Origin of the sequence: Sporomusa sp., assembly GCF_035561155.1 — a bacterium.
GTDB lineage: Bacteria > Bacillota > Negativicutes > Sporomusales > Sporomusaceae > Sporomusa.
In genome coordinates this window covers 1-57,671 of record NZ_DATMYD010000087.1, presented here as the reverse complement: position 1 = coordinate 57,671, position 57,671 = coordinate 1, and the positions used below count along the sequence as shown (strand labels likewise).

51 protein-coding genes, 3 tRNA genes, 1 pseudogene and 1 riboswitch (1 of these 56 running past the window's edge) are annotated in these 57,671 nt (G+C 45.0%); of the genes and pseudogenes, 47 read left to right on the top strand and 8 right to left on the bottom strand.

Annotated elements, in window-relative coordinates:
- From VN447_RS11770 to VN447_RS11725, 10 genes are all read left to right on the top strand, one after another.
- Positions 1-979, top strand: partial view of a LacI family DNA-binding transcriptional regulator gene (locus tag VN447_RS11770; protein WP_325525551.1) — the 3' portion only. 65 nt of this gene lie to the left of the window's left edge; 979 of the gene's 1,044 nt are visible here — the last part of the coding sequence; the start codon falls outside the window, past its left edge; the stop codon is at positions 977-979.
- A gap of 56 nt (positions 980-1,035) precedes the next feature.
- Positions 1,036-2,010, top strand: a complete 975-nt coding sequence (locus tag VN447_RS11765; RefSeq protein ID WP_325525550.1) for a substrate-binding domain-containing protein — start codon at positions 1,036-1,038, stop codon at positions 2,008-2,010.
- Between the two features lie 71 nt (positions 2,011-2,081).
- Positions 2,082-3,581, top strand: coding sequence for a sugar ABC transporter ATP-binding protein (locus tag VN447_RS11760; protein ID WP_325525549.1), 1,500 nt, complete (start codon positions 2,082-2,084; stop codon positions 3,579-3,581).
- Positions 3,582-3,603: 22 nt separating this feature from the next.
- On the top strand, positions 3,604-4,569 hold the full coding sequence (locus VN447_RS11755; RefSeq protein ID WP_325525613.1) for an ABC transporter permease: 966 nt from the start codon (positions 3,604-3,606) through the stop codon (positions 4,567-4,569).
- A gap of 15 nt (positions 4,570-4,584) precedes the next feature.
- Complete coding sequence (locus tag VN447_RS11750; protein WP_325525548.1) at positions 4,585-5,748, top strand: Gfo/Idh/MocA family oxidoreductase; 1,164 nt, start codon at positions 4,585-4,587, stop codon at positions 5,746-5,748.
- A 41-nt stretch (positions 5,749-5,789) separates the two neighbouring features.
- Positions 5,790-6,761, top strand: a complete 972-nt coding sequence (locus tag VN447_RS11745; protein ID WP_325525547.1) for a sugar phosphate isomerase/epimerase — start codon at positions 5,790-5,792, stop codon at positions 6,759-6,761.
- Between the two features lie 114 nt (positions 6,762-6,875).
- Positions 6,876-7,706, top strand: a complete 831-nt coding sequence (gene nadC / locus VN447_RS11740; protein WP_325525546.1) for a carboxylating nicotinate-nucleotide diphosphorylase — start codon at positions 6,876-6,878, stop codon at positions 7,704-7,706.
- A gap of 48 nt (positions 7,707-7,754) precedes the next feature.
- Complete coding sequence (locus tag VN447_RS11735; protein ID WP_325525545.1) at positions 7,755-7,988, top strand: YkuS family protein; 234 nt, start codon at positions 7,755-7,757, stop codon at positions 7,986-7,988.
- Between the two features lie 337 nt (positions 7,989-8,325).
- Positions 8,326-8,425, top strand: a riboswitch (TPP riboswitch).
- A 98-nt stretch (positions 8,426-8,523) separates the two neighbouring features.
- Positions 8,524-9,162 (top strand): energy-coupled thiamine transporter ThiT, encoded by a 639-nt coding sequence (gene thiT / locus VN447_RS11730; protein ID WP_325525544.1) that lies wholly within the window; start codon positions 8,524-8,526, stop codon positions 9,160-9,162.
- A 127-nt stretch (positions 9,163-9,289) separates the two neighbouring features.
- On the top strand, positions 9,290-10,276 hold the full coding sequence (locus VN447_RS11725) for a D-glycerate dehydrogenase (RefSeq protein ID WP_325525543.1): 987 nt from the start codon (positions 9,290-9,292) through the stop codon (positions 10,274-10,276).
- Positions 10,277-10,352: 76 nt separating this feature from the next.
- Here VN447_RS11725 and fdhF read toward each other — a convergent pair whose 3' ends face one another.
- Positions 10,353-13,043, bottom strand: a complete 2,691-nt coding sequence (gene fdhF, locus VN447_RS11720; RefSeq protein ID WP_325525542.1) for a formate dehydrogenase subunit alpha — start codon at positions 13,041-13,043, stop codon at positions 10,353-10,355.
- Positions 13,044-13,236: 193 nt separating this feature from the next.
- Here fdhF and VN447_RS11715 point away from each other — a divergent pair, with 193 nt between their 5' ends.
- The 9 genes from VN447_RS11715 (at position 13,237) to VN447_RS11675 (ending at position 22,932) form a co-directional block, all read left to right on the top strand.
- A complete protein-coding gene (locus VN447_RS11715; protein WP_325525541.1) occupies positions 13,237-14,592 on the top strand; it encodes an MATE family efflux transporter in 1,356 nt (451 codons plus the stop codon).
- A 205-nt stretch (positions 14,593-14,797) separates the two neighbouring features.
- On the top strand, positions 14,798-16,348 hold the full coding sequence (locus tag VN447_RS11710; protein ID WP_325525540.1) for a glycosyltransferase family 39 protein: 1,551 nt from the start codon (positions 14,798-14,800) through the stop codon (positions 16,346-16,348).
- Between the two features lie 26 nt (positions 16,349-16,374).
- A complete protein-coding gene (locus VN447_RS11705) occupies positions 16,375-17,343 on the top strand; it encodes a glycosyltransferase family 2 protein (protein WP_325525539.1) in 969 nt (322 codons plus the stop codon).
- An 86-nt stretch (positions 17,344-17,429) separates the two neighbouring features.
- Complete coding sequence (locus VN447_RS11700) at positions 17,430-17,627, top strand: hypothetical protein (RefSeq protein ID WP_325525538.1); 198 nt, start codon at positions 17,430-17,432, stop codon at positions 17,625-17,627.
- Between the two features lie 222 nt (positions 17,628-17,849).
- On the top strand, positions 17,850-19,022 hold the full coding sequence (locus VN447_RS11695; protein WP_325525537.1) for an amidohydrolase: 1,173 nt from the start codon (positions 17,850-17,852) through the stop codon (positions 19,020-19,022).
- Between the two features lie 106 nt (positions 19,023-19,128).
- The gene (locus VN447_RS11690; RefSeq protein WP_325525536.1) at positions 19,129-19,428 is read left to right on the top strand and encodes a MoaD/ThiS family protein; all 300 of its coding nucleotides are present in this window, start codon (positions 19,129-19,131) and stop codon (positions 19,426-19,428) included.
- Positions 19,429-19,565: 137 nt separating this feature from the next.
- Entirely contained in the window at positions 19,566-19,766 is a 201-nt protein-coding gene (locus tag VN447_RS11685; RefSeq protein ID WP_144350560.1) for a hypothetical protein, read from the top strand.
- A 27-nt stretch (positions 19,767-19,793) separates the two neighbouring features.
- Complete coding sequence (gene pyk / locus VN447_RS11680) at positions 19,794-21,548, top strand: pyruvate kinase (protein WP_325525535.1); 1,755 nt, start codon at positions 19,794-19,796, stop codon at positions 21,546-21,548.
- Positions 21,549-21,558: 10 nt separating this feature from the next.
- Positions 21,559-22,932: a hypothetical protein gene (locus VN447_RS11675; RefSeq protein ID WP_325525534.1), complete on the top strand. Its 1,374-nt coding sequence runs from the start codon at positions 21,559-21,561 to the stop codon at positions 22,930-22,932.
- A 51-nt stretch (positions 22,933-22,983) separates the two neighbouring features.
- Here VN447_RS11675 and VN447_RS11670 read toward each other — a convergent pair whose 3' ends face one another.
- Complete coding sequence (locus VN447_RS11670; protein WP_325525533.1) at positions 22,984-24,123, bottom strand: acyltransferase; 1,140 nt, start codon at positions 24,121-24,123, stop codon at positions 22,984-22,986.
- 123 nt (positions 24,124-24,246) lie between these two features.
- On the opposite strand from VN447_RS11670, the gene bcp reads away from it, so the two are divergent.
- From bcp to VN447_RS11655, 3 genes are all read left to right on the top strand, one after another.
- A complete protein-coding gene (gene bcp, locus VN447_RS11665) occupies positions 24,247-24,711 on the top strand; it encodes a thioredoxin-dependent thiol peroxidase (protein WP_325525532.1) in 465 nt (154 codons plus the stop codon).
- Between the two features lie 86 nt (positions 24,712-24,797).
- Positions 24,798-25,658: a D-amino-acid transaminase gene (gene dat, locus VN447_RS11660; RefSeq protein WP_325525531.1), complete on the top strand. Its 861-nt coding sequence runs from the start codon at positions 24,798-24,800 to the stop codon at positions 25,656-25,658.
- Between the two features lie 20 nt (positions 25,659-25,678).
- Positions 25,679-26,020 (top strand): hypothetical protein, encoded by a 342-nt coding sequence (locus tag VN447_RS11655; protein WP_325525530.1) that lies wholly within the window; start codon positions 25,679-25,681, stop codon positions 26,018-26,020.
- A gap of 44 nt (positions 26,021-26,064) precedes the next feature.
- Here VN447_RS11655 and VN447_RS11650 read toward each other — a convergent pair whose 3' ends face one another.
- The 4 genes from VN447_RS11650 to VN447_RS11635 all read right to left on the bottom strand — a co-directional run bounded on the left by VN447_RS11650 (position 26,065) and on the right by VN447_RS11635 (position 29,175).
- The gene (locus VN447_RS11650) at positions 26,065-26,328 is read right to left on the bottom strand and encodes a hypothetical protein (RefSeq protein WP_325525529.1); all 264 of its coding nucleotides are present in this window, start codon (positions 26,326-26,328) and stop codon (positions 26,065-26,067) included.
- A gap of 29 nt (positions 26,329-26,357) precedes the next feature.
- Entirely contained in the window at positions 26,358-27,707 is a 1,350-nt protein-coding gene (locus VN447_RS11645; RefSeq protein WP_325525528.1) for a VWA domain-containing protein, read from the bottom strand.
- 5 nt (positions 27,708-27,712) lie between these two features.
- Positions 27,713-28,675 (bottom strand): MoxR family ATPase, encoded by a 963-nt coding sequence (locus tag VN447_RS11640; RefSeq protein WP_325525527.1) that lies wholly within the window; start codon positions 28,673-28,675, stop codon positions 27,713-27,715.
- Between the two features lie 143 nt (positions 28,676-28,818).
- Entirely contained in the window at positions 28,819-29,175 is a 357-nt protein-coding gene (locus tag VN447_RS11635) for a hypothetical protein (protein ID WP_325525526.1), read from the bottom strand.
- A 229-nt stretch (positions 29,176-29,404) separates the two neighbouring features.
- Between VN447_RS11635 and VN447_RS11630 the strand changes: the two genes are divergently transcribed.
- The 4 genes from VN447_RS11630 (at position 29,405) to VN447_RS11615 (ending at position 32,187) form a co-directional block, all read left to right on the top strand.
- The gene (locus tag VN447_RS11630) at positions 29,405-29,710 is read left to right on the top strand and encodes a hypothetical protein (RefSeq protein WP_325525525.1); all 306 of its coding nucleotides are present in this window, start codon (positions 29,405-29,407) and stop codon (positions 29,708-29,710) included.
- A 17-nt stretch (positions 29,711-29,727) separates the two neighbouring features.
- Positions 29,728-30,228 carry a hypothetical protein gene (locus VN447_RS11625; protein ID WP_325525524.1) on the top strand — a complete coding sequence of 167 codons (501 nt, stop codon included), beginning with the start codon at positions 29,728-29,730 and terminating at the stop codon, positions 30,226-30,228.
- Positions 30,229-30,387: 159 nt separating this feature from the next.
- The gene (locus VN447_RS11620; protein WP_325525523.1) at positions 30,388-31,626 is read left to right on the top strand and encodes a sensor histidine kinase; all 1,239 of its coding nucleotides are present in this window, start codon (positions 30,388-30,390) and stop codon (positions 31,624-31,626) included.
- 105 nt (positions 31,627-31,731) lie between these two features.
- Positions 31,732-32,187, top strand: a complete 456-nt coding sequence (locus tag VN447_RS11615; protein ID WP_325525522.1) for a C-GCAxxG-C-C family (seleno)protein — start codon at positions 31,732-31,734, stop codon at positions 32,185-32,187.
- Here the strand turns inward: VN447_RS11615 and VN447_RS11610 are convergent.
- Positions 32,184-32,912 (bottom strand): SprT family zinc-dependent metalloprotease, encoded by a 729-nt coding sequence (locus tag VN447_RS11610; protein WP_325525521.1) that lies wholly within the window; start codon positions 32,910-32,912, stop codon positions 32,184-32,186. The genes VN447_RS11615 and VN447_RS11610 overlap by 4 nt on opposite strands.
- 184 nt (positions 32,913-33,096) lie before the next feature.
- On the opposite strand from VN447_RS11610, the gene VN447_RS11605 reads away from it, so the two are divergent.
- Both VN447_RS11605 and VN447_RS11600 read left to right on the top strand, forming a co-directional pair.
- Positions 33,097-33,182: transfer RNA gene (locus tag VN447_RS11605), tRNA-Leu, on the top strand.
- 370 nt (positions 33,183-33,552) lie between these two features.
- Positions 33,553-33,873: a hypothetical protein gene (locus tag VN447_RS11600; protein ID WP_325525520.1), complete on the top strand. Its 321-nt coding sequence runs from the start codon at positions 33,553-33,555 to the stop codon at positions 33,871-33,873.
- Here VN447_RS11600 and VN447_RS11595 read toward each other — a convergent pair.
- A pseudogene (locus VN447_RS11595) lies at positions 33,870-34,101 on the bottom strand (IS256 family transposase); the annotation flags it as partial. The gene VN447_RS11600 and the pseudogene VN447_RS11595 sit on opposite strands and share 4 nt — an antisense overlap.
- A gap of 356 nt (positions 34,102-34,457) precedes the next feature.
- Here VN447_RS11595 and VN447_RS11590 point away from each other — a divergent pair.
- The 19 genes from VN447_RS11590 to pyrE all read left to right on the top strand — a co-directional run bounded on the left by VN447_RS11590 (position 34,458) and on the right by pyrE (position 57,338).
- Positions 34,458-36,614, top strand: a complete 2,157-nt coding sequence (locus tag VN447_RS11590) for an ATP-binding protein (RefSeq protein ID WP_325525519.1) — start codon at positions 34,458-34,460, stop codon at positions 36,612-36,614.
- Positions 36,615-36,780: 166 nt separating this feature from the next.
- Positions 36,781-37,362 (top strand): MerR family transcriptional regulator, encoded by a 582-nt coding sequence (locus VN447_RS11585; RefSeq protein ID WP_325525518.1) that lies wholly within the window; start codon positions 36,781-36,783, stop codon positions 37,360-37,362.
- A 399-nt stretch (positions 37,363-37,761) separates the two neighbouring features.
- On the top strand, positions 37,762-38,904 hold the full coding sequence (locus VN447_RS11580; protein WP_325525517.1) for a two-component system sensor histidine kinase NtrB: 1,143 nt from the start codon (positions 37,762-37,764) through the stop codon (positions 38,902-38,904).
- Between the two features lie 108 nt (positions 38,905-39,012).
- Complete coding sequence (locus VN447_RS11575; RefSeq protein WP_325525516.1) at positions 39,013-40,221, top strand: L,D-transpeptidase family protein; 1,209 nt, start codon at positions 39,013-39,015, stop codon at positions 40,219-40,221.
- Between the two features lie 221 nt (positions 40,222-40,442).
- Entirely contained in the window at positions 40,443-43,085 is a 2,643-nt protein-coding gene (gene polA, locus VN447_RS11570; protein WP_325525515.1) for a DNA polymerase I, read from the top strand.
- Between the two features lie 14 nt (positions 43,086-43,099).
- Positions 43,100-43,924, top strand: coding sequence for a DNA-formamidopyrimidine glycosylase (mutM, locus tag VN447_RS11565; RefSeq protein ID WP_325525514.1), 825 nt, complete (start codon positions 43,100-43,102; stop codon positions 43,922-43,924).
- Positions 43,925-43,940: 16 nt separating this feature from the next.
- Positions 43,941-44,549 (top strand): dephospho-CoA kinase, encoded by a 609-nt coding sequence (gene coaE, locus VN447_RS11560; RefSeq protein WP_325525513.1) that lies wholly within the window; start codon positions 43,941-43,943, stop codon positions 44,547-44,549.
- 67 nt (positions 44,550-44,616) lie between these two features.
- Positions 44,617-45,186, top strand: a complete 570-nt coding sequence (locus VN447_RS11555) for a lytic transglycosylase domain-containing protein (protein ID WP_325525512.1) — start codon at positions 44,617-44,619, stop codon at positions 45,184-45,186.
- Between the two features lie 190 nt (positions 45,187-45,376).
- Positions 45,377-47,017, top strand: coding sequence for a peptide ABC transporter substrate-binding protein (locus tag VN447_RS11550; RefSeq protein WP_325525511.1), 1,641 nt, complete (start codon positions 45,377-45,379; stop codon positions 47,015-47,017).
- 83 nt (positions 47,018-47,100) lie between these two features.
- Positions 47,101-47,186: transfer RNA gene (locus VN447_RS11545), tRNA-Leu, on the top strand.
- A 109-nt stretch (positions 47,187-47,295) separates the two neighbouring features.
- Positions 47,296-47,381 (top strand) — tRNA-Leu (locus VN447_RS11540).
- A 430-nt stretch (positions 47,382-47,811) separates the two neighbouring features.
- Positions 47,812-48,768, top strand: a complete 957-nt coding sequence (locus tag VN447_RS11535) for an aspartate carbamoyltransferase catalytic subunit (protein ID WP_325525510.1) — start codon at positions 47,812-47,814, stop codon at positions 48,766-48,768.
- Positions 48,752-50,041 (top strand): dihydroorotase, encoded by a 1,290-nt coding sequence (locus tag VN447_RS11530; protein WP_325525509.1) that lies wholly within the window; start codon positions 48,752-48,754, stop codon positions 50,039-50,041. The genes VN447_RS11535 and VN447_RS11530 overlap by 17 nt, the downstream gene beginning before the upstream one ends.
- Positions 50,038-51,114, top strand: a complete 1,077-nt coding sequence (gene carA / locus VN447_RS11525) for a glutamine-hydrolyzing carbamoyl-phosphate synthase small subunit (RefSeq protein ID WP_325525508.1) — start codon at positions 50,038-50,040, stop codon at positions 51,112-51,114. Before VN447_RS11530 ends, carA begins: the two co-directional genes overlap by 4 nt.
- A gap of 2 nt (positions 51,115-51,116) precedes the next feature.
- Positions 51,117-54,338, top strand: coding sequence for a carbamoyl-phosphate synthase large subunit (carB, locus tag VN447_RS11520; protein WP_325525507.1), 3,222 nt, complete (start codon positions 51,117-51,119; stop codon positions 54,336-54,338).
- Positions 54,331-55,098 (top strand): dihydroorotate dehydrogenase electron transfer subunit, encoded by a 768-nt coding sequence (locus VN447_RS11515; protein WP_325525506.1) that lies wholly within the window; start codon positions 54,331-54,333, stop codon positions 55,096-55,098. The genes carB and VN447_RS11515 overlap by 8 nt, the downstream gene beginning before the upstream one ends.
- Before the next feature lie 14 nt (positions 55,099-55,112).
- Positions 55,113-56,018, top strand: a complete 906-nt coding sequence (locus VN447_RS11510) for a dihydroorotate dehydrogenase (RefSeq protein ID WP_414714905.1) — start codon at positions 55,113-55,115, stop codon at positions 56,016-56,018.
- A 28-nt stretch (positions 56,019-56,046) separates the two neighbouring features.
- The gene (pyrF, locus tag VN447_RS11505; RefSeq protein ID WP_325525504.1) at positions 56,047-56,766 is read left to right on the top strand and encodes an orotidine-5'-phosphate decarboxylase; all 720 of its coding nucleotides are present in this window, start codon (positions 56,047-56,049) and stop codon (positions 56,764-56,766) included.
- Positions 56,766-57,338 carry an orotate phosphoribosyltransferase gene (gene pyrE / locus VN447_RS11500; RefSeq protein ID WP_325525503.1) on the top strand — a complete coding sequence of 191 codons (573 nt, stop codon included), beginning with the start codon at positions 56,766-56,768 and terminating at the stop codon, positions 57,336-57,338. The genes pyrF and pyrE overlap by 1 nt, the downstream gene beginning before the upstream one ends.
- The last annotated feature ends 333 nt before the right edge of the window (positions 57,339-57,671 follow it).

Here is a 57,671-nt window from a genome sequence, read left to right as displayed (position 1 = left end):
ATCTGATAATCCATACATTGCCGATGAAACCAGGGAAAGAGTGCTTAAAGCCATAGCAGCACTGGATTACAGGCCTAACCGTCTTGCCAGTAATTTGCGAAAGATGTCATCAAAAACAGTAGTCGTTGTGCTGCCTGACATTACTAATAATTTTTTCGCACAGATTGTTCAGGGCTTTCAAACAGTGGCTAGAAACAATGGATATCATGTGCTGTTGGGTGACACTGGCAACAGTCTCGAATCTGAAAAGGATTTCATACAATTGGCTAAAGAGAGGCTTGTTGACGGCCTGATTTTGGCAACAGCTCGGATTCCTAAAGAAGAGATTTATGCTATCAGTAGAGTAATTCCGGTTGTGCTGGCGTGTGAATATATCGAAGGCTATGATATTCCTACTGTAGCCATTGATAATGTCAGCGCCGCGCGTCAGGCTACTGAACATTTAGTCCGGCTGGGACACCGCCGGATTGGCTGTATTACGGGGCCGTTGAGCGTTATTTTGAGCCGGGATCGGTTAAAAGGCTATCGCCAGGCAATGCTTTTGAATGAAGCGCCTGTTGATGAAACGTTAATTCAAGAAGGTAACTTTTCAGTCAAAGCCGGCTATGACATCGCGATGAAATTTCTGGCACTTGATAACCCGCCAACAGCAGTTTTTGCTTCTAATGATGAGATGGCGGTCGGGGCGATGAAAGCCATTAAGGAAAAAGGGCTTAGGGTGCCAGAAGATATCGCGGTTTCCGGTTTTGACGATATTCAGTTATGTTCGCTTGTTGAGCCGCAACTTACAACGATTGCCCAACCTAAGTTCGAGATTGGAAAAGAGGCCATGAATATGCTCTTAAAGTTAATTCGTGGCGAGGATTTAGAGCGCAGGCAAATTGTTTTACCTTACCAAATGGTGGTGCGGCAGTCGTGCGGGTTGTCTCAAAATATGTACAAGGCAAACTACTTGGCTGAGGGGGGATGTTCACGGTAGATTTGGGATAGGAACAGAAAGATGTCCTTAGAGTCAAAATTTGGGAGGGTTACGACGTGAGAAAAACAGGTAAAATGTGGCTAGTTATCAGCTTGGTGTTTGCTATGGTTATAGGAGCGGTAGGCTGTGGAAGCCAGCAGCCTGCGGCCGCCGACAAAGCGGATGCAAAAAAAGAGATTGTTATCGGTCTGTCATTCCCGGCTGCTGACCATGGTTGGCTGGGTGCCATTATTAAGAATGCTGAAGATGAGGCCAAAGCCCAAGGAGTTAAATACATCATTACCACCGCCGACAACCCCAATAAACAGACTAGCGATATCGAAGACCTTATCACCAAAAAAGTCAGTGCAATAGTAATGCTGCCGATTGAATCAGCCTCTATGACTCCTGTCGCCAAAAAAATTAAGGCGGCTAATATTCCGCTTATCGTGGTTGACCGCGAGATTGAAAGCGACGATTTCACCGCCGTAGTAAAAGGTGACAATAAAGGGATCGGGATAAACGGTGCTAAGTTTATTGCCGATAAACTTAAAGGCAAAGGAAATGTTGTTATTATTTCAGCGCCCCCATCTTCGGTAAATACCTTGCGTACAGGCGGTTTTGAGGAAACCATCAAGGCTTTCCCGGATATTAAAGTCTTAGCCATGCAGGACGGCGGCTTCCAAAAAGAAAAAGGCTACACTGTAATGCAGAACATGTTGCAGGCACATAAGCAAATTGACGCCGTGTTCACACTCGACGATGAAATGGCATTAGGTGCTATCAAAGCCATTAAAGAAGCCAAGCGGACTGATATCAAGCTATTAACCGGTGCTGGCGGCAATAAAGAATACTATGAAATGATTAAGAACGAAAAAGACATCGAAATGACTACATTTATTTACTCGCCGCTTATGGTCAAAGATGGCGTAAAATTGGCTGTAAATATTCTTAAAGGCAATACTCCTAAAGAAAAAGTGACTGTAATTCCCGCTAACGCTATTACCAGAGAAAACGTTGACAAATATTACGACGCCAAAGCCAACTACTAATACAAACAAAGACTGCGGCAAGCTTGATCTTGCCGCAGTTTTCTAAATGTAGCTTGGGAGAGGAGGCCAGCATGGGAGAATATGCTTTACAAATGGTAAACATAAAAAAATCTTTCAGTGGCGTGTCCGCGCTGAAAGCAGTGAACTTTTCTCTCAAAAAAGGAGAAATTCACGCGTTGATTGGGGAAAACGGCGCCGGTAAAAGCACCCTGATGAATATAGTAGGCGGTGTGCTGGCAATGGATGAAGGAAGTATATACCTAGAGGATAACCAGGTGCAAATACCTAACCCCCATGTCTCCAAATCCTTGGGTATCAGCTTTATCCACCAGGAATTAAATTTAGTCGGTGATTTAAGGGTTTATGAAAACATGTTTTTGGGTGCGGAACTGACCAATAGAGTTGGCCTGGTTAAAACCAAGGACATGTGTGACAAAACTAGTGAGATTTTAAAAATTCTGGGGGTTGATCTGGATCCCAAGGCCTATGTTCGCGATATTGAGCCCTCCTATAAGCAGATTGTTGAGATTGCTAAGGCCTTACTCCAAGATGCCAGAATTATTATTATGGACGAACCGACAACCTCGTTAACTGATCATGAGGTAAGCAACCTATTCAAGCTTATGAATTCACTAAAGCAGTCAGGTGTCAGTATAGTCTTTATCTCCCATAAGCTCAAAGAAGTTTTGACAATCTGTGACAGCTATACTGTCTTGCGCGACGGAGCGGTTGCCAAGACCGGTTGTACAGAGGAAAGTGATGAAGAACATCTGGCCAGATTGATGGTTGGCAAAGACGTAGCTTCCCTTCAATATTATCAGCCAAGGGCGCTCGGGCGCCTGCTGCTTGCTGTGGAGGGATTGTCCTCAGGACGATATTTCAGGAATGTCAGTTTTGCTTTGCATGAAGGGGAAATCCTAGGGTTTACCGGACTGACCGGCGATGGACGGTCAGAACTGTTTGAATGCGTGTTTGGCTGCCGCCGCTATGACGCTGGCCAACTATATGTAGATAGCAAAAAAATTAATATGGGACACCCGTGCCAGGCGCTCAAGCATGGTATTGGGCTAGTGCCCAAAAACAGGAAAGAAAACGCGATTATTAAAGATATGAGTGTGCTGCAAAACCTTACGTTAGCTTCACTTTCCAAAATGAAAAATAGATTCTTCATTGACAACGATTTGGAAGAGAAGCGGTATTGGCAGAACAAGGAAAAATTAAATATCAAAGCAGCAGATTCTTCATTGCCAATTGTGAGTTTAAGCGGCGGTAATCAGCAAAAGGTAGTATTAGCCAAATGGCTGGAAGCCGATTCCCGGATCATTATTATGGATAACCCCACCCAAGGTATTGATGTTGGCGCTAAAAGTGAGATTTATCAGCTTATTATTGAACTGGCTAAACAGGGCAAAGGCATAGTGATCCTTTCTTCTGAGCTGCCGGAGATACTAAAGGTTTGCGATAGAGTGTTTGTCATGTACCATGGTGAAATAGCGGCTGAGCTGCCCAGGGAGCAGACTGACGAAGCAACAATTATGATGTATGCCACCGGCGCCAAGCGGGTGGGCTAAGGGGGAGCCACATGTGAGCAATATGGAAACGCCAGCCAATAAGAGCGTATCTAACAGTATGGGGAAAAAGCTTACCAGATTGCAGACAGAATACAGTATTATTATGGCTTTTCTGGTGATTGCTGTACTGGCCAGTTTGGCCAACAGTGAATTCTTGACTTCTTCCAATATCATCAATATCCTTAGGCAGGTATCGATTATTGGCATTATTTCACTGGGAATGACGCTTATTATCATCTCGGGCGGCATTGACTTATCGGTAGGCGCTGTACTGGCGCTGGTGGGCGCGCTGGCGCTTACTGTCTTGAACTTCACGCAGAGTATCACCGCCACCCTTGTGGCTGCCCTTATGGCCGGAGCTTTTATCGGTGTAATCAACGGGTTGTTAATAACCAAAGGCAAGATAACGCCATTTATCGTCACTCTTGGGGTTATGGCTTCTACGCGATCGCTCGTATTGTACTATGCCAAAGGCGGCAGTATCGTCAGTAAAGTTAATGAGTACACGGTAATTGCCAGTGGGGAAATTGGCGGGATTTCCTACCCTGTTTTCATATTTCTGGCCTGTGCCGTCCTCATGTATATATTGTCGCAAAAGACCCCGTTTGGACGTTATGTTTACGCTATCGGCAGCAATGAGAAGGCTGCCCTGCTGTCGGCTATCAATGTTAACATGGTCAAGACCGGCATTTATATGCTGGGCGGTATGCTGACTGCTTTGGCTGCCGTTATTGAATCCTCACGCCTTAATTCCATGTCTTCGGCCAGCTCAGGCATTAACTATGAGCTTGATGCGATTGCTGCCGTTATTATCGGCGGCACCAGAATGTCTGGTGGCAAAGGAACAATTATCGGCACGTTCTTTGGTGTACTCATTTTAGGAATCCTAAATAACACGCTTAACCTGATGAATATATCCCCTTACCTGCAAGGTATGGTAAAAGGACTGATTATAATTACCGCAGTATTACTACAGAAAAAAGAGTAGAAAGGAGCCGGCAATATGAAAGGAAAAATCAAAGCTGCCATTATTGGCAGTGGCTTTATTGGGCCGGTGCATGTGGAGGCAGTGCGGCGACTGGGGTATGTTGACGTAGCGGCCATTGCCGAGTATTCACAGGAAGTGGCTGAACAAAAAGCGGCTGAGCTTTGCATTGACCAGGCTTACGGCGATTACCGGCAAGTGTTGGCTGACCCTGAGATAGCTGTGATCCATAACTGTACACCGAACTTTTTGCATCATCAAATCAACAAAGAGGCCATTGCTGCCGGCAAACATGTGCTATCAGAAAAACCGCTCGCAATGGATACCTCAGAATCGGGAGAAATCCTCAAACTGGCAAATGAGCAAGGCATTGTTCACGGTGTCAACTTTAACTACCGGCAGTATCCTGCTGTCCAGCAACTGAGGGCAATGCTGGCACAAAATCAGCTTGGCAGCGTATATACTGTTCATGGCAGCTATCTTCAGGATTGGCTGTTAAAAGACACTGACTATAACTGGCGGCTTGAACCTAAAATCAGCGGCAAATCCCGGGCGTTGGCCGATATTGGCTCACATTGGTGTGATACTGTCCAGCATGTTATAGGTCAGAGCATCACCGAGGTTTACGCTGATATTGCCACAATTCTGCCTGTACGTAAACGGGCGAAAGCCGGAGTAAGCACATTTAGCTCACAGGAATTGGCAGAAGGCCAATATGATGAGGTGCCTATAGTCACAGAGGACTACGCTACTGTTCTTGTTAGGTTCAGCGGCGGAGCGCGCGGCGTATTTACTGTGTCTCAAGTCAGTGCCGGACGAAAAAACCGGTTTAGTTTTGAAATTGATGGCAGTAAATCAGCTGCCTTTTGGAATCAGGAGGAACCCGAGAAACTATGGTTTGGTCATCGTGACCGGCCTAACGAAATGCTTTTGGCTGATCCCTCGCTTTATTTAACTGAAGCCAAATCCTATATCCGCCATCCCGGCGGCCATAACGAAGGCTGGCCTGACGGGGTGCGCAACATGATGCACAACTTCTATAGCTTTATCAGAGACGGTAAAAATCCGGCTGCCGATAAAGCTGATTTCGCCACATTTGCCGATGGGCACCGGATTATGTGTATTATTGAAGCTATTTTAACCAGTCATACCTCAAGTCACTGGGTTAAGGTAGCATATTAAAAGAAAACTCTTTAGTGAGAGCGGTATAGGAGGGGAGAAGCATGAAATTAGGTGTACTTACTGTCTTGTTTCAGGATAAGCCTTTTATAGAGGCGCTTGACGTTGTTAAAAGCTATGGTCTTGATGCTGTCGAAATTGGCACAGGCAACTATCCGGGCAACGCACACTGCAATCCGGATGAACTGCTTTCTGACAGCGCCAAGCTACACGAATTTGTCCAGGCGCTTGAGGAACGGGAGCTTATTGTTAGTGCTTTAAGCTGCCACGGCAATCCGTTACATCCGCAGCCTGAGATTGCCCGCAGTTTTCACGAAACATGGCGCAAAACCGTGTTGTTAGCCGAGCAACTCGGTGTGGAATGCATCAATACTTTCTCAGGCTGCCCTGGTGATTCCGAGCAGTCACGTTACCCCAACTGGGTTACCTGCGCTTGGCCGCCCGATTATTTAGATATTTTAAAGTGGCAGTGGGAGCAAAAGCTCATTCCTTATTGGCAACAGGAATCAGCCTTTGCGGCAGAGCATGGGATAACCAAAATAGCTTTCGAAATGCACCCTGGCTTCATGGTGTACAATCCGGAAACGCTCCTCAAGCTTCGTGCGGCAGTAGGACCGGCAATGGGGGCTAATTTTGACCCCAGCCATCTAATCTGGCAGGGCATCGATCCGGTAACGGCCATTAAGGTATTGGGCAAGGCTGGTGCTATCTTCCACGTGCATGCCAAAGACACCTACCTTGATAAAAGCAACATTCAGGTGAATGGCGTACTGGACGTTAAGCCATACAGCCAGATAACCGAGCGGTCATGGATTTTCAGAAGTGTAGGGTACGGAATGAGTGAACAGCAATGGAGAGCCATTGTTAGCACCTTACGAATGATCGGGTATGATCATGTTCTCAGCATTGAGCACGAGGACTGCCTGGCTTCATCGGAAGAGGGATTTGCTAAAGCGGTGGCCTGTTTAAAAAGCTGTTTGTTCCGCGAGCCGGCCGCCCAGATGTGGTGGGCCTAATCTAATAACTAACCAAACATCTCTGCCTATTAAGGCGGGGATGTTTTTTATTGGCCTGGACAAAATAGGGAAGAGCTAGATAAGACATTATGATGGAAAGGAAGGCTTTTTACCATGAATAATCTGGTTGTCGAAGAACTGCTCAGGCAAGCCCTGAAAGAAGATATTGGTGTTGGCGATATTACCAGTCAGGCTATTTTTACGGATGATCACTATTCTGAAGGCTATTTACTGGCAAAAGAAGAGATGGTGCTGGCTGGAAAAGATATATTTTCCCGGGTGTATTCTCTACTTAACAGGAATATTAAAATTGCTTTTAGATATAACGATGGAGCCAGAATACCAGCCGGTGAAAAGTTTGCCATTATTGAAGGACCAATTCGTAGTCTGCTAAGTGGCGAGAGGGTAGCGCTCAATTTTTTACAGCGTATGTCCGGTATTGCTACAGAGACTCGCCGTTTTGTGGAAGCGGCTGGTGATAACGGGGCGCTTATTGCCGATACCAGAAAGACAACCCCTGGCCTGAGAATGCTGGAAAGATACGCAGTGAAAATGGGTGGCGGCAAAAGTCATCGCTATGCTCTTGACTACATGGCTCTCATTAAAGATTATCATATTCAGGCTGCAGGTGGCATAACTCCAGCAGTCGAAAAAATCCGTCAGCACCTTTCACCCTTTGTAAAAATCGAAATTGAAGTCGAAACCTTAGATCAAGTCGAAGAAGCAGTAACTGCAGGCGTCGATGTCATTGCTCTTGAAAACATGTCGATAACCATGATTGAGCAAGCAGTAGAGATTATTGATAATCAATCGCTAGTGGAAGTATCAGGCAATATTACCATAGAACAGGTACCTGAGTTGGCTGCAGTCGGTGTGAATATAATTTCCAGTGGGCTTATTACTCAATCAGTTAAAGCGGCTGACATCAGTATTAGGTTAAAGTAATGGATGATTTACCTTCGGGCTATAATAACAACGAAGGGGGGTGTTCTTATGGCGAAAAAAGTTGCAGTAGAAGATAATTTATCAACAATTAAACAAGCATTAGAAAAAAGAGGCTACACTGTAGTGAGTCCTAAAAGCAAAGAAAGTGTGATGGCGTGTGTAGTAATGGGCATGGATAATAACCTAATGGACATTCAAAGCACTGTTACCAAAGCTCCGGTTATTGATGCAGCCGGTATGACACCTGAGCAGGTAGTTACCCGCATAGAATCGCTTCAATAGTAATGAGGCCCCTTCGCGCGAGCGACGGGGTTTTTATTTAGCTGCCATAAACATCCGTTAGACAAACCTTGATACTTATGATATAGTGTGCCTAAGGACAGATGTATTGTGTTAGTAGAAAGGTGATGTACAATGCCGGATATGATGCCGAATTACGTTACTGATACTGGCCTGGACTTAACAAACGATGACGTTATATTAGACAATGGCGATAATTGGAACAATTAAAAAGACGCGCGGCGTCTTTTTTTTTGTGCTTCTCAAAGGTTTTGTAAATAAAAAACATTTGTATAGTGGGAAAAAATGTATTATGATTAAAGCAGTCAATGAAAACTTTAAATTGTGCTAGGGGTGCCTTCGGGCTGAGAAATGGCTTGTCCATTACCCTTTCACCTGATCTGGGTAATGCCAGCGTAGGGAAGCGACCTGTAAAATAAGCCGTGTCTTACTGGGGCACGGTTTTTAGTTCTGCCGTGGGGGTTACGGAACCGTGGCATACGATTCATTAAAACTGATACATAGGAGTGAAGATTTTGTGAAAGCATCAATTAGTGAGAATGTAGTTACCGTTATTTCTAGTCCGACAACTGTGTTGACTCTGGTCGGCGTAGTAGTGCTACTAATCGGCCTGATTAAGATGAAGAAAGTCCAGTTCAATGCAAGAATTATGGCGCATATAGGCCTTGCCATTGCGTTGGCTGCCATACTACATGCTTTTCAACTATATAAAATGCCACAGGGTGGCAGTGTCACATTGGGAAGTATGCTGCCGATTTTGCTGATGGCTGTTTATTATGGACCTGAAGTGGGGTTTCTTACCGGTTTTGTGTATGGAATAGTTAACCTGATTCAGAGTCCGTATATCTTGCATCCAATACAAGTGCTGTTCGATTATCCGCTGCCGTTCATGGCTCTTGGTTTGGCTGGCTATTTTAAGGATAGGATGGTTGTAGGAACGATAGCCGGAATTTCTGCCCGCTTTATCTGTCATTATATTTCAGGAATTGTCTTCTTTGCCAGCTATGCGCCTAAAGGTATGTCACCATATCTTTATTCACTTGTCTTTAACGCTAGCTATTTAGTTCCGGAGTGTATTATTTGCCTGATCCTTATGCGCGTTCTGCCGGTTAAGCGTATTGAAGAAACGATTAAGTTTGCTCAAAAAAAGGCTTAAATTGCTATATTGGGTATTAGAAGGGCAATCCCATGAACGTGGGTTTGCCTTTTTTTATTACCTACCAAGGATTTTAATACCGATAAGCTGAATATATTATAAAAAGAAGTTACATGGGGTGAATTTTATGGACAAGTATAAAGTTGTAATCGCGGGACGAATTATGCCGCCAGCTTTGGCTGCAATACAAGAGCAATGCGAAGTGCTGCAGTGGGATCGGCCTGTGCCGCCTACGCTAAGCCAGTTGACCAGGTGGCTTCAGGATGCCGAGGGCTTGTTTGTTTTGCCCAATATAGCGGTTAATGAGGAATTACTGGCAGCTGCGCCTAAGTTGAGAGTAATTGCTCAACCGGCGGTAGGGTATGACAATATTGATATCCAGGCCTGCACTAACCGGAAAATTCCGTTTGGCAACACACCCGGAGTACTTGTAGAGACAACAGCAGACTTGGCTTTTGGACTGCTTTTAACGGCCGCGCGGCGTATCCATGAAGGCTGGGACTGGGTACGGGCAGGCAAATGGCAGCCTGGAGCATCTCTGCCCCTTGGCGTAGATTTGTACGGTAAGACACTGGGGATCGTAGGGCTGGGAGCCATTGGCACGGCTGTTGCCAGACGGGCGCAGGCTAGCGGTATGAAGGTTATCTATCATAATCGTCGGCCGCGACCTAATCATGAGGTACTGGGCGTTGAGTACCGCCTTTTTGAAGATCTGTTAACTGAGGCTGACTTTATTGTGGTGCTGACACCGCTCACGCCTGAAAGCCGGGGGCTGTTTGGCGCTAAAGAGTTTGCCAGGATGAAGCCAACAGTATATTTTATAAATGCTGCCAGAGGTGCGGTAGTGGATACTCAGGCTTTATACAATGCACTGGCAGATGGACAGATTGCGTACGCCGCGCTGGATGTTACCGATCCTGAGCCGCTGCCGGCAGACCATCCGCTCATAAAACTGCCAAATATCTTAATTGCTCCGCATATCGGCAGCGCAACAACTGAAACCCGCAACAAGATGGCGCTGTTGGCGGCAGAGAACCTGCTGCTTGGGTTAGCAGGCAAGCCACTGGTCACTTGCGTAAATACAGAAGTAAATTATCGGCAACAGAAGGCGTAGTTACTACAACAAGAGGCAAAAAAAGCGAGGTTGCCAGGTGGCAATCTCGCTTCACTTTACTTTATGTAATTAATGACTACTTCTCTGCCGCGATCTTTTCAACTTTAACGGCACATACCTTGTACTCGTACGTCTTGGTTACTTTGTCATACGCATCATTTGTCAATTCATTTGTTGGTGTTTCAGGGAAGTGGAAGGACATCCATACCAAGCGGGGCGGAACCCTGTCAGTGACCCAGGCCTTGGTTTCTACCCGTCCTCGCCGTGAAGCAACGGCTATTTTATCCCCATCGGCAATCCCCAATTTTTTAGCATCATCCGGATGGAGCATAGTTTGTTCTTCAGGACGGAACTTGGTGAGGTTTCTTGAGCGCTTGACAGTAGATACCCGGTGGTGGTACAGCGTCAAGCCTGTCGTCAGCAGCAACGGATACTCGGCATCAGGCAGCTCCGCTGGCGGCTGATACTCAACCGGGACAAACCGGGCAATACCGCAGACAAATTTACCTGACTCATGCAGTACCGGTGTGCCAGGATGTTCTCTAGTTGGGACAGGCCATTGCAAACCGCTTTCTTCAAGCCGCTCATAGGTGACACCAGCATAACTGGGGGTAAGTTGCGTAATTTCCTCCATAACTTCACTGGCATTGGTGTAATTCATGGAATAGCCCATACGGTTGGACAGTTCCATAATAATGTCGCCGTCAGTCTTGGTACCAGGGAGGGGGTCAATGGCCTTGCGTACCCGCTGAATACGGCGTTCAGTGTTGGTAAACGTACCGTCTTTTTCAGCAAAAGTAGCGGCAGGCAAAACAACATCAGCCAATTCTGCCGTATCGGTCATAAAAAGCGATTGTACTACCAGGAAATCAAGCTTGGCAAACGCCTTTTTAACATGATTCGCATTCGCATCACTTAGGACAGGGTCTTCACCCATGACGTACATGGCTTTCAAATTACCGTGGCTAATTTCATCAAACATATCGGGGCTGGTTAGACCGGCCTTTTCGGACAGTTTGACACCCCACGCCTTTTCAAACTTTTCCTGTACAGCCGGATTGACCACCTGCTGGTAACCGGGATATACATTAGGTAATGCTCCCATATCACAGGCGCCTTGTACATTATTTTGGCCGCGCAGCGGGTTAACACCTGTACCAGGTTTGCCGATATTGCCTGTCATGAGCGAAAGGTTGGCCAGACTCATGACATTATCAGTCCCACAGGTATGCTCAGTAATGCCCATTGTATAGAAAATCTGGGCCCGTTCAGCAGTGCCGTAGATCTCTGCCGCCTTATAGAGCAAATCTTGCGGTACACCGGTAATCTGCTCAACATATTCGGGGGTGTACTTTTCGACACCGGCTGCAACTGCATCAACGCCGTTAGTACACGAGTCGATAAAGTCCTGTTTGTGCCAGCCTGACTTTAAGATAATCCGCATCAGGCCGTTAATCAGTGCAATATCGGTGCCAGGTGTGAGGCGTAGCCAGACATCGGCTTTACCGGCCATCTCGGTCTTACGCGGGTCGGCCACAATCAGCTTGGCTCCGCGCCGTAAGGCTTGCCGCATTTTCGCACCAATGATCGGGTGTGCTTCTGTCGGATTGGCCCCAATAATAAACATTACATTTGTAAAAGGAATCTCATTAATCGAGTTAGTCATTGCCCCGGAACCGAATGAGGTGGCCAGACCGGCCACAGTGGGGCTGTGTCAGGCACGGGCGCAGTGGTCAATACTGTTCGTACCAATCACTGCGCGCATGAATTTTTGCATCAGGTAGTTTTCTTCGTTAGTGCATCTGGCTGAGCTTAAAGCTGCGATCGCATCGCCGCCATGTTCGGCTTTAATGTGAGCAAACTTATCGGCCACCAGGCTGAGCGCCTCATCCCACGAAGCCTCCACAAACTCGCCGTCTTTTTTAATTAAGGGCGAAGTCAGGCGGTCAGGATTGTGGATAAAATCAGTGCCAAACCGGCCTTTTACACAGAGCATCCGCCCGTTAACCGGGCTGGTAGGGTTAGACGTAACGCCAATAACTTTACCGTCTTTGACATTCAGGTCAAAATTGCAGCCAACGCCGCAGTAGGGGCAGGTCGTTTTCACCTTTTTATCGGGGTGTCCGGCTTCATACAGCGGCTTTTCTGTAAGAGCGCCCACAGGGCAGGCGGCAACACAAGTACCGCAGAATACGCAGTCTGATTGGTCTGTAGGGGTATCAAACGCTGTCGTGATTTTGCTGTCAAAACCGCGATAAGCCCACTCAAGTACGTTACAGCACTGGAGCTCCTTACAAGCCCGGACGCAGCGGCCGCAAAGTACACATTTATTGTTATCTCGGATAATGAATGGGTTACTGTCATCGATAGCGTACTGGCGCTTTTCGCCGTCAAAACGCACTTGACGAATCCCCAGATCAATAGACAATTGCTGCAATTCGCAGCTTAGATTGCTCTGACAGTGTAGACAATCCTGAGGATGGCTGGCCAGAAGCAGCTCAACCACGGTTTTTCTGGCTTCACGAATGGCAGCTGACTGGGTGCGGACTACCATACCGTCGGCGACAGGATAAGTACAGGCTGTAACTAACGTGCGGGCACCTTCAACCTCAACCACACAGACGCGGCAGGAGCCTTCTGGCGTTAAATCGGCCAGGTAGCACAGTGTCGGAATGGTAATTCCGGCTAAACGCGCAGCCTCAAGCACTGTGGTGTCGTAAGGAACCTGGAGTTGTTTATTGTCAATTGTTAATGTAACCGTTGCCATACCCACTCTCCTTAATCTAGTAGTAAAATATAAAATTTTCTGCTAATACATTCGACTTAATTATCAGATTACCTGCTAGGGGACCACTGAGATGGTATAATATTCTATTGAAGTGTAATAAATTGATATTGCGTATCACAAAAGGGTACATTATTGCTTATAATGGATTCTTTATTTTTGAGGGAGGGAACCTATGGATCAATCCCAGGCCCTTGGCCAGGAAAAAATCAGTAAGTTGTTGTGGGATTTTTCTCTGCCAGCCATAGTGGGAATGGTGGTCAACGCCCTATACAATATTGTCGACAGTATATTTGTCGGTAACGGGGTTGGTGATATTGGCCTTACGGCTGTAACAATAGCTTTTCCCATTATGATTATTTTAATGGCTGTAGGCATGTTAATCGGAATTGGCGCCTCTACACTGGTATCGATTCGCCTTGGTGAGCAAAAACACCACGAGGCAGAAATTATCTTAGGAAATGCGTTTACTTTAATGGTAATTGCTGTACTGCCTATGACAGCTGTTACGCTTTTATTTTTAGATCAGATTTTGGTGCTGCTGGGTGCCGAGGCCAATGTGCTGCCTTATGCCCGTGAATTTACCAGAATTATTCTGATAGGCAGCATATTCATGCATATCGGCTTTGGCCTGAATAATATAATACGCGCCGAGGGCAATCCTAAGGTGGCAATGGCGACAATGCTGATTGCGGCTTTATTGAACACTGCACTTAATCCGCTGTTTATCTTCGTTTTCAAGCTGGGGATAGCGGGATCAGCTCTAGCTACAGTGGCTGCCCAAGCTGTCTCAGCTACCTGGGTGCTTAGGTATTTGACTAGCGATAAGAGTGTTCTTAAATTGCGATGGACAAACCTCCGCCTGGATAAAGATATTGTGTATGAGATTGTTAAGATCGGTATGTCGCCTTTTATGATGCAGCTTGCTGCCAGTGTGGTAACTGTAATATATAACTATAGTTTACTGCGTTATGGCGGGGAATTAGCTGTGGCTGCGATCGGCATAATTAATCGGGTGGCTATGCTGATACTGATGCCGGTGTTCGGTATTAGCCAAGGCGTTCAGCCCATATTAGGTTACAATTACGGCGCCAAAAATTACGCGCGGATGATTGAGGTTATAAAATTAGGTATGTATGCAGCCACAGGTGTTTCTATCCTGGGATTTATCGCAACACAGCTATTTGCTACGCCAATCATCCGGGTATTTAATGACAACCCTGAGCTCATTGCCATTGGCTCAAGCGGATTGAAAGTGTTTTTAATCATGCTCCCTATTATTGGCTTTCAAATTATCGGTGCGAACTATTTTCAAGCAGTAGGTAAGGCTAGTTATGCGATTTTTCTTAGTATGTCGCGTCAAGTGATTATCTTAATCCCGGCCATTCTTGTCTTGCCTCATTTTTTCGGATTGCAGGGCATTTGGTTTGCCGGGCCGGTAGCTGATTTTGCGTCATCGCTCTTAACCGGGACATATCTGTGGCATGAACTGCGAAAATTTGATCAGGGCTACCTGGAAAATAAATCTTAGACTAGTAGGGTATTGAAGGCAGACGAAAATAAAGCCTATTATTATTGATTTACAAGGCTAACACCTAGAACAGGTGTTAGCTTTTTTTGCTATTTCATTTTTATTTCAGAATCATGTTTTATACTTGGTCAGTGAAGACAGACTGGTTTTAACCTATCGCAAGGTGGTTGAGATCACTTGAAATAGAAAGGATACGAAAGAAGTCATGAAGAAAAACACATGGATTGAAGTAATCACTGTCATTCTTGTGGCAGGATTTATCATGCTATTCCAGCTGGGGGAATTGCCATTACTTGATCCGGATGAGCCCGTGTATGCTCAGACGGCAAGGGAGATGCTGGCAGCCAATGACCTTATATCGCCAAGAATATTCGGGGATTTTTGGTATGATAAGCCCCCAATGTACTACTGGCTTGTTGCCGGTGCGTTCAAAGTTTTCGGTCAGACCGAGGTTGCTGCCAGGCTGCCATCAGCCTGCTTAGCAGTCTTTGGTGCTCTGATGGTTTATATGGGTGGAAAGTCGATCATAAACAATCGGGCTGGGTTTATCGCTGCCTTGGTGTTATCAACTAGCCTGGAATATTTTTATCTAGGAAAGGCTGCGGTGACAGATGTTACCTTGACGTTCTTTATCACAGCCTGTTTGCTGCTCTACCTGAGGAAAAAATACTACCTTGCTTATGTAGCTGCCGGACTGGCAGTACTTACCAAGGGGCCTATCGGCATTGTATTTCCGGTCGCTATTATCCTAATCCATCTCATTTTGACGCGAAACCTAGGATCTTTGCGGTATATGAAAATCTTCAGCGGGGGGGCTCTGGTACTGGCGGTCGCGCTTCCGTGGTATTTAGCCATGTTTCATTTTCATGGAATGGATTTTGTGAATACGTTTTTAGGTTTTCACAATGTAACCCGCTTTCTTCAGCCTGAGCATTCTTCAGGCACACTTTGGTATTACTACATTCCTGTTTTGCTGTTGGGGTTCTTTCCTTGGACGATATTTTTAGTCCAATCAGTCTGGGCCGCACTCCAGAATAGAGACAGTGAACAGGGCAGTGAACTTGTCTTTTTTGTGATCTGGGCAATGGTAGTGTTTGCTTTCTTTACGGTATCGCAGACTAAGCTTATTTCATATATTCTGCCGATGTATCCCCCGCTCGCGCTCCTTGTAGGATGGTATATCGATAGATGCCTAACTGTAGGGACATTGGGGATTTTTAGAAAACCAGCGGTGATATTGACAATCTTAATGATTTGCTTGGAAGCAGGTCTTTTCATCACAGCCAAAAATTCAATACCAGATCTTTTTCCCGGAGCCGTGATGACAGGACTGGTTTTTGCGCTTGCTCTAGGAGCGGCATGGTTTACTGTCCGTAAGGGAAGAAATGCTGAATTTATAGGCGTACTGGTCGCTGGTATGACAGCTTTTGTGATAGTCTTAATGATTCAATTACTGCCGGCCGCGGCCCAGTCATTTTCTGTAAAAGCTTTGGCAGGGCAGTTCCGGGAGCACTATGATGGACAAGCTCCGGTTTATATCGCAAAATTCTATCGTCCGGGATTTTCGTACTATACCGGAACTCCAGGTAGGGAGTTAACCACTAATCAACAATTCAAAGAATTGGTTTTAAGCGATTCAGGTAAAGCTTATTTCATCATTCGGAAAACAACGTACCTGGATTTGCCTCCAGGTGAACAAAGCAAATTACAGCTTGTTGCTACCCAGAAAGATGTCGCTTTGGTGCTTAAAAATTAACAATTTTGTTTCGGAGGATAAATAAGATGAAAGTTATTTCAATTGTTGTGCCTGTTTATAATGAACAGGATAATATAGAGGTATTCTATCAGGAAGTATGTAAGTATATGGAGACTCTGCCGTATATATTTGAGCTGTTGTTTGTTGATGACGGGTCCAGTGATAGTACTATTGCGATCATAGACAGATTAGCTCAACAGGACAAGCGGGTACGGGGTCTTGTTTTGGCCAGGAATTTCGGCCATCAAATTGCTTTAACTTGCGGTCTTGATTTCGCTGAAGGCGACGCCGTTATTACGATGGACGGTGATATGCAGCATCCGCCTGAAATGCTGCCACAGTTAATCAGCAGCTGGGAGCAAGGCTACGAGGTAGTTCAGACTGTACGAGTGAACACCGAAGGGGTATCCTTGTTCAAAAAGGTAACATCAGGCATGTTTTATAAGGTAATGAACGCCATGTCAAATGTACAAGTAGCAGAAGGAGGCTCTGATTTTCGACTTCTAGACAAGAAGGTGGTGACAAGTTTTCGCAGCTTTAAGGAACAGGCGCGTTTTATCCGGGGGATTATCAGCGCAATTGGCTATAGACAAGCACAGATAGAGTTTGTAGCGCCCAAACGCTACGCCGGCACATCCAAGTTTTCTCTAAAAAAGATGGTGCAGTTTGCGGTGGACGGTATTACATCTTATTCGAAATTACCCTTGCGAATTGCTTTTTATTTAGGCCTATTGTTTGGCTCCTTTAGTTTTGCACTCATGCTGCACGTCTTATATATTAAAATCTTTACTGCTGATGCAATCCCCGGTTGGGCCACCACTTCAGCAAGTATTTTAATGTTAGGCGGCTTGCAGCTTGTCGGGCTTGGTATCATCGGCGAGTATATTGGACGAATATTCGAGGAAGTAAAACGACGTCCGCTGTATTGGCTGCGGGACGACTTAAATGGTTCTTCCCAAGAGGTAGTTCGGATGCCAGGAGTTCCTGGAAAATAATTCTTAGGACAGTACGTCATTTGGAGGGCAGGAACTGGCGGTTGGGACGCGAATAATACCAGTACTATCTTGAAAGGCTGGTATATATGAAAAGCAGGTTGCTTGTTGCCGTGCTTTCCGTTATTGTCTTTGCTATGGCGACTGCAACAGCGCCGGTTGAGGCAGCTAATTTGAGTGACCAGGATGCGAATATGGCCCAAATGAAGGCCGATGAAAACAGGATTAAAAAACTTCGCCATGGTTATATCAAGTATGACGGAAATAAAGTCTATTATTATTGGTAATTTTGTTGAGTTAAAAGGCTAAACCTAGAATAGGTGCTAGCCTTTTTGTTTTTTACAAGTACTTAGCCAATATATGCATGTTTGAAACAAAGAACCTGATTGTAAATTAGACCGTCAGGCAGGATTTTTAGGTTTGTTGGTGTACATATTTAAAAAGTGGATTTATTTACTATATGAAATCCAATATAGATTAGTAGAGTTGAACCAGAAAGGGCGGTACTTATGAAAAACTCAGTCCATGATCTTGTTAAGAAACAGCATGATTTTGTAGTAGCTATGCGTCGCCACTTCCGGATGTCACCTGAGCTTGGCGGTCAGGAGTATGAGACGCAGAAAAAAATATTATCTGAACTCAGGTCTATGGGATTAGAGCTGAGACAAGCTGCCGGTACTGGGGTGATTGCAGAGATTAAAGGCAGCAGACCCGGTAAAACGGTGGCGATTCGTGCTGATATTGATGCTCTGCCAATTCAGGATGAAATCGATCAGCCTTACCGCTCTCAGAATGATGGAATCTGCCATGCCTGCGGTCATGACGGGCATGCTGCTATGCTGCTGGGAGTGGCCAGAGTACTTAATGCAATGAGGGATGAATTAACAGGAAATATCAGGCTTCTGTTTCAGCCCAGTGAGGAACTTTTTCCGGGAGGAGCCCTTAATATGATTGCCGATGGCGCACTAGATGGTGTGGATGTTGTTATTGGAGCACATTTGTGGCAGCCTCTCGAAGTAGGGACAATGGGTATAACCTATGGCCCGATGATGGCTTCGCCTGACCAATTTACCATTACTGTTCAAGGCCATGGCGGTCATGGGTCGATGCCGCATCAGACGGTTGATCCCATATTTGTGGGATCGCAAATCGTGCTGGCCTTAAAGACGATTACCGGCAATCAGGTTAGTGCCAATGAGTTAGCTGTTTTGTCGATGGGCGTATTTAAAGCTGGCGAAGCGTTCAATATAATACCTGATTCTGCCGTTTTGCAGGGAACGGTGCGGACTTTTTCCCAGAGTGTCCGTGAGACAATCTTTGCGTGTATTGAGCGGATATGCAGTGGTATTTGTGCGGCTTCGGGGGCTACTTATACACTAGATAGTTGCTATGGTTTCCCGCCAGTGATTAATAACCCTCAGGTGGCGGAAGTTGTGGCCGATGCGGGCAAAGAAGTACTGGGTGAGAGTCAGGTTATTGAGATAAGTCCTGCGATGGGAGGGGAGGATTTCTCCTGTTATCAACAACAAGTACCAGGCTGCTTTATATTTATCGGCATCGGTAACAAGGAAAAAGGGATCAGTTATCCTCACCACCATCCTAAGTTTGATATGGATGAACAGGCACTTGACTATGGGGTTGCGGTTATGGCAGGGGCAGCCCTGCAGTTGTTAAAGGCGTAAGGAATTACCTTTTTAAGCTGGAAAAATATACATTTTTCAGCTAGAGGAAAAATAATAGTCATGGTGAATTATACCTGTGGCGAGGCTTTCTGATAAGGAGGTTAGTATGGTTAGTACTGAAGAGGCTGTAAAAACAATTGAGATTCGAGGTTTTTTGCATTTGGCCAGCTTGTTTAAGGAGCGTGGCTGGATAAGTCCGTTAACCCTGAGTATTGATGGTGACGTTAGCGGAAAACAGCTTTTGGACATGCTAGAAATTTCCGAGAACCAAGTTGAAGCTGTATTTATTAATGGTAAAGCTTATCCCTTAGCTTCTGCCAGGATAAAATCCGGCGATAGAGTTGCTTTAGTACCGCCGGGAACTCCTGGGCCTTATCGCGTATTTTTGGGTTTTGTTGAAATATAGATTTTGCTGCTGCTGCTTGCCAGAAAAACCATTTTTGAAGCAGGAATACAGTTAATTTTGGAGAACAAACCTATAGTAGTAATTTGTTTTAGGGTGGGAATTTTATTTAATTGAAAGAAGCTAATAGGAGGATACTTATGTGGACGGTAGTATACATAGCTTCTAACCGGGCACAGGCCGAACTATATAAAAACGTACTGTGTAATGAAGGTGTACTTGCTAACATCCGTGCGGCAGGAATTGTTTCCGCTCTCGGTGATGGTTTGTACGAAATTTTGGTTTTGGAATCAGAAGCGAATGAAGCTCACGCGATTTTGTGTCAACACGCGATACGGTAAGTCGTATTCAATTAAGGAGTGTTAGAGTTGCTAAAAAAGACCAAGATTGTTTGCACTGTAGGCCCTAGTACCGATAAACCCGGTGTCCTAGAGGCAATGATGGAGGCGGGCATGAATGTTGCCCGGTTTAATTTTTCGCATGGCCTGCATGAAGATCATGCCAAGCGAATGGCCAGGGTAAGAGAGGCAGCCCAAAATGTTAAACGGCCAGTAGCGCTGATGCTTGATACCAAAGGCCCGGAAATGCGCCTAGGCTTATTTGCTGAAGGTAAGGTCTATTTAGAAAAGGACCAGAAGTTTGTGTTAACAAGCCGTGAAGTAGTTGGTACGAAAGAGATCGCGTCTGTTAACCATAAGTTATTACCGCAGGAAGTTTCTCCTGGGCAGATCATCCTCATTTCCGATGGGTTGGTAAGCCTGCATATAGATGCTGTTGAAGGCGACGACATTATCACCACTGTTAAAAACAGCGGCCAAATCGGAGACCGCAAGCGTGTTGCGGCACCTGGGGTTGCTGTTAATCTTCCGCCTTTATCTGAACAGGATGTTGCTGATATTTTATTTGGTATTCAGAATCAAATGGACTCAATTGCCCCTTCGTTCGTTCAGCGTGCTGCCGATGTACTGGCTATCCGCAAGATTTTGGAAGATGCCAACTACACGATGGACATCATCCCTAAGATTGAAAACGCAGAGGGCGTAAACAATATTGATGAAATCCTTAAGGTGTCTGACGGTATTATGGTAGCCAGGGGTGACCTTGGCGTGGAAATCCCTGCAGAAGAAGTGCCGCTTGTTCAAAAAATGCTCATCAAGAAATGTAATAAAGCCGGTAAGCCGGTTATTACCGCTACGCAAATGCTAGAGTCTATGATAACCAATCCACGGCCTACCAGAGCTGAGGCCAGCGATATTGCTAATGCGATTCTGGATGGATCAGACGCTATTATGCTTAGTGGTGAGTCAGCATCAGGCCAGTATCCGGTCGAGGCTGTCCAAACAATGTCCCGTATCGCTGTACGTACCGAAACCTCGCTTCGTCACAGCGATATTCTAGTGGGTAAAGGTATCCAACTGCAGCGCACAACGACTGACGCTATCAGTCATGCGACTGCGCAAATATCACATGAACTGGGCGCAGCGGCTATTGTAACCTCGACTCAGTCTGGATATACTGCCCGTATGGTGTCAAAATACCGCCCCCAGTCCACCATTGTAGCGGTCACTCCCAGCGAAAAGACAGTGCGCCGGATGCTGTTGCTATGGGGGGTTTATCCGATCTTGGGACCCAGCTTTAATAATACTGACGAAATGGTGCACAGTGCAGTCGCCAGCTCGCTAAATGCCGGGGTTGTTAAAGATGGGGATTTAGTTGTTGTTACTGCAGGTGTGCCTGCTGGTATGTCAGGAACAACCAATATGATTAGGGTTCACGTAGTTGGCAATATTCTAACGCGCGGGACGGGGATCGGACAACAGGCCGTTACCGGAAAAGTTGTTATTGCTACATCTATTAAGGATATTAAAGCCAAGTTTCGGGAAGGTGACATTTTGGTAGTCAACAGTGTTGATGAAGAAACTGCACCTTACGCTGCTAAGGCTGCTGCTATCGTTGCTGAAGAAGGTGGCTTGACTTCGCATGCTGCTATTGTGGGGGTAAGTTTTGGTATGCCTGTGCTTGTCGGTGTTGAAGATGCTACCGAACGCCTGGAAGATGGTGCGATAGTTACCGTGGATGCTGCCCGGGGTATTGTATACCAGGGAGAAATTAACGCTAGATAGGGAGACCCTTATGGCAGTATGGTTGTTGATTGTGCTAACAGGGATAGTTTTAGCCGCGTGGTGGTTTTACACCAGGCGGCTAGACTGGCAGTTTAGGCACATCGCGTCTCAACTAAGTGGAATAACCAGAGAGCGGCAGATGAACGCTGCCGCTGCTAAACGAGTTATGCGGCAGATATACAAGGTGTTGAAGGCTAGTTTGATTGCCGGTAAAGCAGACAACGCATATCGGGCTTTTGACATGTTAAAGCTGGCCTTAGGCCATGGTTTAGGAAGAGCAGGTGAGCCTGTACGTATTACAGCTGCTATTTACCTGGCGTTGCGGTCAAACCAGCCTGACGCTGCCGGCCACGGTATTGACGCTTTTCGACCGCTGCTAAAGAATGTGACCACCACTGAGATTCCTGCTGTTGTGGAGCAGCTTGGCCTGATTGCAGTTATCAGTTTGAAACAGCGGCATAATTTTTTGGCCGCCCGGGCAGTAGAAGTCATTTTTGCCAGCCTATATACAGCACAAGATGCTGGTGTTCGTATGGCTGTAATGCGGGCCTTAAAACTAACCGGCCTTACTGCTTTGCGCCGGGGAGATGCCGGTCTTATCCGTGAAATCCAGGCAAAGTTGGCAGGCTGGCTTGCCGCCGAACCGCTCGATAGTATGGCTCATGAGCAAGCAGTAGGGGTATTGACGGCATGGTTGCTCCGGGTAGTAAAAGCCGGAGATGCCTGTATGATTGATCCATTAACCGATTACATTAGGCAATTAGCAGAAAAGAAAGTGTTATCAGATAACGCTTTAGCAAGTATTGTTGCCGAATGCAATCATATTGCCGGTATGGATAGTCTTAATCCCTTTAGTCAAGTAGCGGGCGCAATATCTATGCTCAGTCTCGATCTAGCGGTGCAGGTTCGTGGGAATGACACTTGGCGCCAGGCGGTTGACGGTGCCGGGCAAGCTGCCAGGCTGGCTGTAGCACAGCGCAGCTTGGCAGAGAGCTTTGACATTGTCTATCCGCTTTTTGAAGCCGGTCGCCGTCTGCTTACAGCGGAACTTAATTCCGGTCCTGTAAGTGATCTGTTTCGGCAGCAGGCTCTCTACACATTAATGAGAGAATGTCTGCAGCTGGTGGAGTTTGTTTCCAGGCAAAGCTTTACTACAACAGCAGCTGATATCATCGACCAACTCTATCTGGATTGGATTAAGCGCCCGGCAAATGCCGGTCAGCAAAAATCAATAAAGAAGTTTTGTCAGCTGTTATTTTTATATTGTACACGGCTTAAGCGCCGACAAAAGCGTCTGACGGCAGATGGTAGCAGTTTTAATGCCCCAAACACAATAACGCTGTCTAACAGGGAACGTTTGACACAGCTTGGGTATTTATTTTAAAAAAAAGGCGGACAATTTAATTGTCCGCCTTTTTCTAAGAGTAAGCTGTCATTATGCTTTTTGCCGAATAGCTCTCTGTTTGGGCAGTGACCCTGTAAGCGCCAGACTAATTAACGGGCTAAGGGCGCCTACTTTGTTGATGATAGCTGCTAAACAGGAACTTAAAGCAAGTGTTGCCAAATAAAATGCTACGGTGACTGGTGCCGTTAACAGTATGCCAATCTGAGTCAGTTTGATGATTAGATAGTACATAACGAATGGGTGAACAAGATAAACCAGATAGGAATAGCGTCCCAGACAGCCTAGAACGGCTGCTAGTTTAGCTGGCAAAGGTCTGCTGAAAGCATTAAACAAAAATAAGGTTGTGCCAAGCGTGTACAGTACCCCGATTGGACTAAGCTGGTGGACAGTATTTACGGCCTGCTCTAGGCTGTAGAGCTTGAAATAAACAAGGTAATAGTAGAAGCAAAGCATTCCGGCTAGTGTTGCTGCAAAAAACGCATAAACCGGCCGCTTATTACGTTCCAGGGCCGCCTGAAATTGAGGATAAAGCTCAGAACAAACAGCGCCGAGGATAAAAATAAATATGTAATGTAAGATCAGATAGCTCATGCGGTGCTGTACAGCAAGGTTAAGGTAGTAGTTATCAAATCCTGCAGTGAGTATATAGCTGGAATAATAATTAAAAGAAATTTGAGCTAGCAGCAGGCTGAGTAATCCTACTGCCGGAGCTTTGAGAATCCAGCTTACAAGTTGTCGCCAGAGCGGCATAAACGCATAAAACCAAACCAAAATAACTAAAAAGTATAACTGGTAAGAGGCCAGACCAAATAAAAAGTATTCATAAACAAGCGGCCTATTCCAAATGCTGAAATCGCCGCTTGCCCAGGTATAGTGCAGCATGTAGAGGAGAGACCAGGCAAGGTATGGCAATAGGACAGCTTTAAAGCGGCGGCGCATAAAGGCCAGATAGCTGAACTCTGCTTTGAGTGGCTGGCTGATAAATAAGCCGAAAGCAGATACAAAGAAAAATATTGGCACACTAAACCGGGTGACTATTTCAAATAACGCAAATAGATGTGGATTGACAGCAGGATAAGCCAGTGAATAAGCCCCGGTGTGAATGCCTAATACTCCCAACATGGATATACCGCGGATGTAATCGAGAGCAAATATGTGCTGTTTTGGCATAGGTTGAGCTGCTCCTTAGGATTTTGTTTTTACTGGCTGCGTATTATATAAGATATCACCATTAATTATAGGTCGTAACTGTTTTAACTGCAATAAACTTTTATGCGAGGGAGATGGAAACAAATGTCTGAACAAGTACAAGAAGGACAAGCAGCCCCGGATTTTACTCTGCCGGCAACTGGTGGAAATCAGGTAACCCTGAGCCAATATCAAGGCAAGAAGGTAGTGCTATATTTCTACTCTAAAGATAATACCTCTGGTTGTACAGACGAGGCTCGCGAGTTTCGCGACATGTATGAAGCTATTACTGCTGCTGGGGCTGTCATCCTTGGTGTAAGCAAGGATAGTCTTGAAACGCATGAAAAGTTCAGCGCTAAGCACGAGCTTCCTTTTCTCCTGCTGAGCGATACTGACAGGGTGGTCTGCCAATTGTATGGCGTATTCAAAGAGAAAAATATGTATGGTAAAAAAGTAATGGGCATCGAGCGATCCACCTTTATTATCAATGAGCAGGGAAAAATAACCCGTGTTTTTCGCAAGGTTAAAGTCGCTGGGCATGCTCAAGCTGTGCTGGCTGCATTAAAATAGGCTGCTTAGGAATTTTTTCGCAAAAGGCAGGAGATTACCTACTGCTGTGTAATAAAGTATATTAATAAATCGAGGGAGGACTTTCCATGAAGCCAATCGGTCTAATTAATGGTAAACTAATAGATTTAAATGAAAACATAGTGCCAATGGAGGACAGAGGTCATCAGTTTGGCGATGGCGTATATGAAGTAACAAGGGTATATAATGGGCGCTGTTTTGCTCTGAGAATGCATGTGGATAGATTATATCGCTCACTACGCGAACTGACTATTCCAGCAGTATATACATATGAGGAACTTGAAGAATTTCATGATCTGTTAATCAAAGAAAGTGGTATTATGGATGGGGCAATTTACCTTCAGATTACTCGCGGTTTATCGCCTCGTGCACATGGTTTTCCTGAAAATGTAGTGCCATGTCTGACGATGTCTATTCGCCCTTCCAGTGCTGCACCTGACAAAAATAAACTAGAAGGTGCCAAAGGCCTACTGATTCCTGATGAAAGATGGCTCAGATGTGACATCAAGTCGCTTAATCTTCTAGGGAATGTCATGGGTAAACAAAAGGCTAAAGAAGCCGGCTGCTTCGAAGGTATTCAAGTCCGGGATGGATTTGTTACTGAAGGCACCAGCAGTAACTTTTTCGTAATTAAAGATGGTGTTGCCTGGACATATCCCCGGTGTAATCTCATCTTGACAGGTGTTACCAGAACGCTGATTATTGAAAAAATAGCGCCAGAACTTGGAGTCTTAGTCGTTGAGAAGAAGTTTGACGAGGCGTTTGTCAAAACGGCAGAAGAGGCTTTTGTCTCAGGCACCAATAGCGAAATTACGCCAATTGTGACTCTGAGCGGACAGCCTGTTGGCAAGGGTACTGTTGGCCCTATCACCCGCAAAATTCAAGAAGCGTACTGGGCGATGATTGACCAAGAATGCGGACGTAAGTAAGCAGAAAGGTGGAGAAAACTATGAATATGATAGTTACAGAACGTGCGCAGGAGTTTATTGCACAAGAGGGCGGCATTATTACAGCGAAACTTGAGCAACGTTTAATTCCTAACTGTTGTAATCCTCCTTCGATAGCTCCTGTTCCCTCCGTAAAACTTGGAAAACCGGAAGAACACGAAAGTGCTGAATATGAGGCTTTTGTGATTGACGGTGCTGAAGTTTATGCACATACTTCAATCCAAAATTATAGCAGTGAGGTTCTTTTGCGAATTGATACCGAAACTACGCTGTTTGGAAAACGGCTGGTTCTGTATGGCTTGCCTGTTCCAGCTAAAAACTGCGGCAACTGTACATCCTGCTAAAAAAACTGCTGGAGGCTTTGGGCCTTCAGCAGTTTTTTCGTTCGTTACTTTATAATATTAGTTGCACAACTAGAGCAGCCGCCGCCATCTTCCTGCATTTTTTCTTCCAGGCGACCATTGTTAAATAAAATCATCTCAGCTATAGCCATTGGCAAAACTTCTGTAAGCAGAACTTCCATCGCGTTATGCATAGCCTGCTGTTGGTCTCTGTGGCTCAGAGCAGTGGTTAATTTGGTTTCAATCGGCTCGCGGTAGGTAGTAAGCCAGCGCTGGTAGTGGGCAAGCAACGAAGGTCCGTCAAAATACATAATAGGTCACATCCTTTTTTATTTTTTAATTATGTTTGGCGAGTTAGGTTCAGAGACAATATTTTGGTCAAATGCGCCAGCGAATAACACTCAAACATGGCGCAGTACTTGGAGAACAACGGTATTGCGCTATTCTGGCCCCAGCGTTCTTTCGGCTGGGTGTTGAGCCATAAAATACGTTTAACCTTTTTACTGATGACAGATAACTCACTTGCCGCTTCGAGAGGGGCCAGAGTATTAGCATCACTAATAATAAAGAGCAGAGTTGAAGGTGATATTAACTTTTTATGCTCTTCCTTTAACCTTGTCAATGCGTTAAATAAATTCGTGCCTTGCCCCATTTGTGCAGAGCTTGCTACTAAATCGTTAGTAACTTGGGCAAAATCATTACTTCGTTGAAAATAACCGGTTACTTTCTCTAAATCATTGGCAAAGATGAAGGTTTCGATGTTTTTTACAACACTGGATAAACCAAAAAGAAGCGGTAAGGTAAACCGAACATACTTTTTCATTGAGGCAGATACATCACAAATAACAACAATATTCGGCTTATGAATTTTTTTGGTTTTATACTTTAACGCAATCATTGTGCCACCGTAGCGCATATTACGGCGGATGCTCTGGCGAATGTCAATGAGTTTACGGCGACCAGTCAAACGAAAACGCCGCGAAATACGGGTGGTTAACCTGTGCGCCAATCGTTTGATCAAGGCCGTGACCTGCGGGATTTCATGCTCGGCAATATCCTGCATGTTTTTATACAGCAAGGGATTCCGTCCTGTACCGCCAAGTCCTGCTGCTGAGTCTACAACATGGTCAAGTTCATCATGGCCTAATAATTGTCGGCGAGCGGCAGCAAGCTGGGCTAAATCTTCAGGTGATAGTTGGCGCTGCCAGAAGGACAAAGAGCTTTTGAGCAGGTTTTCTACTACCGGCTGAAAAGATTCTTTCACATTATGACCTGAGGATGTCTTCTCCAAAAAATCCAGTAGACGTTGTTTTTCCCGTTCAGGCAAGCGCTTATAGACATCTTTGAGTTCGTCAGGTATATCAAGCGGGCGTCCTTGAAAAACCAGTTCTTCCTGAGCCTGTTGCGACTGTTCAAGATCAAGTTGTTGTTTAGAATCCCAAACTTCCTGCTGCTGCTGCTTAGCCTCAGGCGGAACAAAAAACAGGTTAAAGGCTTTATCAAAGGCAACTTGATCTTCTGAGTTCTTAATTAGTGTGCTTTTTAATGCCGCTCGGAATTCATCCCGGTCAAAATGTTCAATGACTGTCAGGCTGTCTACAGCATCAATGGTTTCGGCGATGCTTACCCGTACCCCAAGCTGGCGTAAAATCTGAACAAATCCTACTAGATTGTCAGCAAGTGAATTCAAAACGATCAGCCCCCACAGCTTTCATCGCCATGGCAGTGACATGTTGTGCTCGTAGGTATGTTGCCGGTTGCCTGTTTGACAACTGTGCACAGCTCTTCTGCTCCTAAATCTTTCTGGAAGGCCATTAAGTCGTCGCGGTTTTTAAATAAGAGCCCCATAGTCTGTTGAATCAAGGTTGAATTAAGGTGGTCAGCGTGCATAGCAATGAGCGACCTTGTCCAATCAAGCGTTTCAGCAATAGAAGGCTGTTTGCTAAGCGTTAGATTGTTGCGCAAATGATTGACGGCTGTAGCAATCTGCACAGCCAATTTTTCAGTAGCTTCAGGGATTTTTGTACGAATGATATTAATTTCCTTGTCAATGGGTGGATAATCAATATATAAATAAATGCAACGGCGGCGCAAGCCTTCGGACAGTTCACGGTCATGGTTGCTTGTCAGTACCACGATAGGGATGTGATTGGCTTTGACGGTGCCAAGCTCAGGGATGGATATTTGAAAATCTGACAGGATCTCGAACAAAAAGGCTTCAAACTCTTCGTCTGTTTTATCAATCTCATCTATTAACAGTACTGGGCGTTTCTCCGCCCGGATGGCTTTTAGCAAAGGACGTTCTAATAAGTACTCCGGAGAAAAAACATCATTTTCGGAAAGGTTTTGGCAAGCACTATCTCTGCTCATCTGAATCTTAATCAACTGGCGTTGATAATTCCATTCGTATAAGGCTTTGTTTTCGTCCAAACCTTCGTAACATTGCAGGCGAATAAGCTCGGTATTAAATACTTTACTTAATACTTTCGCAATTTCGGTTTTGCCAACGCCGGGCGCACCCTCGATCAAAAGCGGTTTTTCCAACTTTAAAGCCAAATAAACAGTAGTTAAAAGTTCTTTATCGCTAATGTATCCTTGGGCTTCAAAAGCAGTACGCAATTCCGGCATGGTGATAAAGGTGTTCGATTGCTTGTCCATAACGTATTCTCCTATCTCTATTGAGCTATTGTTTTAATTTTACAGCAAATTGATAATATTTGACAAGCGAAAACGTTTTTCCCAAAAAACAAAAGCTACTCCATGTAGAGTAACTTTTGTGCTGGCTTATATAGTATGGCGGGTTAGAGACTTATTCCAATAAATTCGCCGGTTTTAAATGGGGTGTCTTCAACTAACTGGTCTGGAAGGATTTCAAAATGCTTAAAGAACTTCTTTGCTCCGATATAGGCGCCTTTTGCAGCATAACGTACAGGAAAAGTATTAGGCTGTAGCTGCTCCATAGGCAGAATGCCGAGAGCCTGTTTTTCCGGATCGTAACCTAACATACAAAAATGATTGTTGTCTAAAAGCTGGGTGGCTCTTTTGTTAAAGACAATACGACCATTAGGACGTACTTCAATTACTGGTTCGTCGTTTTTGGGTGTACGAGTACGATGCGGCTGAAACAGAGTAAAAGAAAAGCTGTTTTCTTCACTCATGGAAACTCACTCCTTAAAAGTTAATCGATACATTAAAAAGTATGCTCAAACTTGTAAAACTATAAACATCAAATTAGAAAAAATTTCATGTTTATTTTGATATTCTTAGGATTATCCACGTAAATGCAGGAATTTTACAAAGTAGGGCATAATCTTATCTAGTAAAGGTTTATTCAGTTTTACCGCTTAACTTGTTTTCCGGATATATATAACTACAGGGGGAATTTAAATGAATCAGATGTGGTTTCAAGTTTTGGCAACCATGATTGTCGGCAGCATGATTAAGTATCTTTTTTATAATTCGTTAGCTTGGGTGGTTATCGATTTGGCAGTACTTGGAGTAGCTTATCTGCTATTGCGCCGCGATCCCTTTATTGACATGAAGCGTTCAATGATATTTCTCGGTGGTTTAACCGCTGTCAATGTTTTGGTAGACTTAGGAATCATGAATGGTATGATAGGTAACTTAGCATTGCTCGCGCTCTTGGCCTATATGATGTTCGGACGCAATTATAATAACAGGCGGCGTAGATAGTCAGGAGGGACGGTAGTTTGTCTGAACATAAGGTTATCACAAGGGCGGCTCTTTTACTGGCGCTTACTCTGATATTTCAGTCGCTGCGATTTTTTATTCCCTTGCCGCCGTTCCTGTCTACCTTTATTATTGGTAGTTTAGTCAATGCAACACTTCTTATAGCTGCAGAAAAGGTTGGCTTGTGGCCAGCGCTTATGATTGCCGCAATTGCGCCGATGGTGGCATATTTCCAGCAGCTTTTACCGCTGCCGGTGTTTATTGTGCCTGTCGCGTTAGGCAACGCAGTGTATATTAGCCTATTTCTAACCAGTCTGCGTTGGGGCCGCGTTTTGGCAGTAACCCTGGGAACGGCAGGAAAAGCCGGGATCTTATATGGGGCATTTGTTTGGCTTCTTACCGTTATTGCAGTGCCGCCCAAACTTGCTGCCGGCATTATGCTGGCAATGAGCTGGCCGCAGCTAGTTACCGGTATTTTCGGAGGTATAATAGCTTCATTAGTTGTTAGACGTATAAGATAACACTCCTTGTGGAGTGTTTTTTTTTTCACTTGTGTGAATGTTTTTGTTTTTGGCAGGAGTTTGCTGCTAGGACGGCAAAATAGTATACCAACACAGCAAATATTTTGACAAATAGCCATATGCTTCCTGAAAACAGGCCAGTGCTATGGAGGGGTTACTATGCATGTCAACCACGGCTTAACGTTGGCGGATATTGTTAATGTTAAAGTTTTACAAGAAATTCAGGACAAATTTTCAGAAGCTACTGGTTTGGCTGCTGTCATCGTTGACGGTGCCGGGCAGCCAGTCACTAAGCCCAGTAATTTTACCCGGTTTTGTAACCTTATTCGTTCAACACCCGAGGGACTAGCCCGGTGTATCGGTTCAGATGACTGCGGTGGCAGAATGGCTGCCAGGCAATTATGCCCTTCAGTATACCGCTGCCATAGTGGGCTTACTGATTTGGGAGCACCGATTATATTAAATCAGCAGCATTTGGGTGGCTTTTTAGCTGGTCAAGTAGTATTGCCTCAAGACGGGATAGACCTTGCCAGTGAGGTGTTAAAAGGTGTTGCTGACCTGAACCTTGATGAAAGTGCAGTTCTTGAAAGGCTAGCTGAAATTCGCGTTGTCCCTGAAGAACGAGTGCGGGCTGCAGCTGATCTGCTTTATATTATGACAAATTATATTGTAGAGATTGCCATGGCTAACATAGCGCAAACACAATTAATGAGTGAACTGAAAGCAAAGGCGGATCTGGAAAAGGTCTTAAGGGAAACTGAACTTAAGGCTTTATTGTCACAAGTCAATCCACACTTTTTATTCAACACTTTAAACACGATTGCGCGTCTTGCTCTTTTGGAAGGGGCACCACGTACTCAGGAAGTGGTTTATGCTTTATCAGATCTATTACGTAATAATTTGCGTAATATTGATGAGATGGTAACCGTCGGCGAAGAAGTCCAATATATAAAAAATTATCTGCTGATACAAGAAATGCGCTTTGGCGACCGGATTCAGGCTTCCATAAACATTCCCGAGGAACTGCTGGAGCAAAGAATTCCATTTATGACACTGCAGCCGCTTGTAGAAAATGCGATTATTCATGGCCTTGAGCCCAAACGCGGTGGTGGCAATATTAATATTTCCGGGCTGCGGCGAGGCAGCCGGGTAGAGCTCATGGTAATCGATACCGGTGTTGGTGTTACCAAAAGCCAAATAGAACGCATTTTTATGAATGAAAAAAGAATTGCAGGCAAAGGGCAAACTACGGGTTTAGGTATCACCAATGTCCATAAACGTATCCAGCATTATTTTGGCTCCCAATTCGGAATTGAGATATTTAGTGAGCAAGAGGGCGGAACAACAGTGAAAATTTGTTTGCCTTATGGGTTCATCGAACAGGAGGCCACTGTTTAAGAAACCCTCTGCCTGTAATGGAACGCAGGCAGAGGGTTTAGTATGCAGTAGAAAAAGACAGCATTGTCGAACAGTACACAAAATTTAGAACGGGGGGCTTTTTTTATGACAGAACAGCAGCAAAACAATTTGAACGCCAAAGAGTTGGCAGGACAAAATTTTAAAGAAGGCTATAACTGTGCTGAGTCAGTCGCACGGGCTTTTCGCGATTTACTAAACCTAAATGTCTCTGATGAAGCTCTCAAAATGGCATCAGGCTTTGGCGGCGGTCTTGGTCACGCCGGGTGTATGTGCGGTGCGCTATCTGGGGCGACTATGGTGTTGGGGATGCTGCAGGGGAGGGCCAATAAAGATCAAAACCGTGGTCCGATCTATAGCAGCGCTCAGGAATTTCACAATATATTTTCCAATCAGTTTGGCGCAGCCTGTTGCCGGGTGCTCAATCCTCACGAATTCGGCAGTCAGGAACAGCGGCAAACCTGCCTTAAAATTACCGGTACTACTGCCGAGTTATTGTTAAAGTATATCCAAGATAAACAGTTAACCGGACCAAATAGTTAAAGTATCCGGGATAGCAGCTTGCCATTGTCTGTAAGCCATTTTCGGCATTCCTGATAATCTGGCGAAAACCGGCTGACTTGTTCCCAAAACTTGACTGAATGATTGGGGACTAGCATATGGCACAGCTCATGAATAATTAGGTAGTCAGCTACCCGGGGCGGAGCCATAATAATCCGCCAGTTGTAGTTTATATTGCCGAGGCTTGAACAACTGCCCCAGCGTGTTTTCTGGTCTTTAATCGTAATGCGAACAGGACGAACGCCGATTACTGCCGCCCAATCCTTGGTTTTATCGAGAAATAGTTTTCCGGCCTGGTCAATAAGCCAGGCTTTTACTATTTGCTCAGTCATAAAAACCGGGGCAGCCTCTGTGTTATTTATAGGCAGTTTTACGATAACTTCTGCAGGCTTTAACACTACTTCCGGTTTGCTGTTGCCAGATAAAACAGTAAGCGTATGCGGTTCACCTTTATAAAGGAGCTGGGCACCTGACACCAACTGCTGATTTACAGGGTTTGCAGCAAGGGATGACAACTTATTAAGGCGGCCTGTAAGCCATCGGCTTTTCGCTGTAAAGATATGCTCGATTTCAGCGCTAGTTAGCTTTCCTGGTGCAATTATTTCGACGGTGGCAGTCGGAAGCACCCGTAATTGAATGTTTTTCCGGCGTTTATCCAGCCGAAGTGTGTAATGAATGTTCTGTTCGTTGAAGTTGATTGTCGGCATAGTTAATTCCTTTACGCTTGTATTTCCTAATGAGGTGATTTTCCTGATCGAAGATATATATTTGCCAGCAATCTATATTATCCTTTTAACATAAGCAAAATCTTCGGTGAAAAACTTACTTGACAATAATAAAAGTAAATGGTATTATAACAAATGTCCGATACAGGACGTAAACAAAAAAAATGCCCGGGTGGCGGAATGGCAGACGCGGAAGACTCAAAATCTTTTGTTGGTAACAACGTGGGGGTTCAAGTCCCTTCCCGGGCACCAAATTTAATCGAAAAGTAGCTAATATGTTGATATTGTGAAGCTAAGAGGTCTATGTGATTTTACATCATATAGACTTTTTTTTTTGTTGAACGCAGAAGACTTATTTTTTGACACGTTTAGAAAGGGGGGGGGATTGTTGGAATTTATTGAAGCGAAAAGTAACAACAATTTATAACTTACATAAGATAGTAGGTAATTCATATTCTTCGCTCCTTTTATGTATTTGCTTTTCGCCTAGAGAGTAAACTCCATAATCTACGAAGTTTACTCTTTTTTGAGATTGACTGAGATACGCTATACACATTTACATAAAATTATACATATTATATAACAGGCAAAAAGCCAAATAAATTTGTAAGGAGGAATAAATATGCGTTACAAGAAAGAAGATCTCATTGACTGCGTAGGAGCAGTCAATGTAGTATTGGATGATCGAGTTGTACTGCAAGGTCAAATTATAAAAGAGCGACATCACCACGACCCAATCAATGTTAACGTTGAAGTGGAAAGTGAGAATGAATTTATTACGTTAGAATTAACCTGCGATGCTCTAATAATAAGAGACAACGCTGAGCTTAAGGAAATATCTCCCCCGCTTTTTGAGGAGGGTGATAGAGTAAGAGTTAATATAGCTGGAATTTCCGCCATTGGTCCTAGCCATGGATGTCCCGATGATGAAGAAGTCTGTTAGTTAGCCCAAGAAAAATCTAACCGGCCTTCAAAGTAAATCGCTAACTGCGAAATACAGTCTGTCCATTTCTGAGTGGCATAGTCCATTTCTTGGCAGCTTCGACTATAGCCGAGATCTTGCGAAGAACCTCGGCAGAAGGATAGGCTGTTTTCGTTACCTTACGCAACTGCCGATGATACCCCTCAATAATATTCGCGTGCAAATCATTTTGCGAATTTCCTGAGGGTATATCAGGAGTTAGAAGAATAGGTCAGGGTACTTTTTCCTGTTTTAATAAAATATTTACAAATTGGTAACAAAAAGGCAACATTTTTACTGTAATATTAAATTAACCTTTTTACTTAGTTTCCTCTTTTTTTTACCGTTTACTTGTGTAAGCGGTATTTTTTTTCCACGTTTTTATCCCACGGGAAACCGGGGGCTTTTTTTATGCTCAAATGCAAAAAGATATGAAATGCTGTCAACTTAAAAAGTAAAAATATAAAAATCAATATTCAAAACCATATTTTAGGGGAAAATAGAGGACTTTAGTCCTAGTATCTATAATCTATAATTAGTTTACATTTTTTATATAGAGGGATATCATGATACCATGCACCGTTGCAACGAGAACATACTTAATCACAACAATCTTTATTACTTTACTGATGTTTATATTAGGTTGGACTTATGCTAGCGAAACAAAAGGGCGTATTTTCGCTGAAAAGGAAAAGACTTTACTATATATAGTGACTACTCTTGAGCAAAAACTACCATACTCTTATGAACGTATTCTACTTGAAGAAAACGCCCAAGATTTGAATGCCCAAGAGAAAGTCCTGATATTAAACAAACGCTTACAACCTATCATTAACAAGGTACGTGAAAGCTATCCGGGATATGGAATGGGCTATGGGACATTTGAGAACAGACTGGCATTTTACCCTTTTAAACAAGAAGGCCTTTACGCGCCACTAACTTCGAAGGTTTTAAAAGTATATGAAAGCAAAATGATAGAGTTAGTCTATAACCCAACATCTCATTCGTGGGGGACAGCGCCTACTATGTCAGTTACTTATCCTCTTTTTTTTGATGGGAAAATCATAGGACATACCTGGGCGAATGTTAAATTAGACGAAATAAATAAGATTGTTTATCTAGCGTGGTTCCGTATTTTTTCTCTGCTATTTATAGTATGGTTGGGCTTGATCTATTTATTGCGTAAAACATTTAGTAAATTTAAATCGGCTCTTAGTGAATTTGCTACTCATATAGAAAAACAAGACGATAGTGAAGGTAATTTAGAAAACTTCCCAGAGTTAAAATCTTTACGTACTACGATAGTTGGATTAAGGGAGTCTATTAAAAAACGCGAGTCTGAATACCGCACATTGGTGGAAAATTGTCCTGATACGATTGTTCGCCTGGACCGGGATGGCCGCCTCTTGTATATAAACCCAGAAGGTTGCAAGCATGATGGCAACCTATTAGAATGGTACATAGGTAAATGTTGGAGAGATTTGGGGATTCCGGAGGGCGTTTGGAGGCAATGGGAAGAGGCAGTAAAAACTGTAATTGCTACTGGCGATAAAATAGAACGAGAATACAACTATGGAACATTTAGTAATAGAGCTAAGGATGTATTAATTAGTTGGACCCCTGAAAAGGATGAGAACGGACAAGTTCAAACCATCTTAGGAATTTCCCGCGACATTACGGAACAAAAACAAGCACATGAATGTTTTATAAAAGCATTTAACATTAACCCAAACATTATGGCTATAGTCAGTATTCCTGATAATACTTACGTCGATGTCAACGAGTCTTTTCAAAAAGCGATTGGGTTAACCCGTGGCGAAATTATTGGTAAAACTGTCGACAATATTAGTCTTTGGTATGATTCAAAGGAAAGGCAAGAAGTAAGAAAAAAAATATTTAGACAAGGTTACTTAAGTAACTATGAAATAAAGTTTTGCACTGCTAAAAAGGGAGTGCGTTTTGGGGTACTTTCTGTTGAAACAATTACTGTAGGCTATAAGCCTTGTTCGCTGATTGTAATAACAGATATTACTGACAACAAACAACTTGAATCAGAAATGGCGCGTTTTGACCGTTTGAACGTGATCGGCGAAATGGCGGCGGGGATTGGCCATGAGGTTCGAAACCCAATGACTACCGTCAGAGGTTACTTACAACTATTTCTACGTAAATCAATTTTCGAACCCTACCACGAGCAGCTTTCAACGATGATAGAAGAGTTGGATAGGGCGAACTCAATAATTACTGAGTTTTTATCATTAGCCAAAAATAAAACTACGGATATGAGACGGGTTAATTTGAATAACGTAGTAAACGTGTTGTTTCCTTTAGTGCAAGCTGATGCATTTCGCATTGGGCATCAAATACACGTGGAGATGAGCGATATTCCGGATACCATGCTAGACGAGAAAGAAATACGGCAACTTATCCTTAATTTAGTCCGTAATGCTTTAGAAGCAATGGAACAGCAGGGGGTAGTAACTTTAAAAACTTATTGCAGTAATGATGATATAGTATTAGAGATTAGTGACACAGGGAAAGGAATACCTAAAGACATTTTAAATCAATTAGGGACTCCTTTCCTTACTACTAAGGATAACGGTACTGGACTGGGTTTAGCAGTATGTTACAGGATTGCTCAAAGGCACGGGGCGGTAATTCATGTCGACACATCTTCAAATGGAACAAGGTTCTTCATTGAGTTTAAAACTAGCGCTACCTAACACATTCATTTTTGACTTTGCAGCAATATTTTCTGTCATCATCCCCAATAAACGTGAATATAATAATAATTTGGAATTTATTTACATTATTTCATAAAATTAGCAGGAAAAGTACCCCTTGGCCGCGAATATAATCGCAACAACAAAAACGCAAGGGGTGGTTTTTATGACAGAATTGCTTAGTATCAAAGATATATCGCAAGAGTTGGGTATACCGCAAAGCACATTACGGTATTATCGCGACTTATTTCTAGATTATTTGCCAGCTATGGGCGAAGGTAAGAAGAAGCGATTCTATCCAGAAGCTGTTGAGGTATTTCAAGCTATCGCAAAATGCATGCATCAAAATAAAAACGCCGATGACATCGCTAATGAGCTTGACAGCCGTTTTACCAGATTTATTGAGATTGATTCAGAACCGCAGGAAAGCAGCGCAACATATTCGCAAAACGACGAAACTGGTCAATCGCAGGCATTATCCACGGTAACTCAGTTTGACGGTTCTGCCATTATGGCTGTTATCGCATCGCAAAACCAAGCGTTGCAACAAATTGCGGCTACAATTAGCATTGTTAACGGGCAACAAGAGGAGTTACACAACTTAAAGCAAGAAGTATCCAAGCTTGAGGAGCGCTTAGAAACAGAACTGACTGATCATTTCCAATTAATAGATGCCCGTTTGCGCCAAATAACAGAGGAAAAAGAAAACGATAAACCTAAATCATTTTGGCAGCGATTGTTTAGTTGATAGTGAGAAAATCAAATGGTAAAAGGCAGTGAGCTGAAGGTAAAATTACCTGGGCCGCTGCCTTTTCTATTTGCGAAAAGCATATAAAGATGGTAAAATATGTAAAAATATAATATAAATTACAAATAATGGAAGTATATAGGGCTTATTACCTAATGGTGGTGGAGAAAAGAATAGTTCATAGTAGTAAATCAGCTAGTTGTGTCGAATTAGGCGGTTCCGCAACGGCAGGCAGGGCAAGGGTTAACTGTTTTTGAGTGCTCATTTCGACACTTCATACCTAAAAAAGTGTCGGTTTTTTACGAAAAGTAATCGTTCTAATTTAGCAGGAGATACAATAATTTACAAGAATGTTTAACAACACTAGATTAAAAAGATGGTCACTGGAGGCGATCGACAATGTCTGCGGCTGAAGCTCTTGATAACAAAATAGTATACTTACACCGAGAAGATGACTATCAAGATTCGTTTGAGACTACTACTGGAATTTTATTTATAGATAATGAACTTCGACTAAAAAACCTTAACCGTGAGGCTGAGAAAATTTGCGGTATTAATAGGGCGAAGTCGGTAGGACGAAGAGTAGAAGATGTCTTTAGGCATCATGGTGAAAAGTTCTTGAAGGTATTCTATCTGGACGAGTACGAGGATTTGAATACGATCAACTTGAAGTTAAAAGTACAAGACCAATATATATATGCCCATATAGATACATTAAGGCTGCGGGGTACTACCGGGGAAGCAAATGGTCTAATTGTTATTATTCAAGACTTATCGGCAGTTAGAGCAGCAATTAAACAGATACAGATCACACAGATGCTTATGTCATTAGGGGAGTTAGCCGCTGGGGTAGCACATTATGTGCGTACACCGCTCACTACCATAAGCGGCTACTTGCAGGTCATGCTCGGCCGCTTGGAGGATGACAGGTACACGGTAGGACGGGACGTGCTTGAGATGATGCTGGACGAGGTATCCTGTATCAACAAAGTAGTCAAAGAACTTGTTATGTTTGCCAAGCCGCCTGTAAATAAGGAAACTAATATTGATATAAACCGTACGATTGAAGAAGCGCTGCTTTTAACATTTAAACAGCTTGGCGGTGAAAACATAACTATTGATAAGCAGTTAGCTGCTAATCTTCCGACGCTCAGTGTTGACAGTAACTTAATCAAACAGGCGCTTGTCAATATTATGCAAAACGCCATCGAAGCCATGCCGAGCGAAGGGGTGCTTTCGGTGAAATCGTGGATTAACTCCGAGCTGAATATGCTGGTTATTGCGATTGGTGATACAGGCTCAGGGGTAGCTCCCGAGATTCTGCCCCGGGTGTTTGAACCGTTTTATACGACTAAACTTGAGCATATGGGGCTGGGACTGCCTGTTGCCCACCGGATTATTGGCGAACACGGAGGCTTTATCAATATTAACGCTGTTAGCACGGCAGGAACAGGTGCAAATATTCATATCTACCTACCGATCATTGACGAACGCCACCGGCGTCTACGGGTGGTACATCAACAGATACTCAACCTCCAGTAACGTAACAAGAAAAATGCCCCCGGAATTTTACGTGAGATGGTAATATCTCTACTGGCATTCTTCATATTCTGTTATTGTTACAGAAATCAATGTGAAGAAGGGATGCTAGTGTTACACCGGATTCTTATCTGCTTTTATGTATTTCTATTTTTAACAGTCTCAGTAGGTTATGCCCAGTCAGAACTGGTTACGCCAAGTATTACAGTGAATTTGCCAAGCCGGACGATTGAACTGTTCTCCGGCAATAATTTAGTAAAGGAATATCCCATTGCTATTGGTAAGCCATCTACCCCTACGCCGTTAGGAAACTTTTCTATCATATATAAAGAAGTAAATCCCGCATGGTATCCGCCAGACCAAAAAGGAAAGATAGTGCCTTCCGGTCCGGAAAACCCGCTTGGCTACAGATGGATGGGGATATGGAGTGACTATGGGATTCACGGTACCAATGCGCCTTGGTCAATTGGCAAAGTAGTATCGAATGGCTGTATCCGCATGTATGAAGAGGATGTGGAAGAACTTTTTGACAAGGTGAGCTATGGTACGCCAGTACAGATAACCTATGACAGGATAAAAGTCAGGACAAATGCCAAGAGGCAGATTCTTCTGGCAATCTACCCAGATGTCTACGGATATGGCAGCGTTACTGTGACGGATATTCGCAATAAGCTCAATGCCTATCGCTTAAACCCCTTGGTTACTGATGATTTTTTACGTAAGCTGCTTAGTGAAGCAAACGGCAGTCAAGTGGTTATTGCCAGCCAGTTTAGAGTTAAAGTAAATGCAAGACTGATAAACGAGCCCGGATTGGTTGTGCAGGATGTGCAATATGTACCTGTGCACCCGATTGCCGAAGCCCTAAAACAAAAGATAAACTGGGATGAAAAGACGAAAACGGTGCAGTGTGGATCAAGCAGTGTACCAGGCATGAGCAGCGGTAATATGGTATACGTAGCAGCCGCAAATATACGAACACTCTTTGGCGGTGAGCTGAGCTGGAATGCAGCAGAGGATACGCTAAGCTTGGGTAAACTGGTGGTTTTTATAAACGAAAAGCCGGTAAATCTTGAGATAAATATGGTGCAAGGCATCTTAGCGGTTCCGGTACTGGATCTGGCGGAAACAATGGGCCGTAAGGTTAAGTGGAACAAGGAAACTCAAGTGTTAGTAGTAACTGATAAAGGGCAAAGTAGTAAGGTGCCAGTAGATATGATCGGGACAGTTCCTTATATAAAAATAACCAATATAAACCAATATTTCGATGCTTACGTGTACTGGAATGAACAGGCCAAAACAATAGAATTGACTTATCCTTAAACAAAGACTGAGTAACCGAGATTGCTTTACTTTGTTCTGATGACAATGGGGAAGGACGTTACTCTTCCCGGGATCATTTAAGAGCAATGGTGAAGCTCTCTCTTTTTTTATTAGATATTACATAAGCTGGCCACTATTTAGGAAAATAAGAGAAGGGATTTTGCTTTTAATAGCCAATAAGAATAGATTGGACTATATTGGAATGTAAGGGTGGTGGGCTTATGCCCCAAAAATTTATTATAATTGATGGTAGCAGTCTGGTACATCGGGCGTTTCATGCGCTGCCAATGCTGCGTACGGCAGGAGGGCTTTATACCAATGCTGTATACGGCTTTACTACTATGCTTGTTAAATTGCTGACAGATCACAAACCAGATTTATTGGCTGTTGCTTTTGATAAAGGCCGAGTGACGTTCCGGACAGAAACCTATCAACAGTACAAGGCCCAGCGCCAGGCTACTCCAGGCGAGCTGTCCGAACAGTTTCCTCTGATACGCGAGTTGTTAGGTGCGTTTGGTGTAGCTACCATTGAAGAGCAGGGGTATGAAGCAGATGATATTTTAGGTACACTTGCCGATAAAGCGGCTCAACAAGGCTGTGAGGTTTTAATCGTAACGGGTGACCGTGATGCACTGCAACTGATAGGGCCGGGAACCACGGTGCTGCTTACTAGAAAAGGCATTTCCGAGATGGAAATTATGGATACTGCTGCTCTTAAGGAAAAATACGGGCTAACGCCCACTCAGATTATTGATATGAAAGGCTTAATGGGGGACACTTCAGATAACATACCCGGTGTACCCGGCATTGGAGAAAAAACAGCAATAAAACTGTTGGCCCAATTCGGTTCTATGGAAAACGTGTTGGCGAACATTGACAGTGTTTCAGGAAAAAAACTACAGGAAAATCTGCGGCAATATGCTGAGCAGGCAGTTTTATCTAAGCACCTCGCCACAATTGTTTGTGACATGCAGCTTGAATTTAGTCCAGAGAGCTTCAAGATTAATCCTAACCGAGAAGCCGTAAAAGAACTATTCGCTAAGTTTGAGTTTAAAAATATGCTGAGCAAGTTTGATATTTTGTTTTCGGGAACTGTCATTCAGGGTACAGAACAAGTGGAAACAAAAACTATTGAGCTTGTGCCTCCAGTCATTGTTTCCAGCCGAAGCGATGTTGAAGCTGTTCATGCGGAAGCTAAGCAGAAAGGACACATATGCTGCTATCCGCTACCGGCTGCGCACTCGCCTTTGGCCGGTTTAACGGGTCTTGCCATTACTTGTGCCGGCAAAACTGTATACATTCCCGCAGATGCGGAAGGCTGGAGTGCGGTTTTTGATATGCTGGCTGACAGCAGTATCACAGTCACCACCTATGATGCCAAGCAACTATACAACGCTTGCAGGCTGAGGGGAACAGGGCTAAGCAGCCCTGTGTCAGATCTGCTTATTGCCGCCTATTTGCTTGATCCTACGGCGGCTGCCTATCCGATGGATAGCTTGGCAGAAAAATATTTGGGTCAGACAATTGTTTTACCTGCCGGCGATAAATATTTAACAGCTAAGCCAGAGTTTGCTGTTTGGGCTAGCGGTATTATTGAACAACTACAGGACGCATTTACCCGCAGTCTGGCAAACGCGGGCCTGGACAAACTGTTTGAACAAGTGGAAATGCCGCTTATTGAAGCCTTGTCAGCCATGGAGATTGCTGGCATTAAGGTTGACCTGGATTACCTTAAAGAGATGGCGGTAAGCATTGCCGGTAAGGTTGATCAGTTATTAGGTGAGATTTATCATTTAGCTGGCGAAGAATTTAATGTTAATTCCACCAAGCAGTTAGGAATTATTTTATTTGAAAAAATTAAGCTTCCTATCATTAAAAAGACTAAAACCGGTTACTCTACTGACGCTGAAGTGTTAGAGAAACTAGCAGGAGAGCACCCGCTGATCGACAAGCTGCTTGAATACCGCATGCTTACCAAGCTCAAATCTACCTATCTTGATGGTTTAGAAGGGCTGATCCATCCTGAGACAAGCAGAATACACACCACGTTTAATCAAACTGTAACTGCTACTGGCAGACTGAGCAGTTCAGAGCCTAATCTGCAGAATATTCCTATCCGCTCAGATATTGGACGGAGGATAAGAGAATTATTTGTTCCCGGTGAAGGGTATCAATATATTATGTCTGCGGATTATTCGCAAATTGAGCTTAGGGTTCTTGCCCATATGGCAGGCGATGCTAGTCTTCTTGAAGCCTTCCGCCAAAACCAGGATATCCATACCCGGACGGCTTCTGAGGTTTTTGGAGTTGCTATGTCGGACGTAACCTCAGAACTAAGGGCTAGGGCCAAGGCAGTTAACTTCGGTATTGTTTACGGCATCAGTGATTTTGGGTTATCGCGGGATATTGGTGTTAGCCGGAAAGAAGCGGGTCACTATATAGAAAGTTATTTTGCCAAATATCAAGGTGTAAAAAGATATATCGATGAAGTTGTTGCCGGTGCCCACAGGGATGGGTATGTGACCACGCTATTTGGACGGCGGCGGCATTTGCCTGATATTAACAGCAGCAACTTTAATCAGCGTTCGTTTGCTGAACGGACGGCCATGAATACACCTATCCAGGGCGCAGCCGCCGATATCATAAAAATTGCGATGAATCATGTTTATCAAGCTCTTGAGGCAGCAGGATTTAAGAGTAGATTGCTTTTACAGGTTCATGATGAATTGGTGCTGGAAGTTACTGCAGATGAGCTTGAACGGGTGTCGGCGCTTGTTAAAAAGGCCATGGAGCAAGCTGTAGAACTTACGGTGCCACTCTTAGCAGAAGTAAAGATCGGCAGCAACTGGGCCGAAGCCAAATAGGAGGAGTGTGCGCTATGCCCGAGATGCCTGAAGTCGAAACCATTCGCCGGACACTGACCGGTAAAGTTGAAGGACGAAAAATTATTCGCATTGAGATAGGCTTGTCTCGCCTGATTAAGTGGCCGACCGCACCTGAATTTCAGGCGATTATTACCGATCGGACGATTGTTACATTAGGACGGCGGGGGAAGTATCTGCTTTTCTATCTTGATAACAATTTTGTTCTGGTCGTTCATCTGCGGATGACTGGTCGCTTGTATTATGTAAATCCAGGTACGGTGTATGATCGATTTACGCATATCATATTTGATTTTGATAACGGTGACTCCTTGTTATATGCTGATACCCGTACCCTGGGAACGCTCTATCTATTACCACAGGAAGAGTTATGGCGCATTGCCGGATTGTCTTCCATGGGGCCGGAGCCGCTTTCTGACGAATTTACGTTAGACTACTTTATTGATATGCTAAGTAAGCGCCAGGCAAAGATTAAGTCAGTATTGTTAAATCAGAAGTTAATTGGAGGTCTTGGCAATATTTACGTAGATGAAGCGCTTGCTATTGCTGGCATAGACCCGGAACGCGTAGCCAGCAGTATTGACGAGACTGAAGCTAAATATCTCTATCAGGCAGTAAATCAGGTGATCGCTGATGGGATAGCCCACGGCGGGACAACTTTTCGAGATTATCGCGACGGTGCAGGCCAAAGCGGTAACCACCAGTTTCACCTTAATGTATATGGTCGGACTAATGAGCCCTGTCACCGTTGCGGTACTGCCATTGCGCGCAAAGAAGTAGCCGGGCGCGGTACGCACTATTGCCCTAATTGTCAAAAATAGCTGAGGGGATAAGTGTATGTATTTAATTGGACTGACCGGCGGAATTGCCAGCGGTAAAAGTACGGTAAGTAAAATATTGAGTGAGCTGGGCGCATTTATTATTGACGCTGACAAACTTTCCCACGAGATTACTAAACCTGGTAAACCGGCTTGGCGGGAGATTGTTGCGACATTTGGCGAAACCATCACTGATATAAATGGCCAAATTAATCGCAAACGTCTAGGACAAATCGTTTTTGCTGATGCTGAGGCCAGGGCACAGTTAGAGCAGATTACTCACCCAAGGATTGACGAGGAAGTCATGACTGCCATTACTGACGCGCAAAAGCAGGGCTATGAAATCCTCGTTCTGGATGCTCCGCTTTTAATTGAGGTTGGGTGGTATACACGGGTTAATGCTGTCTGGGTGGTATTTGTCGATGAAAAAACCCAGATTGTCAGATTGATGATGCGGGACAATAGTAACTATGAGGATGCAATGTCTAGGATTAGGGCCCAGCTTTCCTTGCATGAAAAACTAAAATATGCTGACGTTGTCATTAATAACAGTAAAACTATAGAGAACACGAAGAAACAGGTGCTTAAGTTCTGGTGCGAAATTAGTGATAAAAAAGCGTACCGGTAAATAGCAGCATTTTTTGCTTTGCAAGCACATATTGTTAAACAGTGATTTTTATTGCGGAGTGATTTTATTGCGTATCTGGACTTGGCTGAAAGTCCTGATAATCGGTCTATTATTGTTTACCACAGGGGTCTATGCTGTGTTCACGAGCGACTGGTTTCAGAAGAAGTATGTGTATCCTTTTTTATATCAGGAAGCTGTATACACCTATGCGCTCCAATATGACCTTGATCCATTTCTCATTGCCGGTGTGATTAGAACAGAAAGTAAATTTATTCCCGAAGCCCGTTCACCCAAAGGTGCCTTAGGGTTAATGCAAATTATGCCTGAGACAGGCCGCTGGATTGCCGAACAGCGTGAACAAAAGGATTTTATGATCGCTGATTTGACTGATCCTGATATGAATATCCGGTTTGGTACATGGTATCTGGCGTCCTTAAAGAAAGAGTTTGGCGGGAATGAGGTGCTCTATCTTGCCGCTTATAATGGCGGACGGGGTAATGTAAAACAATGGATGCAGCGGTATGGGTGGTCAAAAGATTTTGATGATATTAAACAAATTCCTTTTAAAGAGACCAGGGAGTATGTCGAAAGAGTCCTAAATAACAAAAAACGATATCAGGAATTGTACGGCAGATAAAGTGAAACTAAGCCTCAGAGGAAGTGTGAACGCCCTCTGAGGCTTAGTTGAACCAATCTAGGAGCTTAGCGCCACTTATCTGCCCCTCAAATAAGCAGCGGGGTTAGTGGCGGTTAGCTTTCGGATAAAGTGAACTGTTTAAAAGAGACCTTTAGGTTATTAACAAGGGAATGAGGAGAATGTGCTATAAATGATGCGTAAGCTAATAATTTTATTTTTAACAGTATTAGTTATTGTTACTGCCGGATGCAGCCCACGAGAAGAAACTCCGTCACCTGAGAAGAAAAAAGTAGCTATTCAGCAAGGGGGGCAACTTAAGTACGGTAGTTTACAAGAACCCAACACGCTTAATCCACTCTTGTCAGATTTGCTAGCTACAGCCGAAGTAGGAAAGCTAGTGTTTAGCGGCCTGGTACTTACCGGCGATAAAGGTGAATGGCTGCCAGACCTGGCTATTGATGTGCCGACAACAGCCAATGGTGGTGTAACACCTGATGGTCTGACGGTAACCTACCGACTCCGCCAGGATGTAACCTGGCATGACGGCACGCCATTTACTGCTGAAGACGTCAAATTTACTTGGCAGCTAATCATGAATCGGAAAGTAAATATTGTGTCGCGTGACGGGTATGACCGGATTAGTACTATTGATACTCCGGACAAGCATACTGTTGTAGTTAAATTCCGTGAGTACTACGCCCCTTACTTAACGTTGTTTACAACTATATTACCCAAACATAAGCTTGAAAACGCAGGCGATATAAATAAAGCGCCATTCAACCGGGCGCCTGTCGGTACAGGACCGTTTAAATTTAAGGAATGGCAGATAGCAGAAGCAATTATCTTCGAAGCGAATCAAACCTACTTTCGTGGTAAACCAGTTTTAGACAGTATTGTTTATAAAATCATCCCTGATTCTAACATTTTACTGACCCAGTTAAAATCAGGAGAATTAGATATTGTCAGCAATATTGGGTTTTCCTACTTAGAACAAGTGAAAGCCATAGGCGGAGTGAGGACAGTTATTACACCTACTATGATATGGGAACATATGGACTTCAATCTTGATAACACCCTATTCCAGGACGTTCGCGTCCGTAAAGCCATTGCCACGGCCATTGACCGTCAGGCTATTGTCGTCAATGTGCTTAAAGGTGCTGCAAGTCCGGCCTATGGCGACCAATCTCCTTTATCTTGGGCCTATAATCCTATGCAGCAGCCCCCTGCCAGAGATGTTAATGCCGCCCGCGACTTGCTGGCTCAAGCCGGTTGGCAACTGGGGGCGGATGGAATTATGACGAAAGAAAACAAGAAACTAGCTTTTTCGCTGACTATTCCGACAGGAAATAAACTTAGGGAACAGACGGCGCAAAAAATTGCAGAACAGCTTAAAGAGGTTGGTATTTTAGTTGAGGTTCGGCCAAGTGATGCGCCGCTCTTTTTTAGTGATATTCTGAAAAACAGACGATTTGAAACAGCTATATATGCCTGGGTTGCTGGTGTTGATCCGGATAACCTCAACCTTTGGCATTCCCGCAAAATACCGAGTCGTGCCAACGCGTATGACGGACAAAATTATCCCGGGTGGCGTAATCCAGAAGTAGACAGGCTGATTGAACTGGGTGTACGAACAGTTGATGTGACTGCAAGAAAGGATATTTACTTCCGCATTCAGGACCTGCTCCGCGAAGATTGCCCGGTTGTGCCTCTCTATTTCCGAGGGAACATTGATGCAGTGAAAACAATGGTTGCAAACTATCAGCCGAATCCAACACCTTCAGGGAATCTTTGGAATGCTTGGCAGTGGGGGTTTGCCTCTGCAGCTAAATAGTTTTCTCAATTAAGTGCTTGACGATATTTTATTGTTATGATAAGATACATTATGTTGCGTTAAACGTAACACCAAGTCAAGATGCGGTCGTGGCGGAACGGCAGACGCGCTAGCCTCAGGAGCTAGTGGGGGCAACCTCGTGGTGGTTCAAATCCACTCGACCGCACCACTTTAAGCATATAAGCAGAGAACCAGGTTTTTAGGAGCGAAAGCGACGCGGAAACCTGTGTGAATCGCTTAGTTCCAAGCGGCAGCGCGGAACATCCTATAGTATCTATGCGGTTGTGGCGGAACTGGCAGACGCACCATCTTGAGGGGGTGGCGCTCACAAGGCGTGTGAGTTCAAATCTCACCAACCGCACCAAAAAAAGCAAGAAGCTTCTGAGATTTTCTCAGAAGCTTCTTGCTTTTTTACCAAAATGAAATTGTCGTTCGATCTGTAACAGGCTTTTATCTTAAAGGCTCTCGGTATAGTTTTGGTGCTGATAAAAATATGAAGTGGCTATTGACAATCCTTGGCGAAATCTGCTATTATCTTAACAATAAGAATATGGCCTTTAAGCTGGTCCTGTGAGGCTGGCAAGGGGACGGTACAGATTTAACGCCTTCTTGCGCGCTTTTCACGCCAAGAAGGCTTTTATTATATCTCACAATAACAAATACTATCCTTTAAGTTGGCCCTGAGAGGTCTGCAAGGATGTTGCCAAGCTATTATGCTTATTTTTGGCTGGCCATTTATTACTCCTTGCTCTTTCAGGCAAGGAGTTTGTTTTTATTTGAAGGGAGAGTGCGTGATGAGTAAAGCTCAAGTATCGCTGCGAAAAAAGGATATCCTTGGTCTGGAAACTATGTCGGCAGCCGAAATGGAACTAATCTTGGACTCGGCAAAAGAGATGAAAAACATCATTGACCGGGATATTAAGAAAGCGCCAACGCTGCGTGGTAAATCAATTGTTAATCTGTTTTTTGAGAACAGCACCCGGACGCGTACCTCGTTCGAATTAGCTGGCAAATATCTTGGCGCTGACGTGGTTAACATTTCGACAAGCTCAAGTAGTGTGTCTAAAGGAGAGAGCTTGCGTGATACTCTTCTCACCGTCGAAGCCATGGGTGTAGATATCATTGTTATGCGGCATGAGGCCGAAGGCTCATCACAATTCGCTGCTAATGTCGTAAAACCTGTCATTATTAATGCCGGCGATGGTGCCCATGAGCATCCTACGCAAGGCCTACTGGATATGTTTACAATTAAGCAATATAAAGGGAAGATCGCTGGGCTAAAAGTAGCCATAGTCGGCGATATCTTGCATAGTCGGGTAGCGCGCTCTAATATCTGGGGCCTTCAGAAAATGGGGGCTGAGGTACATCTTGCCGGACCGCAGACGCTACTGCCGCGCGACATTGAAAAAATCGGTGTGAAGGTGCACAATCGGGTCGAAGAAGCACTTGATCAGGCTGATGTTGTAAATGTGCTTCGTATCCAGCGTGAACGGCAGCAAAAAGGACTTTTTCCGTCGGCGCGCGAATATGCCCGCATATTTGGTGTTAATGCCAAGCGCTTAGCTTTGGCTAGGCCAGATGCGCTCTTAATGCATCCGGGCCCCATGAATCGAGGGCTTGAAATTGCTCCGGACGTAGCCTACGGCGAGCAGTCTGCTATACAGGAACAGGTGAAAAATGGACTGGCAGTCAGGATGGCGTTGTTATTTTTGGTGCTGATGGGAGGGACTCACATTGAAGCTGCTAATTAAAGGTGGACGAATCATTAATCCGGCCGAGCAAATGGATGCGGTAGGTGATATCTTAATTGAAGACGGTAAGATAGTAGCCCTTGGACAGAGTTGTGCAGCCGAGGGAGCGGAAATTATTGATGCTGCTGGGCTAGTGGTAGCCCCCGGCCTTATTGATATGCATGTACATTTGAGAGAACCGGGCCTGGAAGCTAAGGAAGACATTGCTTCAGGCACACGTGCGGCTGCCGCAGGTGGCTTCACCACCATTGCTTGCATGCCTAACACCAAACCTGCTATAGACAACTCAATTGTAGTATCTGGTCTAATCCAGCGTGGACAAACGGAAGGGGTTGTCAACCTTAAAATAATCGGTGCGCTCACCAAAGGGTTGGAAGGCAAGGAGCTTGCTGAAATCGGTGACATGATTCAGTTAGGGGTAGTGGCCATTTCGGATGACGGCGGTCACCTGGACAGCACCCGCCTCTTAAAGACTGGGCTTGAATATACAGGAATGTTTGGGAGGCCGGTCATTACTCATTCGGAGGATGAAGGGCTTGCTGGTGAAGGGTTCATGCATGAAGGTGCGGTATCGGCGATGCTCGGGCTCAAAGGCCGGCCGGCTGTTGCTGAAGATATTGCGGTAGCCAGGGATATTATGCTGGCTAAATATACAAACTCACCGATTCACATCGCCCATGTCAGCAGCAAAGGGGCGGTTGAGATTATCCGTCAAGCCAAACAACGTGGGGTAAAAGTAACGGCTGAAGCGACGCCGCATCATCTGACGCTTACTGATGAGGAATTAAAAACTTTTAATACAGCCTTTAAAGTCAACCCGCCGCTCCGGTCGGCTGATCATGTTGAAGCTCTCATCGAGGGTCTAAAAGACGGGACCCTGGACGCCATTGCTACTGACCACGCGCCCCATGCTTTTGAAGAAAAGGACGTTGAGTTCCGCTATGCCCCCAGCGGCTTTGCCGGATTGGAAACAGCGGTTGGTGTTGTGCTGACAGGACTCTATCATACCGGGAAACTGACACTGTTAGAAATAATCGAAAAGATGTCCTCTGCGCCGGCAAAAATCCTTGGGTTGGATAGTGGCGTGCTGAAAATTGGTGCACCGGCAGATATTACGATTATAGATACTGAATATAAATGGGATGTTGACTGCATAAAATTTTATACTCGTGGTAAACATTCTCCGTTTGAAAGCAGGAATTTAAGGGGTAAAGCGCAAATTACTATAGTGAATGGAAGTATAATTATGCAAAATGGCGAGGTGCTTAAATGATTGGCAAACTGATATTGGAAGACGGCAGCGTGTTCCAAGGGATGCTTGCTTCCGGTACTAAAACAGTTGGGGAAGTAGTATTCAATACCGGCATGACCGGTTATCAAGAAGTATTAACAGATCCGTCCTACTGTGGACAAATTGTAACAATGACATATCCGCTTATCGGCAACTATGGGGTGGCTGATCTCTTTGAACAAGCCCGGCAGTCGTTCGTACGTGGTTTTGTGATCAGCGAATTATGCGGTAAGCCTAGCAGCTGGCAGGCTGAAGACTCCTTGGTTTCCTATCTTAAAGCGAGAAATATTCCTTGTATATATGGCGTCGATACCCGGGCTATCACCAGACGGATACGTTCGCATGGTACTATGAAGGGTGTTATTGTACCTGCAGATGCTCAGGCAAGCGAGATTGCCGAACTATTCGCTATGTCGCCCTTTATTGAGGTTGTCAAAGAGGTCACGACTAAAGAAATATATAGGATACCAGGAAATGGTCCTCATATTGCAGTTATGGATTTTGGCATTAAGCGCAACATTTTGAATTCCATGGCCAAAGCTGGGTGTAATCTTACTGTGTTACCTGCTTATACCCCGGCAGAGGAAATATTGGCGCTTAATCCTGATGGCATATTCTTGTCAAATGGCCCTGGCGATCCTAAAGATGCGCCTGTAGCGACAGTACGGGAACTCATCGGTAAAAAACCGATATTTGGCATCTGCCTTGGTCATCAGCTGTTAGCGCTTGCTCTAGGTGGAGACACCTATAAGCTGAAGTTTGGCCATCGCGGCTCCAATCACCCGGTTAAGGATTTAGCAACAGGCCGCGTATATATCACATCACAGAATCACGGTTATGCGATTGATGAAGCCTCGCTCGCCAAGCTTGATGTTACGGTAACTCACCGTGCTGTCAATGATGGTACGGTGGAGGGCATGCGTCATAACAGCCTGCCTGTATTCTCAGTACAGTATCACCCCGAAGCCGCTCCTGGACCTGATGACAGCACATACTTGTTCGAAGAATTTATGAGACTACTCAATAAAGAAATGAATAAGGCGAGGGGGAACTAACGGTGCCGAAAAAACAAAATTTGCGCAAGGTTATGGTGATTGGCTCAGGCCCGATAGTGATTGGCCAAGCCGCCGAATTTGACTATGCCGGTACCCAGGCGTGCCAGGCACTTAAAGAAGAGGGCTTTGAGGTGGTGCTGGTCAACAGCAATCCGGCTACCATCATGACTGATACCAACATTGCTGATTGGGTATATATTGAACCGCTTACCCCTGAATATTTGGAAGAAATTATCGCTAAGGAGCGTCCAGACGGTATTCTGGCTACTTTGGGTGGTCAGGCTGGTCTTAATCTGGCGGTTAAATTGGCTGAAAACGGTGTATTGGAAAAATATCAGGTAGAATTGTTAGGTACACCAATTGAAGCAATAAAAAAGGCTGAAGACAGAGAACTCTTTAAAGCGACTATGGAAGAACTGGGTCAACCCATCCCTGAGAGCACTATTGTTGAAGATATTGAGAGTGCACTAAAATTTGCTGAGGAAATCGGCTATCCACTGATCGTAAGGCCTGCATATACGTTAGGCGGAACAGGCGGCGGCATTGTCCATAGTGACGAAGAACTTATTGACACAGTAAACAGAGGATTAAAGCACAGCTTGATCGGGCAAGCGCTTATTGAACGCAGTGTGGCAGGCTGGAAAGAAATAGAATATGAAGTCATCCGCGACGCCGCCGATAACTGCATCACCGTATGCAACATGGAGAACTTCGACCCTGTCGGTATCCATACTGGCGACAGCATTGTTGTAGCGCCGTCACAGACCTTGACTGACTATGAATACCAGATGCTAAGAAGCTCCTCGCTTAAAATCATCCGGGCGCTAGGCATTGAAGGCGGCTGTAACGTTCAGTACGCGCTTGATCCTAAAAGCAGCAAATATATAGTCATTGAAGTAAACCCGCGTGTTAGCCGATCTAGCGCCTTGGCTTCCAAAGCAACCGGTTACCCGATTGCTAAAGTAGCTACGAAGATCGCCATCGGTTATACCTTAGACGAGATTACCAATGCGGTAACAGGTAAGACTAAGGCATGCTTTGAACCGGCGCTTGATTATGTGGTAGTTAAGTTCCCGCGTTGGCCGTTTGATAAATTTAGTTTTGCCGACCGGATTCTTGGCACTCAAATGAAGGCTACTGGCGAGGTTATGTCAATTGATCGTAATTTTGAAGGCGCGTTATTAAAGGCTGTACGTTCGCTTGAAATTGGCCTTAATCGCCTATATATCCCCGAATTTGACAACCTGAGCGACCAGGAAGTAAAGGATAAACTCAAGCTAGCCAATGATGAGCGTGCTTTTGTTATTGCAGAGTCCATACGCCGGGGTGTGTCGGTAGCCGAAATCCACGCGATAACGGCCATTGACAAGTTCTTCTTAGATAAGATTGAAAACATTGTGGCTATGGAACGGCAAATCAGCAAGGAACTTTCTAATGACGTGCTGCTGGCAGCCAAGAAGATAGGATTTGCCGATAAGACAATTGCCGAACTCACAGGCAAAACGGTCTACCAAATCCGGGAAATGCGTAAACAGGCCAATATTGTGCCAAGTTATAAGATGGTTGACACCTGCGCCGCTGAGTTTGAGGCTGTTACTCCATACTACTACTCGACCTATGCGCAGGAAGATGAAGTTCAGACGACAGATAAGCGTAAAGTCATGGTGTTGGGTTCCGGCCCGATTCGTATTGGTCAAGGCATCGAATTTGATTACTGCTCTGTCCATTCAGTATGGGCGCTTCGAGAAATGGGCATCGAATCGGTCATTATTAACAATAATCCCGAAACTGTTTCTACTGATTTTGACACATCTGACCGTTTGTACTTTGAACCGCTGACCCCTGAAGATGTGCTGAATATTATTGATAAAGAAAAACCGGAGGGCGTTATCGTCCAGTTTGGCGGACAGACGGCCATTAATCTAGCCGGTCCGCTTGCCAAAGCCGGTGTCAAAATTTTTGGCACTAGTGTGGAAGATATTGACCGGGCTGAAGACCGGGAAAAGTTTGATGCACTACTAGAGCAGTTGAACATTCCGCGTCCAAAGGGCGAGACAATTACTGATGCCGAGTTAGCTCCTCAAGCTGCTGCGCGTATCGGTTACCCTGTTGTCGTTCGTCCGTCCTATGTGCTTGGCGGGCGGGCCATGGAAATTGTGTATAACGAAGCCGAGTTAAAAGATTATATGGTGCGGGCCGTTAAAGCCTCGCCTGAGCATCCGGTGCTGGTTGACCGCTACATGCAAGGCACCGAGGTTGAAGTTGACGCCATATCAGACGGCGATGACTTCCTTATCCCCGGAATTATGGAACATATTGAGCGTGCAGGCGTACACTCTGGCGACAGTATTGCGGTATACCCACCCCAGACGCTGTCTGCGAAGGTAATGGACACCATTGTCGATTACACGGGTCGCCTGGCAAAAGGGCTTAAGGTAAAAGGATTAATCAATATCCAGTATGTTATTGTAGACGAAGAGGTATATGTAATCGAGGTAAATCCCCGGTCCAGCCGGACAATCCCCTTCCTGAGTAAGATTACAGATGTGCCGATGGTCGATGTGGCGACTCGCATAGCGATTGGTGAGACCTTAAAAGGGATGGGATATGCCCCTGGACTCATGCCGGCCAGAGAGTACATCGCCGTAAAAGTACCGGTGTTCTCTTTCGCTAAAATGCAGCAGGTAGATATCTCGCTTGGACCAGAGATGAAGTCAACTGGCGAGGTTATGGGGATTGACTATCAATATTCCCGAGCACTATATAAAGGCATTGTTGGCGCTGGCATGAATGTGCCGCAAGAGGGCGCGATACTCGTTACAGTTGCTGATAAAGATAAACCTGAAGCTGGCGAGATTGCCAAAGAATTTGCCAGACTGGGCTATGAACTTGTTGCTACAAGCGGCACTGCTGAATATCTGCGGTCACTCGGCTTACAAGTTGGTACGGTGCCTAAACTCCATGAGCAGCAGCCTGAGATTATTGAGATGATTAAGGCTGGAAAAATAAGTATGGTTATTAACACCTTGACGAAAGGCCGGGACTTTGAGAGTGACGGTTTCAAGATCAGAAGGGCTGCGGTAGAACATTCGATTTTATGCCTGACCTCAATGGATACAGCAAATGCTGTTTTTGATGTATTAAGCATCATCCGTGAAAGAAAATTCCTCTATGTGCTGGCGCTGCAGGATTATGTAGGCGGAGGCGAAAAAACTCGTGGCTAAAACCTGTGTAAAAGCTCAGGTAATTGAACAAAACACAATTGCAGGGGATGTGTTTGCGTTGATAGTGGCAGCTCCCGAGATTGCCGCTATCGCCCGCCCTGGTCAGTTCGTTCACCTTCGTCTGGCAGATACTCTTGACCCACTTCTGCGGCGGCCGTTTAGTATTGCTGACTGTAATGCTGAGCAAGGAACGCTTACCGTCATTTATCGCGTTGTTGGTCGTGGCACGGTATTGATGACTAAGCTTCAGGCGGGAGATATTATTGATTGTATGGGGCCGCTGGGCAAAGGTTTTGATTTAACCGCACAGCGCCCTCTCCTAATCGGGGGTGGCATGGGGCTGGCACCACTGGTTATGCTGGCCAAGGCTTTTTGTTCCCGCCCGGCCACTATACTTATGGGTGGCCGCAACGAGCAGGAATTGTTTTGGCCGGAAATCTATGCCGGTGTTTGCCAAAACATTCATATTACAACAGATGATGGCAGTATTGGCCATCGCGGCTTTACGGTAGATCTACTGCCAGAACTGCTAAAACAGGATAAGTTTGATAGGATCTATGCCTGCGGACCGCACGCCATGCTCAAGGGCGTGGCTGAAACGGCGGCGTACTATGGCGTTCCTTGCCAGGTCTCGCTGGAAGAATATATGGCGTGCGGCGTTGGGGCTTGTTTGTCATGTACTTGCGCCGGTGCCAGCGGCAAACGTCACAAGGTATGTACTGACGGCCCGGTATTTTGGGCCGAGGAGGTGGCGTGGTGAGTATAGCTGACACTATGCTTTGTGTCGATATTGCCGGCATAAAAATGAAAACGCCGGTGATGACGGCGTCGGGAACTTTCGGTTTTGGTTTGGAGTACAGTGAGTTCGTTGACTTAAACCAGGTAGGAGCCATCGTCGTTAAGGGCACAACACTGGCGCCTAAGGCAGGAAACAGCGGGCGGCGAATGGCCGAAACGCCGGCAGGCATGCTTAACTCTATCGGGCTGGAAAACCCCGGTGTTAAGGAACTTGTTACTGAAATAATGCCTAAATTAGCGAAATATCAGGTGCCTGTCATTGTCAACATCTCCGGCAATACAGTGGAAGAATATGGTGAACTGGCAGCCAGGCTTAATCAGTCTGGCGTAGCCGGTCTGGAAGTAAATATTTCCTGTCCCAACGTAAAGCAAGGCGGAATTGCTTTTGGCACCTGCCCTGATAGTGCTACCGAGGTAGTAAGAGCAGTAAAGGCCAAGACAAGTTTACCTGTCATTGTTAAGCTTTCACCCAATGTTACAGATATTGTGCTGATGGCCAAAGCGGTAGAGGCTGCTGGTGCTGATGCCATTTCGCTGATTAATACGCTGCTCGGTATGGCGATCGACATCCGGACCTGGCGGCCTGTATTAGGTAACACTGTTGGCGGTTTGTCCGGTCCAGCTGTTAAACCGGTCGCGGTACGGATGGTATGGCAGGTTGCTAAAGCTGTTAACGTGCCGGTTATTGGCATGGGTGGGATTATGACAGCTGCGGATGCAATCGAATTTATGCTTGCGGGAGCAAGTGCAGTGGCTGTTGGTACAGCCAATTTTGTTAACCCATATGTGTCTGTTGAAGTAGCTGAAGGAATCAGAGACTACCTGGCTGAACGCGGTTTAAAGCATGTAAGCGAGCTTGTCGGTAAAGCCAACTGCAGCTAAAAAATCGCATAACAGGGAGGATAACTAGATGGAACAGGTAAAGAATCGTTTGATCGTAGCCCTTGATGTCGCTACCATGGCTGAAGTCCGGCAGTTAGTTGAGACGTTAGGCGACGCTGTGAGCTACTATAAAGTGGGTATGCAGCTTTTTTACAGTGTCGGCATGGAATGCCTGACCTATTTGCGCGAACTGGGCAAAGATGTTTTCCTTGACTTAAAAATGCATGACATCCCGAATACTGTGGCACAGGGGGCCGCCTCACTGACAAGGCTGGGCGTAGGCATGATTAATGTCCAGGCATCAGGTGGCTCGGCTATGATGCGCGCGGCAGCAGAGAAAGTAGCCGAAACGGCTGCTGACCTCAATATTCCTCGTCCTAAGCTTATTGCCGTCACTGTACTGACAAGTATGGATCACGCGGAATGGGCCACACTGCGGTATACCGCCAGCATTCCAGACCAGGTTGTGCATCTGGCAAGAATGGCGAAGGAAGCCGGGTTAGACGGAGTGGTAGCATCGCCGCAGGAAGCTGAGCTTATTAAGGAAGCGTGTGGCCAGGAATTTGCGATCATCACTCCCGGTGTTCGCCCCCAAGGCGCGGCATTAAATGATCAAAGCCGGGTGGCTACGCCGGCCGATGCACTCAAAGCAGGAGCGCATTATCTGGTAGTAGGCCGGCCCATTACTGCGGCAGAGAAGCCACGGGCGGCAGCACTGGCAATTTTAGAAGAAATGAGGAAGGCATAATGAACGAAGCAGAAGTTCGGCAGCTATTTGTTGAAACAGGCGCTATTTTAGAAGGTCATTTTTTACTGACCTCCGGCTTACATAGTCCGCTGTATGTTGAGAAATTCCAGGTGCTGCAATATCCCAAACATACCGAAAGACTATGTGCAGCGTTGGCTAAACGGTTTGAAGAAGACAATATTGAGCTTGTAGTGGGCCCGGTGACCGGTGGTATCATCTTGGCTCATGAAGTGGGCAAGCATCTTGGCACCCGCGCCATATTTACTGAGCGTGAAAACGGTAAAATGGCGCTAAGACGTGGTTTTGTCATTGAACCAGGCCAGCGGGTGCTCGTTGTTGAGGATATTGTTACAACAGGCGGTTCTGTGAAAGAAGTTATTGACGTAGTGTGTGAACAGGGCGGTATTCCGGTAGGTGTAGGCATACTGGTTGACCGTAGTGGCGGTAAGGCAGATTTCGGCATTCCGGCTAAAGCTCTGCTGCACCTTACGGTTCCTACCTATCAAACTGATGACTGCCCGCTATGCCAAGAAGGAGTAGCGATAACCAAACGCGGTAGCCGCAAGCTCTAGTTTTACTTATCCGATGACCAAGCCGCTCTAAGACTCCCATCCTCTACAAGTGGGAGTTATACCCAAAGGGCACAGGCGAGCGGCTAAGTCCCTGGATAAGGTCGACTAAACTTCAGATGGGGTTAAAACCCCACCTGAAGCTAAGTCTCACTTTATCTGGAAGGACTTTGGCTGTACAGTTTGTGTACAGCCTTTTATTATGTGCGCCCAGCATGGGCGCTTACTTGTTGGTGAAAGTCCAATACGGGGGTTGATAGTGCCAACCGTTAGCCTAAGACAAGGGTGTCGCCTGTGAGGGCGAATCTGAAGGAAGTCGGCGGCAAAGCTCCGGTC

What these genes read in the sequence shown, in the direction of transcription:
- VN447_RS11760 (WP_325525549.1), top strand. Translation starts at nt 2,082, where the DNA reads ATGGGAGAATATGCTTTACAAATGGTAAACATAAAAAAATCTTTCAGT.
- VN447_RS11755 (WP_325525613.1), top strand. Translation starts at nt 3,604, where the DNA reads ATGGAAACGCCAGCCAATAAGAGCGTATCTAACAGTATGGGGAAAAAG.
- VN447_RS11750 (WP_325525548.1), top strand. Translation starts at nt 4,585, where the DNA reads ATGAAAGGAAAAATCAAAGCTGCCATTATTGGCAGTGGCTTTATTGGG.
- VN447_RS11745 (WP_325525547.1), top strand. Translation starts at nt 5,790, where the DNA reads ATGAAATTAGGTGTACTTACTGTCTTGTTTCAGGATAAGCCTTTTATA.
- nadC (WP_325525546.1), top strand. Translation starts at nt 6,876, where the DNA reads ATGAATAATCTGGTTGTCGAAGAACTGCTCAGGCAAGCCCTGAAAGAA.
- VN447_RS11735 (WP_325525545.1), top strand. Translation starts at nt 7,755, where the DNA reads ATGGCGAAAAAAGTTGCAGTAGAAGATAATTTATCAACAATTAAACAA.
- VN447_RS11725 (WP_325525543.1), top strand. Translation starts at nt 9,290, where the DNA reads ATGGACAAGTATAAAGTTGTAATCGCGGGACGAATTATGCCGCCAGCT.
- VN447_RS11715 (WP_325525541.1), top strand. Translation starts at nt 13,237, where the DNA reads ATGGATCAATCCCAGGCCCTTGGCCAGGAAAAAATCAGTAAGTTGTTG.
- VN447_RS11710 (WP_325525540.1), top strand. Translation starts at nt 14,798, where the DNA reads ATGAAGAAAAACACATGGATTGAAGTAATCACTGTCATTCTTGTGGCA.
- VN447_RS11705 (WP_325525539.1), top strand. Translation starts at nt 16,375, where the DNA reads ATGAAAGTTATTTCAATTGTTGTGCCTGTTTATAATGAACAGGATAAT.
- VN447_RS11700 (WP_325525538.1), top strand. Translation starts at nt 17,430, where the DNA reads ATGAAAAGCAGGTTGCTTGTTGCCGTGCTTTCCGTTATTGTCTTTGCT.
- VN447_RS11695 (WP_325525537.1), top strand. Translation starts at nt 17,850, where the DNA reads ATGAAAAACTCAGTCCATGATCTTGTTAAGAAACAGCATGATTTTGTA.
- VN447_RS11690 (WP_325525536.1), top strand. Translation starts at nt 19,129, where the DNA reads ATGGTTAGTACTGAAGAGGCTGTAAAAACAATTGAGATTCGAGGTTTT.
- VN447_RS11685 (WP_144350560.1), top strand. Translation starts at nt 19,566, where the DNA reads ATGTGGACGGTAGTATACATAGCTTCTAACCGGGCACAGGCCGAACTA.
- VN447_RS11675 (WP_325525534.1), top strand. Translation starts at nt 21,559, where the DNA reads ATGGCAGTATGGTTGTTGATTGTGCTAACAGGGATAGTTTTAGCCGCG.
- VN447_RS11670 (WP_325525533.1), bottom strand. Translation starts at nt 24,123, where the DNA reads ATGCCAAAACAGCACATATTTGCTCTCGATTACATCCGCGGTATATCC.
- bcp (WP_325525532.1), top strand. Translation starts at nt 24,247, where the DNA reads ATGTCTGAACAAGTACAAGAAGGACAAGCAGCCCCGGATTTTACTCTG.
- dat (WP_325525531.1), top strand. Translation starts at nt 24,798, where the DNA reads ATGAAGCCAATCGGTCTAATTAATGGTAAACTAATAGATTTAAATGAA.
- VN447_RS11655 (WP_325525530.1), top strand. Translation starts at nt 25,679, where the DNA reads ATGAATATGATAGTTACAGAACGTGCGCAGGAGTTTATTGCACAAGAG.
- VN447_RS11650 (WP_325525529.1), bottom strand. Translation starts at nt 26,328, where the DNA reads ATGTATTTTGACGGACCTTCGTTGCTTGCCCACTACCAGCGCTGGCTT.
- VN447_RS11640 (WP_325525527.1), bottom strand. Translation starts at nt 28,675, where the DNA reads ATGGACAAGCAATCGAACACCTTTATCACCATGCCGGAATTGCGTACT.
- VN447_RS11635 (WP_325525526.1), bottom strand. Translation starts at nt 29,175, where the DNA reads ATGAGTGAAGAAAACAGCTTTTCTTTTACTCTGTTTCAGCCGCATCGT.
- VN447_RS11630 (WP_325525525.1), top strand. Translation starts at nt 29,405, where the DNA reads ATGAATCAGATGTGGTTTCAAGTTTTGGCAACCATGATTGTCGGCAGC.
- VN447_RS11620 (WP_325525523.1), top strand. Translation starts at nt 30,388, where the DNA reads ATGCATGTCAACCACGGCTTAACGTTGGCGGATATTGTTAATGTTAAA.
- VN447_RS11615 (WP_325525522.1), top strand. Translation starts at nt 31,732, where the DNA reads ATGACAGAACAGCAGCAAAACAATTTGAACGCCAAAGAGTTGGCAGGA.
- VN447_RS11610 (WP_325525521.1), bottom strand. Translation starts at nt 32,912, where the DNA reads ATGCCGACAATCAACTTCAACGAACAGAACATTCATTACACACTTCGG.
- VN447_RS11600 (WP_325525520.1), top strand. Translation starts at nt 33,553, where the DNA reads ATGCGTTACAAGAAAGAAGATCTCATTGACTGCGTAGGAGCAGTCAAT.
- VN447_RS11590 (WP_325525519.1), top strand. Translation starts at nt 34,458, where the DNA reads ATGATACCATGCACCGTTGCAACGAGAACATACTTAATCACAACAATC.
- VN447_RS11585 (WP_325525518.1), top strand. Translation starts at nt 36,781, where the DNA reads ATGACAGAATTGCTTAGTATCAAAGATATATCGCAAGAGTTGGGTATA.
- VN447_RS11580 (WP_325525517.1), top strand. Translation starts at nt 37,762, where the DNA reads ATGTCTGCGGCTGAAGCTCTTGATAACAAAATAGTATACTTACACCGA.
- polA (WP_325525515.1), top strand. Translation starts at nt 40,443, where the DNA reads ATGCCCCAAAAATTTATTATAATTGATGGTAGCAGTCTGGTACATCGG.
- mutM (WP_325525514.1), top strand. Translation starts at nt 43,100, where the DNA reads ATGCCCGAGATGCCTGAAGTCGAAACCATTCGCCGGACACTGACCGGT.
- coaE (WP_325525513.1), top strand. Translation starts at nt 43,941, where the DNA reads ATGTATTTAATTGGACTGACCGGCGGAATTGCCAGCGGTAAAAGTACG.
- VN447_RS11550 (WP_325525511.1), top strand. Translation starts at nt 45,377, where the DNA reads ATGATGCGTAAGCTAATAATTTTATTTTTAACAGTATTAGTTATTGTT.
- VN447_RS11535 (WP_325525510.1), top strand. Translation starts at nt 47,812, where the DNA reads ATGAGTAAAGCTCAAGTATCGCTGCGAAAAAAGGATATCCTTGGTCTG.
- carA (WP_325525508.1), top strand. Translation starts at nt 50,038, where the DNA reads ATGATTGGCAAACTGATATTGGAAGACGGCAGCGTGTTCCAAGGGATG.
- VN447_RS11510 (WP_414714905.1), top strand. Translation starts at nt 55,113, where the DNA reads ATGCTTTGTGTCGATATTGCCGGCATAAAAATGAAAACGCCGGTGATG.
- pyrF (WP_325525504.1), top strand. Translation starts at nt 56,047, where the DNA reads ATGGAACAGGTAAAGAATCGTTTGATCGTAGCCCTTGATGTCGCTACC.
- pyrE (WP_325525503.1), top strand. Translation starts at nt 56,766, where the DNA reads ATGAACGAAGCAGAAGTTCGGCAGCTATTTGTTGAAACAGGCGCTATT.